Raw genomic sequence first — 56756 nt, 5'->3', positions numbered from 1 at the left:
TCCCGCTCGTACGTCACGGTCACGTCGATCAGCGTGGACGCCGGGTCGACCACGGTCACCCCGGCGGTCATCGCCCGCTCCAGGAGCCGCTGGTTCAGCAGCCGGCGGGCCTGGGCGAGCTGTACCCGGTTGTTGATGCCCAGGATCTCCCGGTGGTCGTCCGCCACCGAGGCGCCGACCCGGTGCCCGGCCTCGCGCAGGATGGACAGCACGTCGGTGAGGTACTCCTCGCCCTGGCTGTTGTCCGTCCGCACCTTGCCGAGCGCGTCCGAGAGCAGCCGCCCGTCGAACGCGAACACCCCGGAGTTGATCTCCCGGATCGCCCGCTGCTCGTCGTCGGCGTCCTTGTGCTCCACGATCTCGGTGACCGCGCCGGTCGCCGGGTCGCGGACGATCCGCCCGTACCCGGTGGAGTCGGGGACCTCGGCGCTGAGCACGGTGACGGCGTTGCCGTCGGCGGTGTGCGTCGCGGCGAGCGCGGCGAGCGTCTCGCCGGACAGCAGCGGGGTGTCCCCGCACACCACGATCACGGTGCCCTCGACGGCCCCGCCCAGCTCGTCGAGCGCGACCCGCACCGCGTTGCCGGTGCCCTTCTGCTCGGCCTGATGGGCGGTGCGCACCTGGGCGTCCGCGGCGGTGAGGTGCGCGGTGACCTGCTCACTGGCGTGGCCCACGACGACGACGAGGTGGAGCGGGTCCAGCTCGCGGGAGGCGGCGACGACATGACCGACGAGCGAACGCCCGGAGATCTCGTGCAGAACCTTGGGTGTCTTCGACTTCATGCGGGTGCCCTCACCCGCTGCGAGGACGACGACGGCTGCCGGGCGTACGGAGCTCACGGATAGGCCCTTCGGCTTCGGGTGGTGGACATCCGCAGGATACCGGGGGGTGCGTGGCCGGACATGAGCGCGGGCCCCGACCGGTTGGGTCGGGGCCCGTGGTGGAGAGCTCCCGGGGAAGGAATCGAACCCTCATTCAATGGACCAAAACCATTTGTCCTGCCATTAGACGACCCGGGATCATTTTTCCGCTATGTCCGATTTTCTTGATCGGCTCGTTCTGCAGCACCTACTATGCCGCACCACCAGCCCTCGATGCGACGGTACAGCTCAGCACTTTTGTTCACGCGGACCACCAGGCAGCCGTGGTAACCCTCGCCGGTGTTCTTGCGGTTGGTGCTGGGATTGTGCCTCTTGAGTGTGGTCTTGCCGAACGAGCCTGACGGGCCTACTTCCGCCCTCCAAAATTGCTCTGCCTTCGGGACATCGGACGACTCGTGGATGTGTACGTGGAAGCGGAGTTGCTCCGCCGGGACACTCAAGAGGCGGAGCCAGGCCAAAAAGACGTGGATCATGTGCGGATCGCTGTTGATGAAGGCCACCCGCTCCTGGCGGCGGTGCGGTTTGGTCTTGGTGCCCTCCGACCAGTAGAGCCCGACTCCGAGCAGGAACAACTCCCGTCCGGTCATGGCTCCGATCTCGGCGGCCGCGTCGTGCTTGATTTTCTGCCGGTCCGCCTCGCGTCGTTCAAGGGTGGCTTCCCAGCCCCGTCTGGCGATGGCGGATGCCTCTTCTCGCGTGCGTCTCGGCGGCTTCGGCAGATCCCGCACCCACAACGAGATCGAACTCTTCGAGCACCCCAGTTCCAGCTGGATCTGGTCGTACGTCTTGCCCTCAAGGCGCAGCTCCCGCGCCTTCGCCCGCAGGTCGTCCTTCGCGTTGGGGCGCTTCGTCCACTCCGGCGCGGGCTCGCCCTCCAGCAGGCGGTTGAGGATGTCGTTGTTGTCGACGTGCAACCGGTCCCGGATCCGGCGGCGGCTCAGCCCGTCCCGCCGTAACGCGACCGCCTGTTCGCGCAGGCCCTCGAAATCCGCGTACTTGCTCGTGATTTCCGTCATGCGCCAAGCGTTGTCCGAAATTCGGACGTCCAGGTCGAATGGGCGGTCGATTCGTTATTTCGAGCGGTTGTTCATCATTTGGCCCCCGATCGAACGTACGACGTGCTGCGCAGGTCCCCCGAAAATGAGATGCGGCCGCCCGTAGGCTGGATGCCATGACCGCAACGGGGGAAGACCGGGAAGCGGCGGGACCGACCACCCGCGGCTACTGGTGGTGGGAACGGCGACGGAGTGTCGCGCTGGATGTGGGGCTCGCGCTGGTCTCGGCGCTGGAATGCGGGCTGGAAGGGGTGGACTTCGCGTGGGACACCGGGCTGCCGGTGGCCTTCGGAGTGCTGTTCGGGCTGATCGCGGGGGCCGTGCTGCTGGTGCGCAGGCGGTGGCCGATCGCGGTGGTGCTGGTGTCGATCGCGACGACACCGGCCGAGATGGGCTTCCTGATGGGACTGGTCGGCCTGTACACGCTGGCCGCGTCCGAGGTGCCCCGGCGGATCACCGCGGTGCTGATGAGCATGTCCCTGGTGGGGACGTTCATCGTGACGTACGTACGGCTGCGGCAGGGCGTCGACGAGAACGCCGACTTCGGGCCGGGCGACTGGTACGTCCCCATGCTGTCCCTCTTCATGGCCGTCGGGCTGACCGCGCCGCCCGTGCTGTTCGGCCTCTATATAGGGGCACGCAGGCGGCTGATGGAGAGCCTGCGGGAGCGGGCCGATTCGCTGGAGCGGGAGCTGTCGCTGCTCGCGGACCGGGCCGAGGAGCGGGCGGAGTGGGCGCGTACGGAGGAGCGGACCAGGATCGCCCGCGAGATGCACGACGTGGTGGCCCACCGGGTGAGCCTGATGGTGGTGCACGCCGCGGCTCTCCAGGCGGTCGCGCCGAAGGACCCGGCGAAGGCGGTGCGCAACGCCGCCCTGGTGGGTGACATGGGGCGCCAGGCGCTGACGGAGCTGCGCGAGATGCTGGGCGTGCTGCGGGCGGGCGAGCCGGCGGTGGCCCGGGTGGCCCAGGTGCCGCTGGCCTCGGTGGGCCGGGCGGCGCCGGCCGTGCCGGAGGACGGGCCGCGGCTGGACGAGGTCGAGGCGCTGGTCGGCCAGTCGCGCGCCGCCGGCATGACGGTGGAGCTGTCGGTGGAGGGCGCCACGCGCGCCTACGCGCCCGAGGTCGAGCAGACGGCGTACCGCGTGGTGCAGGAGGCCCTGACCAACGTGCACAAGCACGCGGCGGGCGCCAAGACGTGGGTGCGGCTGGCGCACCGGGGCGCCGAGGTCGCGATGCAGGTGGAGAACGGCCCGTCGGACGCGGCGACGGCCGACGCGGGGCTGCCCAGCGGCGGCAACGGCCTGGTCGGCATGCGGGAACGGGTGCTCGGCCTGGGCGGCGTCTTCGTCTCGGGCCCGACGGACGCGGGCGGCTTCCGGGTATCGGCGGTGCTGCCGGACGCCGAGAGCGAGGACACCTCCGGCCCGTCCGGCGTGTGAGGACGGCGACGGCACCGCCCCCGGCCCGTCCGGCGTGAGAGGACGGTGGCACGTCCCCGTCCCCCCGGCGTCTGACGACGGCGACGGCCCCCGTCCCCCGGCGTCTGCGGGCGGCGACGGCACCGCTCCCAGCCCGTCCGGCGTTTGAGGACGGAACCCCCGCGGTGGTGACCGTGCACCGCGCGTGCGCCGGACCCCGAGGACCCGGCGCCTCCGGCGCCCCCTCAGCCCGAGACGAGCCGTTCCGGCTGGACGCCGCCGACCAGGGTCGCGAGGGCCGCGTCGATGTCCGGGCCGAGGTACCAGTCGCCGGTGTGGTCGATGCTGTAGACCCGGCCGGTCTGGTCGATCGCGAGGACCGCCTGGTTCTCCCCCTCCTCGCCCAGCGGCGCGACCTCGGTCTCCAGGGCCCGCCCGAGGTCCCCGAGGGTGCGGGCCAGGTGGAGTCCGCGCAGTGGGTCGATGCGGACGGCCGGCGGCGCGATCTGGCGGCCGGGCGCGGTGGCGGTGATGTGCAGGCCGCCGAATTCGGCCCAGGCCTCGACGGCGGCGGGGAAGACGGCGTGCTGGTGGCCGGCCGGGGAGGCGTGCGAGCGCAGGGCGTCGGCCCATTCCTCGGCCTGGCGGATGTCCCAGCGGCCGGGCTGCCAGCCGGCGGCGCGCAGGGCGGCGTCGACGGCGGCGGGGAAGCGGGTGGCGGCCTGGCGGTCGCGGGTCGCGGGCCCGGCCTGTGCGGGGAGGTCGGTGCGATCGTGCATGGGCGCGGTCAGCTCTTCTCTGCGGAGGTGGCCGCGCCGCTCGCGGTGAGGTCGACGGGCCGGACGCCGAAGTGGGCGAGCATGACGGCGCAGGAGCGGCAGGGTGCGGCGTAGCTGCCGTGCAGAGGGTCGCCGTCCTCGCGGATGCGGCGGGCGGTGAGGCGGGCGTGCTTGAGGGCACGGCGTGCCTCGCCGTTGGTGAGGGGCTTGCGCTGGGCGCGCTTGGAGCGCCCGCTCTCGGCCGCGGTGAGGTGCCGGGAGAGCAGTATGGCCTCGGGGCAGCGGCCGGTGAACCGTTCGCGCCGGTCGCTGGGGAGGGTGTCGAGGAAGTCCTGCACCAGGTGGTGCAGGACGGGTGGCTGGTCGCCCTTGCCCGCGGTGCAGGTGAGGGTTTCGCCGCGTACGGACAGGGCGGCGGCCACGGCGGGCAGGATGCCGTCGCGGCGCTGCGCGAGGCGGGGCGCGGCGCCCGTTTCGGTGCTGCTCCAGCTGAGTCGTGGGTCCCCGGTCGTGACGGTGTGTGCAGAGTGTGCGGTGTGCATGGTGCTGTGTCCCTCCCGTGCCCGCAGCGGCTGCTGCCTTTGTGCACGCCCCCCGTGTATGCGGGTGACAGCCTGCCAAATGTGTCGGGTCCTGTGAAAGCTGGGTCGGTGAAACGTGTCTGCGTGTCGCGCGGCGGTGGCCCGCTCGTCGCTCGTCCGTCACGCGGTTGTGACGGTTGGTGACGGATGGCGTGCGGGGGTGGCGGGGCCGGTCCCCGTTCGGGTGTCACCGCTTAGGCTGTGCCTGGACCACCCCCTGGGTCGGTCCTCATCAGCCAGACGCAGCAGGGGGCAACCGCCATGACGACAGGTCGGCTCGGGCAGCAAGCCGCGCCACCGAACGCGGCCTATGCCGGGCAGCTCGTGCACTTCCCGGACCCGGTCCGGGCGTCCCGTCACCCCAGAGGGGTGCGTATGGACGGGAACGGCTGTCCGGATTTCGCGCCGTACGCGCGCGCCGCGGCGGAGATCGCGGAGCCCCCGCAGGGTTTCGGTGTGGACGAGCTGCGGCTCACGGACTACGTGTCGGCGAACGCGGCGATGGCGGCGGCCGGACACGAGCTGTGGGACACGATTCCGTCGGTGGCGACGCCGCACGGCTGGACCTGGCACCACGTGCCGGGGGGCCGCCGGATGGAGCTGGTCCCGGTCGAGGTGAAGGCGCTGCTGCGCCACCACGGGGGGCTCGCGTCGACGGAGGTCGACCAGAACAAGCGGGGGACGCGCCCGTTGCAGGAGACGCGGCCCGCCCACTTCCGGCTTCCCAAGGGGGCCGTGGCGGTGAGCGAGCAGCAGATCCTGGGCGTCGAGGAAGATCTCGGCTACCGGCTGCCGGGTGCCTACCGTTCGTTCCTGAAGGCGGCCGGCGGTTCGGCCCCGGTGGGCGCGGCGCTCGACGCGGAGCTGGGTCTCCTGATCGACCAGCCGTTCTTCACGGTGCGCGAGGAGGCCGCCGTGAACGATCTGGTGTACGTCAACAAGTGTCTGCGGGACCACCTGACGAAGGACTACCTGGGCGTCGCGTTCGTCCAGGGGGGTCTGCTCGCGGTGAAGGTGCGGGGCGAGGGTCTCGGTTCGGTGTGGTTCTGCGCGTACGACGATGCCCGGGACCAGGACGGCTGGACGGTGCAGGAGCGGGTGGAGCGGCTGCTGCTGCCGTGCGGTGACGACTTCGACGCGTTCCTCCAGCGTCTCGCGGGTAATCCGCCGGAGCTGGAGACGGTGGCGAACCTGATGGTGGACGGTGGCTTCGCGCAGGCCGTCCCGGTGGAGGGGTGAGCGCGATGGTGACCTTCGCACAGGCGCAGGAGCGGGCGGACGAGTGGGTCAACGGTGACGTTCCGGCGTACCAGCACCGTGAGGTGCGGGTACGTGAGTTCGAGCTGGGCTTCGTGGTGTGGGCCGAGGACCGTGTGGACGGTCCGGTCTCGGACGGGGGCCGGCAGCGGCTGGTGATCGCGCGGGACAGCGGTGAGGCGACGCTGTGGCCGGGGCTGCCGGTCGGTGAGGTGATCCGGCGGTACGAGGAGGAGTACGGGGCGCAGGAGGCGGCTCCGGATGCTCCGGCGCCGCCGGAGCGGGTGGATCTGAATCAGACGTCGTTCCTGTTGAGCCCGCCGGAGTGGCTCCAGGACGCGGCGGACAAGCTGGGCATCCCGGACCGGCGGGCTCAGAGCGCGGACCGTGCGGAGGCGGTGGCGGACACCCCGCCGCCCGCGCCTTCCCCGATCCCCGCACCGTCTCCGATTCCGGCGCCGTCGGAGCCCTCGTCGCCGTCGCAGGGTGGTGCCGTCGCGTACGAGCCGACCGCGTCGGACGGTGTTCCGGCGTCGTCGCTCCAGCCTCCGGTGGGGGCCACGCCGTGGGCGGGCACCGATACGAACGCGAACACGGACGACGCGGAGGTGGGGCTGCCGGCGACGGTGTTCGCGCCGCCGCTCTCGGGTGCCGACGACGAGGAGGAGCCGCCCCCGGTCGTACCGGCGGACGCTCCGACGGCGCTGATGTCGGGCGGCAGCCAGCTCCCGAAGACGGCCATCGCGCCGGGGATGGCCCCGCGCCGCCCGGCCGATCCCGCGCCGCCCGTGCCCGGCCCGCCGGTTCCGGGGACGGGCGTGCCCGGTCCGCCCCCGCCGCCCGCCCCTGGCCCGCAGCCCTCGCCGCCGGGCCGGCCCGGCGTCCCCGGTGCCGGGGACATCGCCGACGCCGCCACGAGCAAGGCGCCGGTGGCGCCGCGCAAGCCGCGCGGGGGTACGCCTCCGCCGCCGCCCGGTGCTCCGGGCGCTCCGGGGGCCCGGCCGGGTGCCCCGGTGCCGCCGCCGTCGGGTCCGGGCACGCCCGGTGCCCCGGCGGGCGGGTACGTACCGACGCAGCTGGTCTCGCAGCTGGGCCCGCCCGGTGCCACGCCGCCTCCGTCCGACGGCGGGGTGCACCAGGCGGCCACGATGTTCGCCGAGCCGGGCGCGGTCGGCCCGCAGGCCCCGCCGCCGCCCGGTCCGCCGGGGGTTCCGGGCGCGCCGCAGCCGCCCGGTCCGCCCGGTGTGCCCGGTCCTCCCGGCGCGCCGCAGCCGCCGCCCCCGCCGCCGGGTGCGACGCCGCCGCCCGCCGCGGGCGGGGTGCACCACGCGGCGACGATGCTCGCCGGTCCCGGGCAGGTGGGTCCTGGCGCGCCGCAGCCGCCGGGTCCGCCGGGTCCGCCCGGTGCGCCGATGGGTGCGCCGGCCGGGCACACCCCGCCGCCGGCGGCGTACGGCTATCCGCAGGCGCCGGCCGGGCAGCCGACCGTCGGTCCGGGCTATCAGGCCGTGCTGCGCTTCCGGGCGCCGGACGGCAGCGAGCAGCAGCTGATCCGCCGCTCGGCGCCGGGTACGCCGCACCCGGAGTGGCAGATGCTGCACGAGCTGCGGGCGATGAACGTGCCGCCGCAGCAGGTCATCGAGCTGCACACGGAGCTGGAGTCGTGTGAGCTGCCCGGTGGTTACTGTGCGCGGATGATCCGGGAGACCTGGCCGCAGGTGCGGATCACGTCCGTCGCCCCGTACGGCACGGATCACGCCAGCCGGCAGCAGGGCATGCAGCATCTGCTGACGCACCAGGGCGAGTTGCACCAGGTGGCGGACGGTCCCGCGCGGCCGGCCCCGGTGCGGGCGCCGCTGCCGCAGATGCAGCCGGCGCCTCCGCTGCCGCCGGAGGCGATCGCGGAGGAGATGCTGCAGACGTTCGGTCCGCAGGGTGTCCTGCGCTTCGATCAGCGTGCGGTGTCCCGTCAGGGGGTGCCGGAGGTCGTGGCGCGGACGCTGGTGTGGGCGGGTCTGCCCGCCGACTTCGGGCCGTTCTTCTGGGCGCAGCCGGGTCAGCCGGTGGTGCCGACGCTGGCGGAGCTGGCCGCGCAGCGGCAGGTGCAGCCGGCGTCGGACGCGGGCTCGTACCTGGTGATGGGTTCGGACTTCGGCCGGGCGATCTGTGTGCAGTACGGCACGGCGCACATCGTGGCGGTGCCGGTGGAGGCGGGTCCCGGTGGTGCGCCGGTCGCGCCGCAGTTCGTGAACACGGGGCTGCCGGAGTTCACCCGCTGCATGGCGTTGCTGGGCCGGATGTGGCGGCTGCGCTACGGCCTGAATCCGGAGCAGGCGGGCCGCTGGACGGTGGACTTCCAGGCGCAGTTGGTGGCGCTGGACGCGGCGGCGCTGGCGTCGCCGGAGAGCTGGTGGTCGGTGCTGCTGGAGCAGATGTGGGACGGGCTGATCTGACCGTCGCGTGCGAAGGGCGTGGTGCCCGGTCCTCTTCGGGGGGGCCGGGCACCACGCCTTTGCCGTCCCTGACGCCGTTCCTCGTCGTGTGTGATGCCGGTCGCTTCCGTCCGGAAAGCACTCCATCGATTCAGACTTCTTGACCAATTGCCGCATCCTTGACGTATTGCTCGATGGTCCGACCCCGGAGTCGGGAAGATCGGAAAGAGGCGTCAAGGATGAGTTCTGCACCGGTGTCCGCGCACGGCTTCGTCGGCGTACGGGGTCGTGGGTACCGCCCGGAGCAGGTGGACCGTGCGGTGGCCGCGCTGTCCGCGGAGCGGGACGAGGCCGTGGCGGGGGTGGCGCGGCTGACGGAGCTGGCGGAGCGGCTGGAGGCGGAGTCGGCCCGGCTGGACGAGGCCGTCGCCCGGCTGGCGCCGCAGGACTACGCGTCGCTGGGGGAGCGGGCGCGGCGGATTCTGGCGCTGGCCGATGAGGAGGCGGAGTCGGTGCGGGGCGCCGCGCAGGAGGAGGCGCGGGCGCTGTGGGACGCGGCGGACGCGGCGGCGCGGGCGCTGCGTGAGTCGGCGCGTGCGGACGCGGAGGCGGTGCGGGCGGCGGCGGTGGGCCGGGCCGATGAGGTGGTGGCCGCCGCGGAGGGTGCGGCGGGGGAGGCGCTGGAGGCGGCCCGGATCGAGGCGGCCGGGCTGCGTGAGGAGGCGGAGGCCGCGATGGCGGCGACCCGCAGCCGTACGGAGAGTGTGCTGGCCCATCAGGAGCAGGAGCACGCGGAGCGGTGGGCGGCTGCGGGGACGGAGCTGGCGGACGCGGAGTCGGCGCTGGAGGCGGCCCACGCGGAGCTGCTGGAGCGTGCGCGGGCGGGGCTCGACGAGGCGCGGCGGGCGCGTGCGGAGGCCGAGGAGGCCGCGCGGCACGGTCAGGAGGACGCCGAGGCGCGGGCGGCCGAGCTGGTCTCGGGGGCGCGGATGCGTGAGGAGCGGGTGGTGCGGGAGACCGAGCGGATTCTGCGGGAGCACGAGGAGGGCCGCGAGGAGGTCCAGGCGCACATGGCGCATGTGCGCAGTTCGCTCGCGGCGCTCACCGGCCGGGTGTCCCCGGGGCGGGACTGACGGTCTCCCGGCGAGGGGCCCGGGGGCTCAGGGGCGGGGCCAGGGGCGCTTGGAGAGTTCTTCGATGCTGGTGTTGAAGCGTTTGAGGTAGCCGGCGAAGGCGGCGATGTCGTCGTCCGGCCAGTCGTGCATGACCTGGTCCAGGGAGTGGACGACGCGTTCGCGTTCGGCGTCGAGCAGTTCGGTGCCCGCGTCGGTGATGCGGAATTTGCGGGCCATGCCGCCGTCGGGGTCGGCGATGCGTTCGGCGAGCCCGGCCCGGGTCACGGCGGCGGTCTGGCGGTTGAGGGTGGAGGCGTCGAGGCCGAAGGCGTCGCTGAGTTCGCCGTTGGACATGGGGCCCTGGACGCGGAGGCGGCTCAGCAGGATGTACGCGCTGCGGTCCATGAGGGCGTACTTGTGCCGCCCGCCCCGGTGGTCGGCGAGGCTGTGGCGGCCGAGCAGCATCTGCTCGTACTCCACCTCTTCTGTGGGCCTGGTCATGTCTGCGGCCTCCTGCTTCTGCGCCGGGTCGGTGGAACGTCGGGTTCCGGGCGGCGGTCCCATTCTCGCACGAGTGTGTACGGCACACATAAGGTGTATGACACATTAGGCATGTACGATGCATGTCGCTGTCCCGGTAGGCGGGACCACAGCCCCTCAAGGAGTCCCACCTCATGGAAGCCCCCCAGCCGACAGCGAGGTCAGGTGGTGTCGTCGCCACGCTGGCCTTCGCCGGCACCGTGGCAGCGGTCATGCAGACCCTGGTCACGCCGCTCATCGCCGAGCTGCCCAAGCTGCTGAACACCACGTCCTCCAACGCCGCCTGGGTGATCACCGTCACCCTGCTGGTCTCCGCGGTCTGCGTGCCGGTCTCCGGCCGCCTGGGCGACCTGCTCGGCAAGCGCCGCATGCTGCTCGCCTGTGCGGTCCCGCTGATCGTCGGCTCGGTCGTCTGCGCGCTCTCCTCCACCGTGGTCCCCATGATCATCGGGCGTGGCCTCCAGGGCATGGGCATGGGCATGGTGCCGCTCGGCATCGCCCTGCTGCGTGACGTGGTGCCGAAGGAGAAGATGAGCTCCTCCATCGCCCTGGTCAGCGCCTCCCTCGGCATCGGCGGCGCCCTCGGCCTGCCGATCGCCTCGGCGGTCGCCCAGTACGCGAACTGGCGGGTGCTGTTCTGGGGTTCGGCCGTGCTGGCCGTCATCATCTTCGCCCTGGTCTGGTTCCTGATCCCGGACGTCCCGGCCGGCGCCAAGGGGCAGCGCTTCGACGTGCCCGGCGCCCTCGGTCTGGCCGTAGGCCTGGTCTGCCTGCTCCTCGGCGTCTCCAAGGGCTCCGAGTGGGGCTGGGCCTCGGCCACGACGATCGGCCTGTTCGTCGCCGCCGTCGTGGTGCTGCTGGCCTGGGGCTTCTGGGAACTGCGCACCACCGACCCGCTGGTCGACCTGCGCACCACCGCCCGCCCCCGGGTGCTCATCACCAACGTCGCGTCGCTCTTCGTCGGCTTCGGCATGTACGCCGGGATGCTGATCGCGCCCCAGCTGCTCCAGTTCCCCGAGGCGACGGGCTACGGGCTCGGCCAGTCGATGCTCCAGGCCGGTCTGTGGATGGCCCCCGGCGGCATCATGATGATGATCGTCTCCCCGTTCGGCGGAAAGCTCACCGACGCCCGCGGCCCGAAGTTCACGCTGATCTCGGGTGTCCTGGTCATCGCCGCCGCCTACGGCCTCGGCATCCTGCTGATGGGCTCCGCCTGGGGCCTGATGCTGTTCCTCATGGTCAGCAGCAGCGGCGTCGGCCTCGCCTACGGTGCGATGCCCGCCCTCATCATGAGCGCGGTCCCGGCCTCCGAGACGGCCGCGGCCAACGGCTTCAACACCCTCATGCGCGCCCTCGGCACCTCGATCGGCGCCGCCGTGATCGGTGCGATCCTCGCCCAGATGACCACCGAGGCGGGCGGCTTCACGATCACCTCCGAGGCCGGATTCCGCATGGGCCTCATCTTCGGCTGCGGCGTCGCCCTGGTCGCGGTCGCGATCTCGGCGTTCATCCCGGCCGTGCGTACCGCTCTCACGGGCGGCGACAAGTCCGCCACCCCCGCCGCCCCGGAGGTGGCGGCGGCCAAGGGCTGAGCAGTACGAACCATATGAACCGGGAGCGGTCTGTCAGCCGGCAGGCCGCTCCCGCCATGCCGCCGCCTGTCTCCGCAGCGCCCGGATCAGGGCGGTGACCTGGAGGCGGGCGCGGGGATGGCCGAGGGTCGCGGCGCCGATGTGCCGTGCCGGGGCCGGACTGCCGACCGGGACGGTGCGCAGGCCGGGGATCTCCGGGGTCAGCGCGACGGACGGGATCAGCGAGACGCCCAGGCCCGCGGCGACGAGCGAGCGGGCGAAGAAGTAGTCGGTCGTCGTGCCCCGGATGTCCGGGGCGAACCCGGCCCGCCGGGCGTAACGGCGCAGGTACGCCTCCGTCTTGAGGCAGCCGAGCACCCACGGCTCACCGGCCAGTTCGGCGAGGTCGAGGGAGTCCCGGGCGGCCAGGCGGTGGTCCAGGGGCAGGACGACACCGAGGGGGTCGTCCATGAGCGCGGTCCACTCCGGAGCGTGCCCCGGCCCCGGCCGGCCGGGCAGCGGGCCGTCGAAGTGGTAGGCGAGCGCGAGGTCCACGGCACCCTGGCGGACCAGCGGCAGGCTGTCCTCGGGCTCGTACTCCCGGATGTGGACGACCGTGCCCGGGTGGGCCGCCGTCAGCTCGGCGAGGGCGCCGGGGAGCAGCAGCCTGCCCCCGCTGGTGAACGTGGCGACGGTGAGCTGGGTCCGGCCCGTGGCGAGTTCACCGACCTGCCGCTGCGCGTGGGCGAGTTCGGCGGCGACCGACTCGGCGGCGCCGACCATGATCCGGCCCGCCGGGGTCAGGGTGACCCCGCGCGTGCTGCGCACGACGACCTGGGCGCCGAGCCCGCGCTCCAGGGCGGCCACCTGCTGGGAGACGGCCGACGGCGTGAGCCGCAGGGCGGCGGCCGCCCGGTTGAAGCTGCCGTGCTCGGCCACGGCCCGCAGCACGCGGAGCCGTTGCACATCGATCAACAGTTTTCCTTCATACGGGTTCAGTGAGCCGGTACTTCTGCTGCTGACGGTACGTCTCCAGGATGGAGGCATGCAAAGGATCTGTGTCATCGGCGGAAGCCGGTACTTCGGGAAGCTCCTGGTCCAACGGTCGCTGGAGGCCGGGCACCGGGTCACGGTCGTCAACCGCGGCTCCGCCCCGCCGCCCCCGGGCGCCGAGCACCTCGTCGTGGACCGCGACGACGAGGCCGCCCTCACCGCCGCGCTCGGCGGGCGCACCTTCGACGTGGTCGTCGACCAGGTCTGCTACACCCCGGTCCAGGCCGCGATCGCCGTGCGCGTCTTCCGGGACCGCACCGCGCGGTACGTCATGACCTCCACCATCGAGGTCTACGATCCGGCGACGGTCGCGCCGGCGCCCGCCACCCCCGGCGTCCCCGTGGCGGAGGAGCGCGTGGACCCGGCCGGCTGGCGGGTGCGGCTGGACCTGCCCTGGCACGACCCGGCCTATCTGGAGGCCCACTACGCCGAGGGCAAGCGGCAGGCCGAGGCGGTGTTCACCCGGGAGGGCCCCTTCGCCTTCGCCTCCGTACGCAGCGCCCACGTACTCGGCGGCGGCGACCAGGAGTTCACCGGCCGCCTGGCGCACTACGTGGAGCGCGTCGGCCGGGGCGAGGAGATCGCCGTCCACCGCGAGGAGCAGCCCAGCGTCTTCATCCACTACGCGGAGCTGGCCGGCCTGCTGGCGTGGGCGGCCACGGGCACCGGCTTCACCGGTCCGCTGAACGCCTGCTCCGACGGCCTGCTCGACGTGACCGGCCTGACCGCCGTCGTCGCGGCGGCGAGCGGCGTCCTGCCCGTGCACCGGACCGTCGCCCCGGGGGAGCAGGCGGGCCCGTTCTCCTTCGACCGGTTCTACGCCATGAGCAACCGCCGGGCGAAGGAGCTGGGTTTCGCCTTCTCCCGTACCGCCGACTGGCTGCCCGCCGTCGCCGCCGAGGCGGTCGCCGCGTCCGCCGCCCCCGCCTCCTGAGGAGTACGCCCATGCGATACCGCACCATCGGAGAGCTGAAGGTCAGTGCCATCGGCCTGGGAGCCATGCCGCTCTCCATCGAAGGACGCCCCGACGAGCGGCGGGCCATGGCCACCGTCCACGCCGCGCTCGACGCGGGCATCACCCTCATCGACACCGCCGACAGCTACCACTGGCACGCCGATGAGAGGGGCCACAACGAACGCCTCGTCGCCCGCGCGCTGCGGAGCTACGGCGGCGACACCTCCGGCGTGCTGGTCGCCACCAAGGGCGGGCGCGGGCGGCCCGGCGACGGCAGCTGGACCGTCACCGGCACCCCCGAGCACCTGAGGCGGGCCGCCGAGGAGTCCGCCGGGCGCCTGGGCGTCGAAGCCATCGGCCTCTACCAGCTCCACAAGCCGGACCCCGGGGTGCCGTGGGCGGACTCCGTCGGCGCGCTGCGCGAGCTGCTCGACGCCGGTACGATCCGCGCCGCCGGGATCTCCAACGTGACCAGCGGGCAGATCCGTGCGGCGCGGGTCCTCCTGGGCGACGCCCTGGTCTCCGTGCAGAACCAGTACTCGCCCGCCGTGCGCGGCAGCGAGGCGGAGCTGAGGCTGAGTGAACGCTCGGGCCTCGCCTTCCTGCCGTGGAGTCCGCTCGGCGGAATCTCGCGCAGCGCGCTCGACGGCCCGTCGGGGCCGGCCTCCGAGGGCACCGCCTTCCACCGTGTCGCCGCCGAGCGCGGTGTCAGCCCCCAGCAGGTCGCCCTGGCCTGGCTGCTGGCCAGGTCCCCGGCGATGGTGCCCGTGCCGGGAGCCAGCCGCCCGGCGTCCGTCCAGGACTCGGCTCGGGCGGCCGAACTCGACCTGGACGAAGCCGAGTCGGCGCTCCTGGACGACGCGGCGGACCGTCTCAGCCGGTGACCGGCGGGCGCCCGAGCCCGTGGCGGTCCGCCCAGTCGCCGATGGCCGACGCCAGCTCCTCGGGGCGGTCCTCCGGGGTGTGGTGCCCGGCGACGCCGTGCCGGGAGACCTCCAGGCCCGCGATGTTCGCCTCGCACCAGGCCACCGCCGCCCGGTCGGTCATGGCGCCGGGCCCCGGCTCGAACGCGGCCAGGAGCTTGGGGACTTCGGGGCTGGACGCCAGCCAGGCGTCGTAGCGCTCGATCCGGGCCACGACATCGGCGGGTTCCCCGTCCAGCGGCATCATGCGCGTCCACGCCAGGACGGGCCGGCGGCTGTCCGGGGTGGGGAAGGGCCGCCGGTAGGCGTCGAGGGCGGCGGGGTCGAGCGGGGTGGCCAGGGTGTCCTGGAGCCCCTCGATGAACAGCGAATCCTCCAGGACCATTTTCTCGCCCACCCCCGGGGTGCGCAGCAGCGTGAACAACTGCCGTCCGGCATCCGGGAATTCGTCACCGTACAGCGGTTTCACGATCGTCTCGGTGAAGGCGACGGCGCGGACGGTGTGCGGGAGCCGGGCGGCGCGGTCGAAGGCGAGCGCGCCGCCCCAGTCGTGGCCGACGAGGACGGCCTCGGTCAGGCCGAGCGCATCGAACCAGGCGTCGAGATGGCGGGCGTGGTCGTCGAAGGTGTACGCGATGCCGGGCCGGCCGGACTCGCCCATGCCGATGAGGTCGGGGGCCAGCAGACGCCGGCCGGGCGCGGCCACCCCGGGCAGGACGTCGCGCCACAGGTAGGAGGAGGTCGGATTGCCGTGGAGGAAGACGAACGGCAGGCCGTCCGGGTCGCCGGACTCGCGGTAGTGGACGGTGGAGCCGAGGACGGGAACGGTGGGCATGGCGGGGTCACGTCGCTTTCACGAAGAGGGAGGGCGGTGCGGGCTCAGACGTTGAGGCTCAGGACGCGGTCGACGGCGACCTCGATGACGGCCAGGTCCGGCGGGTCGGGCGGGGCCGCCCCGTAGCGGGCGGTGTAACGGCGTACGGCCTCCGCCAGGCGTACGGGGTCACCGGCCACCGAGGCCCGGCCTTCGAGGGTGATCCAGCGGAAGCCGTCGGCCTGGCAGAGCGCGACCCGGGCCGCCGGGCCGCCCGCCGACACATTGCGCGCCTTGCGGGCACCGGCCCTGGTGGTCACCCGGGCCAGGCCCGTGGACGCGTCGAAGGTGAAGCGGACGGGAGCCACGTGCGGGGTGCCGTCGGGGCGCAGCGTGGTGAGGGTGGCGGTACGGGGGAGGGTGAGGAAGTCGCTCGCGGTGGGCGTGAGCCGGGGCAGGTACCGGCTCACTTCTTCTTCACGCCCTCGTTCCAGATGAGCTTGGCGATGTTCGGCTTCACGGCGGTCGTGATCACACCCATGGCCGTACGGACATGGCGCCGCTCCTCCAGTTCGCGCAGCATGCTCGCGGCGAGGTCGGAGCGGGCCGTGAAGACGCCGTCGGCGCTCGACGGGGCGGTGCGGTAGTCGGTGACGGCCGGGTGCTCGAAGAGGCCCGACGGCCGTACCAGGGTCCAGTCGAGAGCGGTGCGGCGGACGATGCCCTCCATACGGCCCATGTCCGCGTGGAGGGTGCGGCCCAGGCGCCGGTTCACCAGCGGGTCGAGCACATGGTTGAAGAAGTGCGCCCCGGTGGGGCGCCAGCCGGGGTCGGCGATGCTGGAGCTGATGACGAGCAGCCGCCGGACGCCGTGGTGGGCCATGGCCTCGGTGATGGCCGTGGCGCTCCGCGAGTACAGGGTGATCGGCTGCTTGCTGAAGCGGGCGCCGAGCGCGGAGAGGACCGCGTCCGTTCCTTCGACCGCGGCGTCGACGGCCTGCGGGTCGGTGGCGTCGGCGACGGCCGGGGTGAGGCCGGGGCGGGCGGGCAGGGAGCCGGGCCTGCGGGTCACGGCGACGACCTCGTGGCCGGCGGCCAGGGCCTGTCCGGCGGATTTTCGTGGAGCAGCACGCGGCGTCTGGTGCGTGCTTTCGGCGTGCGCCCGGATCTGCCTCGTACTGGACGTACTTGGGTGATTCGGGCGTGCGGCGAGAGTGCGTGCCAGGCGTCGCGGGCCCGCGAAGATCCGTCGTACAGGCCCTGGAGCCTGGTCGGTGAGGTGGCGGCCGGTCGGGCCGTTGGCTCCGAAGACTGCGATGCGCATGGTGTGGGTGCTTCCTTCGTGGGGCGGCCGGAACGCCCTTGACTCTGCGGATCACGCCACGCACGCTCAACGGTGATGAATAACGCCCGGTCCGCCGCCGCCAGGCCCCGGGGGCGCCCCCGGGGCAACCCGCCGACCCGGGAATCGGTCGTCGTCGCGGCGCGTGCGCTGTTCCTGGAGCGCGGCTACCGGGCCACGACGCTGCGCGCCGTGGCCGGTGCGGCCGGTGTGGACGCCGCCCTGATCTCGTACCACTTCGGGTCCAAGAAGGGCCTGTTCGCCGAGGTGATGCAGTTCCAGTGCGCCGGCGCGCTGACGGTCGACGAGGTGCTGAGCGGTGATCCGGCGACCCTGCCCGCGCGGCTGATCGACGCGGTGACCGGCCTGTGGGAGGACGCCGACTTCCGCCGGCTCACCGCCCGGGGCGGGACGGCCGCCGAGGTGATCCGCGAGTACCTGGAACAGGAGCTGCTGGGGCGGCTCGTTGAATTTCTCGGCGGCCGGGACGCGACCGCCCGTGCCACCGCCGTGGTGACCGTACTCGGCGGGATCATCTACACCCGCTACCTCAACCCGCTCCCCACCCCCTCCGCCCTCACCCCGGCCGAGACCCGCGCCGCCCTCGTCCCGGCCCTGCGCGCGGCCCTGGCCCCCAGGGCGGGACGCCGGTAGCGGGGGCCTTCGCGGCCGCCCCGTACCGCCTGCCCGTACCGCCCGCTTCGAGCGCCCGTCCCCACCCAGCGGTGTGGGCCCTTGGGCGCAGTCCCTGAGATACCCGTCCACCCAGGGGCCCAGCCCCCTAGGGGTAGCTCCTTACTCCGGCCCAGGGGCCGTTCGTCCCGCCGGAGGACGTGCCCACGTCACCCCGTTCCGTAGCGTGTTGTCGTACCGCGGAGGGGCGGACCGCAGGGGGCGGGGTGGGGAAAACCCCACCGGAAGACTGCGCCGGGCACCAGCGCGCCGGACCCCCTCCAGCCAGCAGACTTCACAGCAGACGGCGACGAACCAGCGCCGACCGACATAGGAGATAAACCGTGACAACGGCTGTAACCATTCCCAGGCACGGGGGCACTGGAGGGCGTACGGCCGTGGCTGCGCGGGCTCGGCAGGTCGTCAAGGCGTACGGGACGGGCGAGACCCGGGTCGTCGCCCTGGACCACGTCGACGTCGACATCGCCAAGGGCCAGTTCACCGCGATCATGGGCCCCTCCGGCTCCGGCAAGTCGACGCTGATGCACTGCCTGGCCGGTCTGGACACCGTGACGTCCGGTCAGATCCACCTGGCCGAGACCGAGATCACCGGCCTCAAGGACAAGAAGCTCACCCAGCTGCGCCGCGACCGCATCGGGTTCATCTTCCAGGCGTTCAACCTCCTGCCGACGCTCAACGCCCTGGAGAACATCACGCTGCCGATGGACATCGCGGGCCGCAAGCCCGACGCCGCGTGGCTGAACCAGGTCGTGGAGACCGTGGGCCTGGCGGGCCGGCTCAAGCACCGCCCGACCCAGCTGTCCGGCGGGCAGCAGCAGCGCGTCGCGGTGGCGCGGGCCCTGGCCGCCCAGCCGGAGATCATCTTCGGTGACGAACCGACCGGGAACCTGGACTCGCGGGCCGGTGCCGAGGTGCTGAGCTTCCTGCGCAGGTCCGTGGACGAGCTGGGCCAGACCATCGTCATGGTCACCCACGACCCGGTCGCCGCCTCCTACGCGGACCGGGTGCTCTACCTCGCGGACGGGCGCATCGTGGACGAGATGCACAACCCCACCGCCGACCAGGTGCTGGACCGCATGAAGGACTTCGACGCGCGCGGGCGGACCTCATGACCGTGTGGAAGACCTCGATGCGCAACTTCTTCGCGCACAAGGGACGCATGGCGCTCTCCGCCGTCGCGGTCCTGCTGTCGGTGGCGTTCGTCTGCGGGACGCTCGTCTTCACCGACACGATGAACACCACGTTCGACAAGCTCTTCGCCGCCACCTCCGCCGATGTCACCGTCAGCCCCAAGAAGGCCAAGGTCGACGACATCCCGGAGAACGGCAAACCGGAATCGGTGCCCGCCTCCGTTCTCGACCGGCTCGACAAGGTGGACGGGGTGAAGAAGGCGGAGGGCGGAATCTCCACCGCGGCCGTCACCGTCGTCGACAGCCACAACAAGAACATGGGCTCCGACACCGGCGCCCCGACCCTCGCGGGCAACTGGACGCAGAACGACCTGCGGTCCATGGAGATCACCTCCGGCCACGCCCCGCGCGGCCCCGCCGAGGTCATGGTGGACGCCGACACCGCCGAGAAGCACGATCTGAAGATCGGCGACGAGCTGCGCACCATCGCGGCCAACGGCGACGTCACGGGCAAGATCAGCGGCATCGCCGCCTTCAAGGTGACCAACCCCGGCGCGGCCGTCGTCTACCTCGACACCGCCACCGCCCAGCGTTACCTCCTCGGCGCCCCCGATGTCTTCTCGCACATCTCCATCACCGCCGAACCGGGCTTCAGCGACGTCCGGTTGAAGCAGAACGTGGCCGAGGAGCTCGCCGGCTCGGCCGCGTACAAGATCCTCACGCAGGAGGAGTCGGCCGCCGAGAACAAGGACTCCATGGGGTCGTTCCTCGACGTCATGAAGTACGCCATGCTCGGCTTCGCCGGGATCGCCTTCCTCGTCGGCATCTTCCTCATCGTCAACACCTTCTCCATGCTGGTCGCCCAGCGGACCCGCGAGATCGGCCTGATGCGGGCCATCGGCTCCAGCCGTGAGCAGGTCAACCGGTCGGTGCTGCTGGAAGCGGTGCTCCTGGGCATCTTCGGATCGATCCTCGGCGTCGGCGCCGGGATCGGGCTCGCCGTCGGCCTGATGAAGGTCATGGGCGCCGTCGGCATGGAGCTGTCCACCGACGACCTCACCATCGCCTGGACGACTCCGGTGACCGGCCTCGCGCTCGGCATCATCGTCACCGTCCTCGCCGCCTACATCCCCGCCCGCCGGGCCGGCAAGGTCTCGCCCATGGCCGCCCTGCGCGACGCCGGAACCCCGGCCGACGCCAGGTCCGGATGGGTCAGGGCCGGTATCGGCCTGGTCGTCACCGGCATCGGCGCCGTGTGCCTGTGGTGGACGACGCAGGTCGACAAGGCGAGCGACGGCTCCGGCTTCCTGGGCCTCGGCGTGGTCCTCAGCCTCATCGGCTTCATCATCATCGGCCCGCTGCTCGCCGGGTTCGTCGTACGGGCCCTCAGCGCCGTACTCCTGCGGTTCTTCGGCCCCGTCGGCCGGCTGGCCGAGCGCAACGCGCTGCGCAACCCGCGCCGCACCGGCGCGACCGGCGCGGCCCTGATGATCGGCCTGGCCCTGGTGGCCTGCCTGTCCGTGGTCGGCTCCTCCATGGTCGCCTCGGCCACCGACGAGCTGGACAAGTCGGTCGGCGCGGACTTCATCGTCCAGGCGTCCAACGGCCAGCTCATCGTCCCGCAGGCCGCCGAGGCCCTGGCGAAGGCACCCGGCATCGACCACCTCACGCACTACAAGGTCGTCTCCGCCAAGATCACCGGCCCCGACGGCAAGTCCCAGGACGAGCACCTCACGGCGGCCGACCCGACCTACCGGCAGGACGTGCGGCGCGAGGTCCTCTCCGGTGACCTGGAGAAGGCGTACGGCAAGGACGCCATGTCGGTCGGCAGCGACTACGCCGAGGCGCACCACATCAAGACCGGTGACACGATCACCGTCGCGTTCAAGTCGGGCGACGAGGCGAAGCTGAAGGTCGCCGCGATCACCTCGGACGACACGAGCCTGGACCAGGGCGCGATGTACATCGGCATGGCGACCGCCCAGCGGTACGTGGCCGCCGACCAGATGCCGCAGAACATGATCATGTTCGCCAAGGCGAAGGACGGCGAGGAGAAGGCGGCCTACGCCGCGCTCAAGAGCTCCATCGCGAAGTACCCGCAGTACAAGGTGCAGAACCAGGCCGACTTCAAGCAGGACCTGAAGGACCAGATCGGCCAGCTCCTGAACGTCGTGTACGGCCTGCTCGCCCTGGCGATCATCGTCGCGGTCCTCGGAGTGGTGAACACCCTGGCCCTCTCGGTCGTCGAGCGGACCCGTGAGATCGGCCTGATGCGCGCCATCGGCCTCTCCCGCCGCCAGCTGCGCCGGATGATCCGGCTGGAGTCCGTGGTCATCGCCCTGTTCGGCGCCCTGCTCGGCCTCGGCCTGGGCATGGGCTGGGGCACCTCGGCCCAGAAGCTGCTGGCCCTGGAGGGCCTGGGGGTCCTGGAGATCCCGTGGCCGACCATCATCACGGTGTTCGTCGCCTCCGCCTTCGTCGGTCTGTTCGCCGCCCTGGTCCCGGCCTTCCGGGCCGGCCGGATGAACGTGCTGAACGCGATCGCCACGGACGGGTGAGGCGGGCGCCCGCAGACTGACGAATCCGGCCCCGGCGCGTTCCTCCGAACGCGCCGGGGCCGGATCGCGTGCGGCCGGGGAGCCGTCCGGGGCCGGGGCGCGTGCGCACGTCCGGGACGGGCGGCGCCCCTGTCGCGCAAGCGGCTGCCGGTCCGGAGTCGTACGCTTGGAACCCCGGCTCGTGCTACGCGTCGGGCCCTTCGCGTTGCCCCCGGGGCAGCGTGCCCTGGCGGCAGCCGGCTGTCGGAGCCCACTTTTCTCACCCGGACGGAAGCCCTTCATGAGCCTGCACGGTCTGCTGGATGTCGTCGTACGTGATCCGGCGCTCGACGAAGCGGTGAAGGCCGCCGGTGACGGCCACCGGATGCACATCGACCTGGTGGGCCCGCCGGCCGCGCGGCCCTTCACCGTGGCCGCGCTGGCCCGGGACACGGGCAGGACCGTGCTCGCCGTCACCGCGACCGGGCGGGAGGCGGAGGACCTGGCCGCCGCGCTGCGCACCATGCTGCCGCCGGACACGATCGCGGAGTTCCCGTCCTGGGAGACCCTGCCGCACGAGCGCCTCTCGCCCCGCTCCGACACCGTGGGCCGCCGGCTGGCCGTGCTGCGGCGCCTGGCGCACCCCCGGGCCGACGACCCGGAGACCGGGCCCGTCTCGGTCGTCGTCGCGCCGATCCGTTCGGTGCTCCAGCCGCAGGTCAAGGGGCTCGCCGACCTGGAGCCCGTATCGCTGCGGACCGGGCAGAACGCCGACCTCGGCGAGATCGTCGAGGCGCTGGCGGCAGCCGCGTACGCTCGGGTCGAACTGGTCGAGAAGCGCGGCGAGTTCGCCGTGCGCGGCGGCATCCTGGACGTGTTCCCGCCGACCGAGGAGCATCCGCTGCGGGTGGAGTTCTGGGGCGACGACGTCGAGGAGATCCGCTACTTCAAGATCGCCGACCAGCGGTCGCTCGAAGTCGCCGAGCACGGTCTGTGGGCGCCGCCCTGCCGTGAGCTGCTGCTGACCGACCAGGTGCGCGAGCGGGCCGCCGCGCTCGCCGAGGCCCACCCCGAGCTGGGCGAACTCCTCGACAAGATCGCCCAGGGCATCGCGGTCGAGGGCATGGAGTCCCTGGCCCCGGTCCTCGTGGACGACATGGAGCTGCTGCTCGACGTGCTGCCCGGGGGCTCGATGGCCGTGGTGTGCGACCCGGAGCGGGTCCGCACCCGGGCCGCGGACCTGGTCGCCACCAGTCAGGAGTTCCTCCAGGCGTCCTGGGCGGCGTCGGCGGGCGGCGGCGAGGCCCCGATCGACGTCGGCGCGGCCTCGCTGCGCGGCATCGCGGAGGTCCGTGACCGGGCCCGTGAGCTGGACATGATGTGGTGGTCGATCTCTCCGTTCGCCGCCGACGCGGAGCTGGACGCGGACACGCTGTCGCTCGGGATGCAGGCCCCCGAGGCGTACCGGGGGGACACCGCGCGGGCCTTCGCCGACACCAAGGGGCGGCTGGCCGACGGCTGGCGCACGGTGTACGTCACCGAGGGCCAGGGGCTCGCCTCCCGTACCGTCGAGATGCTGGGCGGCGAGGGGATCGCGGCCCGGCTCGACCCGGACCTCGGCGAGATCTCCCCGTCCGTCGTGCACGTCTCCTGCGGGGCCATCGACCACGGCTTCGTCCACGCCGGACTGAAGCTCGCCGTCCTCACCGAGACCGACCTCACCGGACAGCGCACCGCCACCAAGGACCTGGGCCGGATGCCGGTCCGGCGCCGCAAGACCATCGACCCGCTGACGCTGGAGGCGGGCGACTACATCGTCCACGAGCAGCACGGCGTGGGCCGCTACATCGAGATGGTGCAGCGCACGGTCCAGGGCGCCACCCGCGAGTACCTGCTCGTCGAATACGCCCCCGCCAAGCGCGGTCAGCCCGGCGACCGGCTGTACATCCCCACCGACCAGCTGGAACAGGTCACCAAGTACGTCGGCGGCGAGGCCCCGACCCTGCACCGGCTCGGCGGCGCGGACTGGACCAAGACGAAGGCGCGCGCCAAGAAGGCGGTCAAGGAGATCGCCGCCGACCTGATCAAGCTGTACTCGGCCCGGATGGCGGCCCCCGGCCACACCTTCGCCCCGGACACGCCCTGGCAGCGCGAGCTGGAGGACGCCTTCCCGTACGTGGAGACGCCCGACCAGCTCACGACGATCGCCGAGGTCAAGGAGGACATGGAGAAGTCGGTCCCGATGGACCGGCTGATCTGCGGAGACGTCGGCTACGGCAAGACGGAGATCGCGGTCCGGGCGGCGTTCAAGGCGGTCCAGGACGGGAAGCAGGTCGCCGTCCTCGTCCCCACCACGCTCCTGGTCCAGCAGCACTACGGCACGTTCACCGAGCGCTATTCCCAGTTCCCCGTCAACGTACGCGCGCTGAGCCGCTTCCAGTCGGAGTCCGAGTCCAAGGCGACCCTCGAAGGGCTCCGGGAGGGCTCGGTCGACCTGGTCATCGGCACCCACCGGCTCTTCTCCTCGGAGACGAAGTTCAAGGACCTGGGCCTGGTCATCGTGGACGAGGAGCAGCGCTTCGGCGTCGAGCACAAGGAGCAGCTGAAGAAGCTCCGCGCCAACGTGGACGTCCTGACCATGTCCGCGACGCCCATCCCCCGTACGCTCGAAATGGCGGTGACCGGCATCCGCGAGATGTCGACCATCACCACCCCGCCGGAGGAGCGCCACCCGGTCCTCACCTTCGTCGGCCCGTACGAGGAGAAGCAGATCGGCGCCGCCATCCGGCGTGAACTGCTGCGCGAGGGCCAGGCGTTCTACATCCACAACCGGGTCGAGTCGATCGACCGCGCCGCCGCCCGCCTCCGCGAGATCGTCCCGGAGGCCCGGATCGCGACGGCCCACGGCCAGATGTCCGAACAGGCCCTGGAGCAGGTGGTGGTGGACTTCTGGGAGAAGAAGTTCGACGTGCTGGTCTCCACGACGATCGTGGAATCCGGCATCGACATCTCCAACGCCAACACCCTGATCGTGGAGCGCGGCGACAACTTCGGCCTCTCCCAGCTCCACCAGCTGCGCGGCCGCGTCGGCCGTGGCCGCGACCGCGGCTACGCCTACTTCCTCTACCCCCCGGAGAAGCCGCTCACCGAGACCGCCCACGAACGCCTGGCCACCATCGCCCAGCACACCGAGATGGGCGCGGGCATGTACGTGGCCATGAAGGACCTGGAGATCCGGGGCGCGGGCAACCTGCTGGGCGGCGAGCAGTCCGGCCACATCGCGGGCGTCGGCTTCGACCTGTACGTACGCATGGTGGGCGAGGCGGTCGCGGACTACCGGGCGTCCCTGGAGGGCGGTGTGGAGGAGGAGCCGCCGCTGGAGGTCAAGATCGAGCTCCCGGTCGACGCGCACGTCCCGCACGACTACGCCCCCGGCGAGCGGCTGCGCCTCCAGGCGTACCGGGCCATCGCCTCGGCCTCCTCGGAGGACGACATCAAGGCGGTCCGCGAGGAGCTGACCGACCGCTACGGCAAGCTCCCGGAGCCGGTCGAGAACCTGCTCCTGGTGGCCGGCCTGCGGATGCTGGCCCGCGCCTGCGGGGTCGGCGACATCGTGCTCCAGGGTCCGAACATCCGGTTCGCGCCGGTGGAGCTGCGCGAGTCGCAGGAGCTGCGGCTCAAGCGTCTGTACCCCAAGACGGTCATCAAGCCGGCCCTCCACCAGATCCTGGTCCCGCGCCCGACGACGGGCAAGATCGGCGGCAAGCCGGTCGTGGGGCGTGAACTCCTGGCGTGGACGGGGGAGTTCCTGACGACGATCCTGGGGTCGTAAGGCCCGGCCTGTCTGCTGGAGTCCAGTTGTGAGAGTTGACTCTCACATTATGTGAGAGGACACTCTCACGTCATGGACTCCAGCAACCGCATGGGCGACCTCGAAATCACCGACCCGCAGGCAATGCGGGCCCTGGCGCACCCGGTGCGCCTCGCGATCCTCGAACGGCTGGGCCGCGACGGACCGGCGACCGCGACCGAGCTGGCACCGTACGTGGGGGCGACCCCGTCGGTGACCAGCTGGCATCTGCGCCACCTCGCGACGTTCGGCCTGGTCCGCGACAGCGAGCCCGGCCCCGACCGCCGCAGCCGGCGCTGGGAGGCGGCGGCCCGCGGCTTCCGCTTCGAGGCGTCCCAGGACCCGGCGGACACCGAGAGCCTGTCCGCCGCGCGGGAACTCTCCCGCCAGATGTTCCTGCGCTACGGGGACCTCCCGGCCCGCTGGGCCGCCGAGACCGAGCCCGGTCTCGACCCGACGTGGCGCGAGGCCGCCGGCCTGGCCAACACCCGGGTCACGGTGACAGCGGAGGAACTCGCCGCGATCCACGAGGGCATCGAGCGCGTGCTCGCCCCGTACGTCACCCGCGACCCGGCCGATCGGCCCGAGGGGAGCCGGGGCGTGGTGATGCTGCGGTACGTCCTGCCGGACGGCGAGGGCGGAGACGGCGGCGGAGACGACGGCAGGGACGACGGCGGAGACGGCGGGGGAGGCAGCGGCGGAGACGACGGCGGTGCGGCCGGAGAAGGCAGGACGCGCGGGCGGACGTCATGAGCGCCGGCGCGGAGCAGTCGCCGGAGTCCTCCCCGCAACCGCCGGAGTCCTCCCCGCAACCACCCGGCATATCCCCGCCCGCGAGGGCGCTGTCACTCTGGAGGGACCGGCGTTTCACCCGCTTCTGGGCCGGGAACACGGTCTCGCAGTTCGGTGACCGGATCACGGAACTGGCCCTGCCGCTGATCGCGGTCAGCGCCCTGGGAGCCTCGGCCAACCAGGTGGCGTGGCTGACCGCCCTGATATGGGCGCCGAATCTGCTCGGGATCTTCCTGGGCGCGTGGGTGGACCAACGCCCGCGCAAACGCCGCCTGATGGTGCTCGCCGACGTCCTGCGCGCGGCGGTGCTGCTGAGCCTGCCGGTGGCGTACGTCCTCGGGACGGTGACGCTGCCGCAGCTGTACCTCGTGGCGGTCCTGGCGGGCGCGGGCGAGGTGCTGTTCAACACCGCGTACCCGCCGTTCTTCGTCCGGCTCGTGCCGAGGACGTCCTACGTGGACGCGAACAGCAAGATCAGCACCAGCCGTTCGGCCTCCTACGTGGCGGGACCCGCGATCGGCGGCGCGCTGATCCAGGCGCTGACGGCACCCGTCGCGATCGTGGTGGACGCGCTGACGTTCCTGGTGTCGGCGGTGCTGATCGGCCGCATCCCGGTCCAGGAGGAGGCGCCCACGACCGGCGAGGCGGCGCCCCCGCTGCTGCGACGCGCCCGCGAGGGCCTGGCGTTCGTGGTGCGCCACCCGGTGCTCCGGGCCTCCCTCGGCTGCGCGACGACGGTCAACTTCTTCACGTTCGTCGCGGGCAGCGGCCTGGTGGTCCTGTTCGCCACGCGCGGCCTCGGCCTGTCGGCCGGCGCGATCGGCCTCGCTCTGGGAATCGGGGCGACCGGCGCGCTGCTCGGAGCGGTGAGCGCGCCGCGCATCTCGCGCCGGATCGGGATCGGCCGGGGCATCCTCGTGGGCGCGGTCCTCTTCCCCGCCCCGATCGCCCTCGCCGCCGTCGCGGACGGCCCTCTCTGGCTCCGCGCCGCCACGCTGGCCGGCTCGGAGTTCCTCTCGGGCTTCGGCGTCATGCTGTTCGACATCAACCTCAACTCCCTCCAGGCCGCGGTGATCCCGGACCACCTGCGCAGCCGCGTCGCGGGCGCGTTCGGCACGGTCAACTACGGGGTGCGCCCCCTGGGCGCCGTGGCCGGCGGCGCCCTCGCCACCCTCCTCGGCCTGCGCCCCACCCTCCTGATCGCAGCGGCGGGCGGCTGCCTGTCCCTGCTCTGGCTCCTGCCCTCCCCGATCCCGCGCATCCGGTCGCTGGACGGGGTGGACGCGGGGACGTTCGGGGCGGGGGAGGCGGACACCGCACCCGTGGCCGGGCGGGACACGGAGGCGGTCTGAGGCAGGCTGGGGTGTCGTGTCGGCGCGGGCTGCGGAGGAGAAGGACATGGGCGGTAACGAATGGGTCGGTACATCGACGCCCTACCTCGCCCCGCCCCCCGGCGCTCGGGGGGACGTCTGGGCGGCCGAGGCCGCGGCCGGGGGCCGGCGGGGCAGTCAGCGCATCGTCCGGGCCGGGGAGGTGGCGGCGCCGGACGAGGTCGCCCGGCTGCTGGGGGTGCCGGCCGGGAGGAGTGTCGTCGCCCGGCGCAGGATCATGTATCTCGACGGCGAGCCGTGCGAGTTGACGGACACCTACTACCCGCTGGACATCGCCCGAGGCACCGGCCTCGCCGGTACGGCCAAGATCCCGGGCGGTGCGGTCGCGCTCCTGGCGGAGCTGGGCCATACGGGCGTGCGCGTACGCGAGGAGGTGACCGCGCGGTCCGCCACCGCACACGAGGCCGAGCAGTTGTGGGTGGCGGCGGGCGATCCCGTACTACAGCTGACGCGCCTCACCCTGGACGGAGCGGACCGGCCCATTCAGGTCGACGTCATGGCCATGCCCCCACGACGCCAGAAGCTGCGCTACGAGATGAGGATCGGCTGACCGTGCCCACCCGGGGCCAGTGGTGACCCGGCGGCCGGGGCGTCCCGCCCCCTACCCCCCGTCCGGCGTGAACAGCAGCCCCGTCAGTGACCGGAACACCTCCTCCGGGTCGCGGTCGCCCACCGCGGCGTCCAGGTTGCCGCTGAGGAGCAGGGTGGCGAAGCCGTGGGCGAGGGACCAGGCGGCCACGCCTGTCAGGCGGGGGGTGTCGGTGGGGGCGAGGGTGGCGACGCCCGCGCGGAGTTCGGCCGTGGCGCGGGCCTTCGCGGCCTGGAGGTCCGGGTCGTCGTCGCGGCAGAGGTCCGGCTGGAACATCACCTGGAAGTGGGCCGGGTGCTCGGCGGCGAAGCGTACGTAGCGCACGCCTCGTTCGCGCAGGTCGGGGGCGGCGGCCAGGGCGTCGGCGAAGAGGTCGTAGCCCTCGGCGGCGATGGCGGTGAGCAGGCCCGTGCGGTCCTTGAAGTGGTGGGCGGGGGCAGCGTGCGAGACGCCGGCCCGGCGGGCCAGGTCGCGCAGGCTCAGCGCGGCGGGGCCCTCGGTGCGGATGACGTCGAGGGCGGCGGTGAGGACGGCCCGCCGCAGGTCGCCGTGGTGGTAGGCGCGGTCACTGGTCATGAACAGCAGGGTACGCGCGATCTAGTCATTGACAAGTTCGCCGCGGGGGCGCACTCTGGAGACTCAATCTTGTCAATGACTAGATATTCCACGCGTCGCGGAAGGCGGAGACATGTCCGAGGAGTTGGGTCGCGTACGGCAGATGTGGCACCTGCTGGAGCCCCTGCACGCTGTTCTCTACTACGCCCCGGAGGCCTTCGAGGAGGCCGCGGCCCTCGGGTACGCCGTCGACGAGCGCTGGCCGAGCTATTTCGCCTGGCGGGCGGCGCCGCTCGGGGAGGCCGGGGCGGGCCGGGTCGGGGAGACCTTCTTCAGCTTCAGCCCGCGCATGGTGGGCGCCCACGTCCCGGGAATCTGGTCCGTGGCCTCGCCGGAGGCGGTGCTCGCCGCCCGCGGGCGTGCCGTCGACCGCGCGTACCGCACGCTGCTGGGCGAGGAGGCCACCGCGCCGGGTACCGCCGAGGCCGCCGCACTGCTGCGGCGCGTCGCGGAGGCCGCCGACACGGCGGACCGGCCGCTCGCCGCGGCCGACGCCGCGCTCCCGTGGCCGGACGAACCCCACCTCGCCCTCTGGCACGCGGCGACCGTCCTGCGCGAACACCGGGGCGACGGCCACCTCGCCGCACTCGTGCACGCCGGGCTCGACCCGGTCGAGTCACTGGTGTCCTTCGCGGCGATCGGCGCCGCCCGCCCCGAGGTGTTCGCCAGTCGGGGATGGAGCGAGGGGGAGTGGCAGGACGCGCTCCAGCGGCTGGAGAAGCGGGGGCTGGTGGCGGGGGACGGGACGGCGACCGAGGCCGGCCGCGCCCTGCGGGCCGAGGTCGAGCGCCGCACCGATGAGGCGGCGGCCGCCCCGTGGCGGGTGCTCGGCGAGACGGAGCGGGAGCGGCTCGTCGCGCTGCTCGGGCCGCTGTGGGTGGCGGCGATCGGATCCGGGCTGCTGCCTTCGGAGACGACGCTCGGCATCGGAAAGGTGTGATCCGGGCCGCACCGGAGGCGGCCGGAGGCCTGGAACCGCCCCTGACGGGGAAGACATCCGTAGGATTCCCGGGTCGGTTCGGCTTTCTCCCCGTCAGGACGGCTTACGAGTGATATCCCTCCGCGTGTCTCGGATGATGGTGCCCGCCCTGGCCGTGACGGCCACGCTGGCCCTGAGCGGTTGTGACCCCGAGCAGGTCACTTCGGGCGCCGACCGCTCCGGCGGCGCCGCCGACGGCGGCGGTCAGTCCGTCACCGGTTTCGGTGCCAGCCCGCTGGCGAACGCCGACGGTACGAAGCCGGGCCTCGCGCCCCTCACCTCGGACGCGGACCGGGCGGCGGCCCGCAAGGTCATCGAGAAGGTCGCGACCAAGGGCCGGGGCCCCAAGACGGGTTACAAGCGCGACAAGTTCGGGTACGCGTGGAAGGACTCGGTGGACGGCATCCCCCTGTCCCGCAACGGCTGCGACACCCGCAACGACCTGCTCGCCCGCGACGGCAAGGACATCGAACTCCGCTCCGGCTCGGACTGCGTGGTCGTCTCCATGACCCTCAAGGACCCGTACACCGGCAAGACCATCGAGTGGCGTAAGCAGGAAGCCACCAAGGTGCAGATCGACCACGTCATGCCGCTGTCGTACGACTGGCAGATGGGCGCCGCCCACTGGAACGAGGCCAAGCGGCAGCAGATCGCCAACGACCCCCTCAACCTCATCCCGGTGGACGGCCCGGCCAACAACGCCAAACGCGACTCGGGCCCCGCGACCTGGCTCCCGCCGTACAAGCCGGTGCGGTGCGCGTACGCGCTGCGCTTCGCCCAGGTCTCGCTGAAGTACGAACTGCCGGTGACGAGCGCGGACAAGGAGATGATGCTGCGGCAGTGCGGGGGGTGACGCGGGAGGTCCGGACGGGCCGGACCTGCCGAGGCCGGCCCCGGGAGGTCCGGGCACGGCCGGGCCGGACGCCGGTGCCGGGCCCTCGTGGTCAGAGCCCCGAGCCCCCCGTCGCGTCGAGCACCCGGCCGGTCATCCAGCGGGAGTCGTCCGAGGCGAGGAACGCCACGATGTCCGCGACGTCCTCGGGCCGGCCGACCCGGCCCAGTGCGGCCAGGGACGCCGCCTGGGCCTCGGCCTCGGCGTTGCCGCGCAGCCAGTCCGCGTTGATGTCGGTGTCGATGATGCCGGGGGCCACCGAGTTGACCGTGATGCGGCGCGGGCCCAGCTCCTTGGCGAGGGTCAGTGTGAAGTTGTCCAGGGCGCTCTTCGTCGCGCTGTAGGCGATGATCTCCGGCATGGCGATGCGGGCGGCGCCGCTGGATATGTTGATGATCCGGCCGCCGTCGCGCAGCCGGTCCAGCCCGTGGCGGACGATGAAGAACGGCGCCCGGACGTTGACGGCGAAGACCGCGTCGAACGCCTCCTCGGTGAGTGAGGACAGCTCGGAGTAGAGGCCCGACGCGGCATTGTTCATGATGATGTCCACGCCGCCGCCGGGCGCGTGCGCGGTGACCTGCTCGTCGAACGCCTCCCACAGCGCGGCCGCGTCGCCGTGCGCGCCCAGCTCGGCGCGGACCGGGAACGCGGCGCCGCCGTTCTTGCGGATGACGTCGACGACCTCGTCGGCCGCCCTCGCGTCCCGGGCGTAGGCGACGGCGACGACGGCGCCGTCCCGGCCCAGCCGTTCCGCGATGCCCCGGCCGATGCCGCGGCTGCCGCCGGTGACCAGTGCGACCTTGCCCTCAAGCCCGTTCGTACGCATGGCTGTTACCCCTCACCAATTTGTTGAGTGATCGTTCCAGAAATAACCTAGCACGAGTTGTTGAGCGGGCGCTCTAGAATGGGGGGCATGGGAGAAGCAGGTGCGACGCGCGGCCGTCCGCGTTCCTTCGACCGGGACGCCGCTCTCGCGGCGGCGGTCCGGCTGTTCTGGGAGCGCGGCTACGGCGCGACCTCGATCGGTGAGCTGACGGAGGCGATGGGCATCAGGCCCGCGAGCCTCTACGCCGCGTTCGGCGACAAGCGCTCGCTCTTCGAGGAGTCGGTCGCCGCGTACGGGAGGACGCCGGCCGGGACCTTCATGGGGGCGGCCCTGGAGGAGGAGCCCACGGCCTACCGCGCGTTCGCGCGCATCCTGCGGGAGGCGGCGCGGATCTACGCCGACCCCTCGCACCCGGCGGGCTGCATGACGATCACCGCCGCCGCGAACGTCGCCCCTCAGGACGCCGAGGTGGGCGCGCGTCTGAAGGGCCTGCGCAACGCCAACCTCGTGGCCTGGGAGTCGCGGCTGCGGGCCGCGCAGCGCACGGGCGAGCTGCCGGAGCGGGTGAACCCCCGGGCCCTCGCCGGGTACTTCGCGACGATCATCCAGGGCATGTCGCAGCGGTCCTGCGACGGGGCCGGACCGGATGAACTGGCCGAGATCGCCGAGCTGGCGCTGGCCGCCTGGCCGGGGGACCGCGAGGGGTGAGCGAACGGGCGGAAGGCGCGGAACCCGCCCCGGGGAGGGCGGGTTCCGCGCGGGCCGCGCGCGCCCCGCGGGTCAGAGCTTCAGGTCCCACTGCGTCGCGTCGTACGTGAAGCCGGGGTTGACCTCGACGGTCAGGCTTTTGGCGTCGGCCGGCGAGTCGAAGGCGAAGAGGACCGTGACCTTCTTGCCCGGCAGGACCGTGCCGCTGAAGCCCTGGCCGACCTTGTCGTCGAAGATCTGCTCGGCGTCGACCCCGTCCTCCCCGGCGCGCGCCTCGACGCTGACGAGCGTGGAGTCGAACTTCTCCTTGCCCGCGTTCTCGATGACGACGGCGACCCGGTAGGCCTTGTTGCCCTTGGTGTGACCGATCGCGAACTCACCGGGGGAGTACTTGGTCGCGTCGCCGACCGTGACCGTGAGGTCGTCGTCGTACACCGCCGAGTCGCCCTCCTCCAGTGCCTCTTCGGCGGGCTTCTTCTCCTCGCCGCCCTTCGGCTTCCCCTTGCCCGTGTCACCGCCCGCCTTCGGCTTCGCGGACGCCGTCGTGTCCGACACCGCCTTGTTCAGGTCGTCCACCGCGTCGCCGACCGCCTTGAACGTGATCACCGCGCCGACCACCGAGAGGATCAGCGCGATCAGCGCGAGGACCGTCCCGAACGTCGCCATGTTCTTGTTCGTCGCCTCGCCCCTCTTGGCGCGGCCCCGGCCGACCAGGCCCAGGACCAGAGCGATCGTGCCGAGGATGCCCGCCAGCCAGAACAGGAACGGGATCAGGCCGGAGACGGCGCCGATGAGCCCGAGGATCAGGGCCGCCACCCCCAGCCCGTTGCGCGCGGGGCGGACGCCGGGGGTCCGGTCGGGTGTGTACGGCTGCTGCGGCTGGGAGTACGGGGGCTGCGGCGGCTGCGTGTACTGGGACATGGCTGTGCCCTTCGGCAAGTGCGGGATGAGTTGTGAGCGGATCCACATGTCGCCTCGTGCAGCGACAGGTCAATGACATCATCATGTGTGAACCGAGTCAACACGGTTCACGACGAACGGGGTGGTGCACGCTGTGAATCGTGCGCTGTGAACGGATCGGTATGCTCGCCCGCACAGCAGCCGATGCGCCCACGGCAGGGCGCACGCACGGGCCGAAGCGGTACGAGCACCAGGGAGCAGCAAGTGCCGGAGAACGCGACAGAGGTGACCGCCGCCGGGATCGCCCGCCTGGCGGGCGTGGGGCGTGCCGCCGTCAGCAACTGGCGCCGGAGGCACGCCGACTTCCCCCAGCCCGTCGGCGGCACCGAGACCAGCCCGTCCTTCGCCCTGTCCGAGGTCGAACGATGGCTGCGCGACCAGGGCAAGCTCGTCGAGGTCCCGCTCCGGGAACGCGTCTGGCAGCAGCTGGCCGGCCACCCCGCGGGCGCCGTCACCGCCCTGGTCCACGTCGGCTGCGCCCTGCTCGTCGCGGACCGGAGCCCGAGGGCCTGGCGCGAGATCACCGGCGTGTCCGACACGCGCATGGCCGGCGTGCTCTCCCTCGCACTCGACGACGCGCTCACCGGCCGCTTCGGACCCGCCGGGAACGGGCGCGCGGTGCGCACCCCGGACCGGGACGAACTCCTGCCGTCCGTACCCCTCCTGCGCGGCGCCGCCGAGCTGGCCGCCGAGACCGGCGCCCGGGAGACGTACGAGTTCCTGCTCGGCCGGCAGCTCGACGCCAACCCGCGCCAGTACACGCTCACCCCGCCCGGACTCGCCGAACTGATGGCGGCCCTGGCCGGCGCGGACCACCCGGACGTGCGCACCGTCCTCGACCCGGCGACGGGCACCGGCGCGCTGCTCGTCGCCGCCCCCTGCGCCACCGCCCTCCACGGCCAGGAGAGCGACCCCGACCTCGCCGCCCTCACCGCGCTCCGCCTCGCCCTGCGCACCGCCCCCGCCGAGTGCACGCTCGACGTGCGGACCGGGGACACCCTGCGCACCGACGCCTTCCCCCGCCTCGCCGCAGACGCGGTGCTCTGCCACCCCCCGTTCAACGAGCGCAACTGGGGCCACGACGAACTCGCCTACGACCCCCGCTGGGAGTACGGCTTCCCCGCCCGCACCGAGTCCGAACTCGCCTGGGTGCAGCACGCGCTGGCCCGGCTGCGGGACGGCGGCACCGCCGTCCTGCTGATGCCGCCCGCCGCCGCCTCGCGCCGCTCCGGCCGCCGCATCCGCGCCGACCTGCTGCGCCGGGGCGCACTGCGCGCCGTCATCGCCCTGCCGGCCGGCGCCGCACCCCCGTACGGCATCCCGCTGCACCTGTGGGTCCTGCGCAAGCCGGGCGCCGACCCGCACCCCACGCCCGAACTGCTGCTGGTCGACACAGCCGAGCCCGCCGAACAGAGCGCCGACCGCGGCGGCCGCGACCGGCCCGACTGGCCGGCCCTGCGCCGCGCCGTACTCGACGCCTGGCAGACGTACGACGGACAGCGAGAGGAACCGGACGCCGACGGACAACGAGAACAGGCCGCCGACGGCCACCGCGAAGCGCCCGGCGCCTCCCGGATCGTCCCCGTCATCGAACTCCTCGACGACGACGTCGACCTCGCCCCCGCCCGCCACCTGCCGTCCCCCGCCGCCACCGGCGGGCCCGCCGAGCTGGCCGGCGTACGGGAGCGGCTGACCCGGACCCTCCAACTCGCCTCCGGGCTCACCCCGCCGCCCCCGGCCCTCGCCACCCCCGCGCACCGCCCGCTCACCACCATCGGCGAACTCGCCCGCGCCGGCGCCCTCCAGCTCCGCCACGGCGGCACCGGCACCGGCGAAGGACCCGTCCTCACCGAGCACGACGTGCTCGCCGCCACCGCCCCCTCCGGGAGCCTGCCCGCCGAAGGAACGCCCGAGGAACCCGTCCTCGTCGCGCCGGGAGACGTCGTCGTCCCCGTACTCGGCGGCGTCACCGTCGTCCGCGTCGTGGACGAGGCCACCGCCGGCGCCGCGCTCGGCCGCAACCTCCAGCTGCTGCGCCCCGACCCCGCCGTCCTCGACCCGTGGTTCCTCGCCGGCTTCCTGCGCGGCACCACCAACAACCGCCAGGCCAGCAGCCACGCCTCCACAGCGACCCGGCTCGACGCCCGCCGCCTCCAACTGCCGCGCCTGCCCCTGGCCGAACAGCAGCGCTACGGCGAACGCTTCCGCGCCCTGGCCGCGTTCGAGGACGCGCTGCGGCTCGCGGGACGGCTCGGCGGACAGCTCGTCCAGGGCCTGTACGACGGCCTGACGGACGGTACGGTCACCCCGGAGTGAGCCCCCGGCTACCGCCTCGGCAGGCGGTACGGTCACACGGAAGTGAGCGGAACCACAACGGTTCCGCACAACCCCGGGCCCCCTGTCGGTGTCGCCCCTTACGCTCGGTTCCGCACGCACGCCCCTGTGCGCGCGGACGTTCCACCACCAGGCATCCAGGAGCAGCCATGTACGCCCCGGGTCAACCGCCCACGGCGCCGCGCCGAGTCCCCGGCAGAGCCTGGATCGTGTCCATGCGCGTGCTGTTCACCGCGCTCTCGGTGCTCTCCATGGGACTGCTGCTGTGGACACCGCTGCTGCGACTGGCGATCGTCCGCCGCAGGGCCTTCGACTGGTGGATGACCGCTGCCGGGTTCCTGTTCGTCTGTGTCCTGCTGCCCGTCCTCGGCAGGGACGGATCGGACGACGCCACGGGCATCGACAACGTGCTCATCCCGCTGCTGCTCCTGGCGATGATCGGCGCCCCCGTGCACTACCTGACCGCCGACATCCGCCACTACGCACGGCTGACGGGCAAGGGCGGCCCCGCGCTCCCGCACCCGGCACCCGGCTACGGATACGTGACCACCGTGCCCGTGCCCACCCCGGCGCACGGTCTGACGGGGACGACGGGGACCCCGCGGCCCTACCCGCCGCACCCCCAGCAGCAACCCGTGGCCCTTCCCCTCACCCGCTGCCCCCAACCCCACGACCAGCCCCACCCCACACCTCCTCCCCAGCAGCCCCCCGCCCCCCAACACCAGCCCCAGCCCCAACACCAGCCCCAGCCCCAGCCCCAGCGCATCGACCAGGTCCGTGCCGAACTGGACGAGCTGAGCGACTACCTCCGCAAGGAGGAAGGCCGGTGAACGGTCGCCTCATCGGCGGGCGGTACGAACTGGCGACCATCCTCGGCCAGGGCGGCATGGGCCAGGTCTGGACGGCCTACGACCAGCGCCTGGACCGCCGCGTCGCCGTCAAACTGCTGCGCCCCGACCGGGTCACCGGACCCATCGGCAGCGACGCCGCCGACGAACTGCGCCGCCGCTTCGTCCGCGAATGCCGGGTCACCGCCCAGGTCGACCACCCGGGCCTGGTCACCGTGCACGACGCGGGCAGCGACGGCGACGACCTGTACCTCGTCATGCAGTACGTCGAGGGCGCCGACCTCGGCGACCACCTCGCCGAGCACGACCCCTACCCCTGGCAGTGGTCCGTCGCGGTGGCGGCCCAGCTGTGCGCCGTCCTGAGCGCCGTGCACGCCGTGCCGATCGTCCACCGCGACCTCAAGCCCCGCAATGTGATGGTCCGCCCGGACGGCACCGTCCTCGTCCTCGACCTCGGCGTCGCCTCCGTCCTCGACACCGACACCACCCGCCTCACCCACACCGGCTCACCCATCGGCTCCCCGGCCTACATGGCCCCCGAGCAGGCGATGGGCGGCGCGGTCGGCCCGTACACCGACCTCTACGCACTCGGCGTGCTCCTGTACGAACTGCTCAGCGGCGACGTGCCGTTCGCCGGTTCCACCGCCCTCGGCGTGCTGCACCGCCACCTCTACGAGCCCCCGCTGCCCATACGCCGGATCCGGCCCGACATCCCCGAGACCCTGGAAGCGCTCGTGCTGCGGCTGCTCGCCAAGGACCCGCAGCACCGCCCGGCCGGCGCCCAGGAGGTCTACGAGCACCTCGCCCCCCTGCTGCCCACGCTCGGCTCCCGGCCGCCCGCGGGACCGCTCGACCCGACCCGCCCCTTCCTGCGCCCGCACGCCCCCTGGCCCGACCGCCCCACGGTCCCGCCACCCGCCCAGCCCGCCCCGGCACCCGCCCGCCCGGACGTCGCCGCCGCCGTGGACGAGGTCAAACGGCTGCTCGGCGAGGGCCGCATCACCCAGGCCGTCGACATGCTCGGCGGGCTCCTCCCCGTCGCCGCGGAACAGCACGGACCCGGCTCCCCGGTCGTCCGCATCCTGCGCAAGCAGTACGCGGCGACGCTGATGGACGACGGCCAGTACCGCCGCGCCCTGCCCGAACTCCGCCTCCTCGCCGACGACCGGGCCACCCAGGCGGGCCCCGCCGACCCGCAGACCCTCGGCTACCGGTGCGACATCGCCCAGTGCCTGGAACAGCTCGGCGAACCCGCCGCCGCACTCGCCGAGTACCGCGCCGTCCTGCCCTACTACGAGAACCAGTACGCCACGGGCAACGACCCGGCACGCTCCTACGAGATCCGCCACCGCATCGGGCAACTGCTCCTCGCGCTCGGCGACCACGCAGGCGCACGCGGCCAGCTCCAGTCCCTGCTGTACGACACCGAGCGCACCTACGGGCCGCACCACCCGCTGCCCGTCGAACTGCGCCGCCAACTGGAACGCCAGATGCAGGTCCGCGGCGGTTGAGGAGCGGCGGCGGGGGAAGGGGCGCGAGGCCGTTCACCTGATGGCCGCCCCCCGGCCACACCGGGCTTCGGAGGGCGACACATCGACCGGTTGATGTACATGAGTGCTGATCTCGCTGGTGGTGCCTTGTTTCAACGAGGAAGAGATCCTCGAACGCTTCCATGAACGCGTCACGGACGAAATGTCCCGGCTGGGCCACGCGTTCCAGGTGGTGTACGTGGACGACGGAAGCGCGGACCGGACCCTCCCGGTCATCAGGGAACTGGCCGCCGCCGACCCCCGCGTCCGGTACGTCTCCTTCAGCCGCAACTTCGGCAAGGAAGCCGCCATGCTGGCCGGCCTCCAGCACGCCGAGGGGGACGCCGTCGTCCTCATGGACGCCGACCTCCAGCACCCGCCCGAACTCGTCGGCCGCATGCTCCAGGAGCACGCCCGCGGCCACGACCAGGTCATCGCCCGCCGCACCCGGGCCGGCGACCGCGTCACCCGCACCCTCACCGCGCGCGCCTACTACCGCCTGATCAACCGGCTCATCGACGTCGAACTCGTCGACGGAGTCGGCGACTTCCGGCTGCTCTCGCGCCGCGCGGCCGACGCCGTGCTCTCCCTCACCGAGTACAACCGCTTCTCCAAGGGCCTCTTCGCCTGGGTCGGCTTCCCCACCACCACGTTCAGCTACGACAACGCAGCACGCGAACAGGGCCGCTCCGCCTGGACCTTCGGCAAACTCCTGAACTACGGCCTGGACGGGCTGCTCTCCTTCAACAACAAGCCCCTGCGCGCCGCCCTCTACCTCGGCCTGCTCCTGACCTCCCTCGCCCTGGCCTACGCCGCCTGGATCGTCGGCGTCGCCCTCGTGCGAGGCGTCGACACCCCCGGATACGTCACCCTGCTCGTCGTCGTCACCGCCCTCGCCGGCGTCCAGATGGTGCTGGCCGGAGTGGTCGGCGAATACGTCGGCCGCATCTACTACGAGGTCAAGGGCCGCCCGCACTACCTGGTGAAGGCGACCAACACCCACCTCCGCAGGCCCGCGCCCGGCCCCGGACCCAGCCCCGAGCCGGAGACCCGGGAATTCGTACGACGATGACCATCAAGGCACAACTGGCACGTTTCGCCCTCGTCGGAGCGGTGAACACCGGCACGTACTACGGCTGCTACCTCCTGCTCCTGCGCGTACTGCCCTACCTCGCCGCGCACGCCCTCGCCTTCGCGCTCAGCATGACCGGCTCCTTCTTCCTCACCTCGTACGTCACCTACCGCACCCGCCCCACCTGGCGGAAGTTCCTCCTCTTCCCGCTCACCAACGCGGCGAACTTCGCCGTCACCACCGGCGGCGTCTACCTGCTGGTCGACCTGGCCGGATTCAGCAGCCGCTACGCCCCGCTGCTCGCGGCCGCGGCCGCCATTCCGGTCACCTTCGTGGTCTCGCGCACGATCATGCTGCGGCCGGACACACCGCCGAAACCGGTCGAACGCACGGGCTGAGGCCACCCACTGGCAGGCCACATCCCCAACTCCTCCCGAATCGTTGGTCGAATCAGTGGCCCGGACCACTTCCACTGCCTAACATCGATCACCGCAAGGCTTTGTGCACCGCCGCACAATCTCCTCGGGAGGCTCCTTTGCACCGCCGCCGTCGCACCGCGCTCACCGTCTCCGCCGCGCTGCTCGCCGCAGCGCCGCTTCTCGCCGCCTGCGGCAGCCAGGCCCATCCCGGCGCCGCGGCCGTCGTGGGCGGGGACCGGATCACGGTGTCCACCGTGCAGGCCCAGGTGGCGGACGTCCGCCAGGCGCAGGGCTCCTCCGCGCAGGCCGCCCAGCTCACCGACCAGTCGGGCCAGCTCGCCCGCGCCAAGCTGCACGGGCTGATCCTGGACCGCGTCCTGGACCGGGCGTCGGCGGACGCGGGCGTGACGGTGACCCGCGCGGAGATCCAGCAGATGCGCAAGACCGCCGTCGCCCAGTACCAGGGCGAGAAGGGCCTCCAGGCGGCCGTGCTCCAGGAGCGCTGGCTCGCCCCCGGCCAGATCGACGCCTTCCTGCGCGAGCAGATCCAGCTGACCAAGCTCGCCCAGGCCCTCGGCGCCGACCCGAGCACCCCGGAAGGCACCAAGGCCATGGGCGAGGCGCTGACCAAGGCGTCCGAGGCGCTGAAGGTCGACGTCAACCCGCGCTTCGGCAAGTGGAACGACCAGCAGATCCAGCTCGCCGACTACAAGGCGCCCTGGATCACCCAGGTCACCAAGCCCGCCCAGTCGGCCGCGGAGGCCGGGGCCTGAGGGGCCCCGCGCGGCCGGGGTAGATTCGACATCGTGAACGCTGAAGACCCCGGCCGCATCGTCCTGCTCACCGCCAGCCACCGGGTCGCCCCCGGACTGCTGTCCTGGCCCGCCTGGCAGGCACTGCACGCCGCCGACCGGGTGCTCTGCGGGGAGCCGGGCCAGCCGCAGCTGCCGTACCTGCGTGAGGCCGGCATCACCGTCACCCCCGGCGTGCCCGACGCCCAGGAGCTGGTGGACGCCTGCGCGGGCGGCCGGACCGTGGTGATCGTCACCGGCGGCGAGGCCGACCAGCCGCTCACCGACGGCCTGGCCCGGCTCGCCGGTTCGGGGCGGGTGCGGATGCCGGACCTGGAGCTGCTGCCCGGTTCGTACGACCTGCCGGGCGCCCGGCTCCTCGACCTGGTCCAAGTCATGGACCGCATCCGCGCCGAGTGCCCGTGGACCTCGCAAAAGACCCACAAGGGCCTCGCCAAGTACGCCATCGAGGAGGCGTACGAGCTGGTCGAGGCGATCGAGGACGGCGACCGCGAGGAACTGCGCGAGGAGCTGGGCGACGTACTGCTCCAGGTCGTCTTCCACGCGCGCATCGCCGAGGAGGACGAGCAGGAGCCGTTCTCCCTGGACGACGTCGCCGCCACACTGATCGAGAAGCTGATCCACCGCCACCCGCACGTCTTCGGCGACGAGACCGCCGAGACCCCGGAGGACGTCCACGCGCACTGGCTGCGCACCAAGGCGATCGAGAAGCAGCGCGCCTCGGTCACCGACGGGGTCCCCCTCGGCCAGCCCGCCCTCGCCCTCGCCGCGAAGCTCACGAGCCGCGCCCGTACCGCCGGCCTCGACGTCCCCCTCCCCGAGGGCGACGACCCCGGCTACCGCCTCCTCGCCCTCGCCGCCCACGCCCAGGAGACCGGCACCGACCCGGAGGCCGCCCTGCGCGCCGCGGCCCGCGCCTACCGGGACGCCATCAGGACGGCGGAGGGCACCGGATAACGTCGGGGAGTGAACGACAGCCCCGCGGCCCCCTCGTCATCCGGGCGTACCACCCACCGCCGTGAACTCCACCGGTAGCGTGCGGAGGCCGCGCATGATGAGACCGCCCCGCCACCGGAGGTCGTCGGGGTCCGCGGCGAGCCGGACGTCGGGCAGGCGACGGAACAGGGTCTCCAACGCGGTGCGGCCCTCGAGCCGCGCGAGAGGGGCACCCAGGCAGTAGTGGATGCCGTGCCCGTATCCCAGATGCTGGTTGTCCCGACGGGACAGGTCGAGCGATTCCGGCTCATGGAAACGGGCCGGGTCGCGGTCGGCCGCCGCGAGAACCACGAGCACGGGATCGCCCTCGCGGATCTGCGTTCCTCCGATGTCGAGCGCTTCCGTGGCGTAGCGCCAGGTGGCCAGTTCCACCGGGCCGTCGAAACGCAGCAGCTCCTCGACGGCGGTGTCCAGAAGCCGGTCGTCGCCTCGCTGTACCGCGCTCTGGAACACGGCACGCTGCGACGGGTTCCGGAAGAACGCGTGGGCGCTGTTGCCGATCAGGTTGATGGTCGTCTCGAAACCGGCGAAGAGGATCACGAAGCACATCGCTGCGGCCTCGTTCCCGGTGAGGTGCTCGCCGTGGTCACTCGCCCGGATCAGTCCGGAGATCAGGTCGTCGCCGGGAGTCTCCCGCTTTCGGCGAATCAGCTCCGCGAGGTAGGCGCGGATCTTCTTCACGGACCGGGCGACCCCGCCACGCGGTCCGCCGCCGTGCCGGATCATCATGCCCGCCCAGTCCCGAAAGTCGTCCTGGTCCTCCTCGGGCACGCCGAGCAGATCGCAAATGGCGTAGATGGGAAGCGGAAAGGCGAAGTCATGGATCAGATCGGCCTCCCCCTTCTCCGCGAAGTCGTCGATGAGCCGGTCCGCCAACTCCTGCACGCGGGGACCGAAAGCGGCGATCGTCCGGGGTGTGAACGCCTTGGACACCAGCCGGCGCAGCCTCGTGTGGTCGGGCGGGTCGATGTTCAGCAGATGTGTCATGAGGTTGGCGCTGCGCTCGCCGGGGATGCCGGTCCTGCTCTTGCCCTCGGCGTCCTTCGCGTGGTTCGCCGGATTCTTCGAGAGGCGGCTGTCCGCGAGGGCCAGCCGTGCGTCCGCGTACCGGGTGACGAGCCACGCCTCCACACCGCTGGGCAAGGTCGTCCGGTGTACGGGGCTGTGCTCCCTCAGCCAGGCGTAGGCGGGGTACGGGTCGGTGGCGAACTCCCAGGTGAAGAGTTCGGGCGGTGGGGTGCGGTTCACGTGACGACGGTATCCGGCGCCCGTGGCCCCGGCTCCGCCGGCGGCGCTTCGTCGCCTTCACTTCAGACGTCTGTGAGACGGAGGCGACGACCGCCCCACACGAACGAGTGGCGGGCCGCCCATTCCCACAGCGAGCACTTGTATACGCGGCGTAGTCTCTTCGCGAAATGGCACCGGCCTCACAGCGCTTGGTAGAGCGCCATGAGGCCGAAACCTTCCCGACGGTGCGTCAACACCCCGGGAACGGAACAGTCTCGGAGGACTGAACATGCCCATTGTGGCACGCCCATGCCTGCCTGGATCTGCTGCGATCGTGGTGGCGAAGTACGCACGAGTTTCCACCGCCGAGCAACTCGACGGCTTCGGCCTCGAAGACCAGAACCGGATTTCCGACGGCTGGCTCGCCCGGCACCCGGAGGCCACGGTTTACGACGAGTACGTGGACGAGGCTGCGTCCGGTGCGCTGGAGAGCCGCCCCGAGATGGACCGCCTCGTCCTCGACGCACGTCTACGGCGCTTCAACCGCATCCTTGTCCCGGCAGTGGACCGAATCGGCCGCACGGCACGTGCCGCGTATCAGTGGGCCTGGGACATGGCAGACCTGGGTGCCCACTTCCTCTCGGTCAGTGAGGACATCGACACCAGCACGGAGTCCGGGTGGTCCCGGTTCATGCGGCACGTCACTCTTTCCGAGATGGAGTGGCGACGGATCAGGTCTACATCGGCTCCGGGAGGGGCGAGCAAACGCGCGCCTACTGCTGCAAGGGCTTGGCCAGGAACGGCGACTCCTGCCGAGAGCCGTACTTCGACGCGGAGGAGATCGAGGGTGCCGTCTGGGCCGAACTGGCAGTCCTCATGAAAGACAAGGACCAACTGCGGGCGATGACAGCCGCTTGTCTCAGCAGCCCGCAGGGGGACAAAGAGAAGTACGAGAGGCGAGTCGTCGATCTTGCCGACAGCATCGCGATGCGGGAGGACCTCATTCACCTGCCGACCCGACGGACGAGGAGTGGGAGGCGGTTCTGGCGATGCTGCGCGGGTTCTTCTCCGAGAAGTCGAAGAAGCACTTCATCTCGAAGTACGACATTCGCCAGTAATTCTCCGGCATGCTTCACAGGTTGCGCCACTGCTTGTCATGGGTCGAGATGCCGCTCACCTGGGGCCCCATCAACCCCATGAGAGAGCGCCAGCTGTTCTGGTGGAAGCGGGGCGCCTGGCCGCAGATCATGACTCTTCTGGGAGCGGACCGGCAAGGTGTGGAGGCATGCCGGCATCCGACGCTGCCGCAGCTCACTGTCACCGTTCAACCGCGAGGCGGCATGCGGGCGCAGGCGGGGAGTGAGGCCCTCAGTGCCGGGAGGACGCCTTGACGCGGCGGCTTCGGCGCTTCCTCTTGGCTGCCGAACGGGGCATGCGCGAATCAACGAAGATGACACTCTGTCAACTCTGTGACTTTCGCGTGATCTCTGCTGCATCGACTTGTGACTCACGTTCGAGTCCCGCTAGGTTCACCGTTCGACTCACCAGTCGCTTGTCAGTCACACGGAAGGCATCTCCCATGGGCTCCGCGAACGGCAGACACCGTCGCCCTCGTCAGGCACCCGCCATCGTCGTCGCCGCAGGCGTGACCGGCTCGGCCATCGCCATCCCGCTGCTCGGCGCGGCGGGCGCGCACGCGGCGGAGGCGTCGACCTGGGACCGGGTGGCCGAGTGCGAGAGCGGCGGCATGTGGAGTGCCGACCTCGGCAACGGCTCCTACGGCGGGTTGCAGTTCTCGCCGGAGCTCTGGAAGGCGTACGGCGGTGAGTCCTACGCCGAGCGCGCGGACCTCGCCAGCCGGTCGCAGCAGATCGCCGTGGCCGAGAAGGTCCTGGCCGCCAAGGGGCCGCAGGCGTGGCCCAGCTGTGCGGTCGTCTCCGGGCTCACGAAGGACTCGGGCCCGGCTGACACCGGCCCGGGGGCCACGCCCTCCGACAGCCCCTCCCGGAGCGCGGACGCGGGGCTGGACGCCGGTCTGGGCGCCGACCCGGCCGACGACGCGTCCTCGGGGGCGTCCCGCACGCCCTCGGCCTCGGCCTCGGGTGACGCGACCGGCGGGGCCACGGGTGACGCCGCGGACAAGAGCGCGGGCAAGAAGGACGGCAAGGCGGATGGCGGGCAGGACGGCAAGGGGGGCGCCGGGGCGTCCACCTCCCCGTCGGCCGACCCGTCCGGCGCGCCGTCCGCCGACCCCTCCGCCTCCGCCGACCCGTCCACCGCCCCCTCCACCGACCCGTCCGGCTCCTCGGACGGTGCGAGGGAGACGGGCGGCAAGCACCGGGGCACCCCGGCGCCCGACGACACGGCCGAGGCGGACAGCGGCCGCGACACGGGCCGGCACGCCTCGCGGGGTGACGGTGAGGCACGCGACACCGGAGCGCGGGAAGCTGACGGCACGTACACCGTCCGGCCCGGCGACAACCTGTGGGCGATCGCCGAGGCGCAGGAGCTGCCCGGCGGCTGGACCGGGCTGTACGAGGCGAACAAGGACGAGGTCGGCTCCGACCCGGACCTCATCCTGCCCGGCCAGAACCTTGACCTGGGGCTTGACGCCCAGTGACCACGGTCCGATGAACAGCTGAAGACACCCCGATTTTTGGGGGGTTTAAGAGGCCCATGTCCCACTTTTGACCAAGTGAGACATGGGTCTCTTTGCGTGAACTCACGCATCTTGTCCGGGAGGTCCCTCCGCATCCGTTCCGACCTGCGTAAATGAGGGTTCATCGGATGCTCATACGGGATGATTATCCGGTATGTCCATCTTTGAATATGAGGGTTACGTGTGATTACGGTCAGAACCGCTCGCACCGCGGGCCCCGTCGACCGTCACGCCGAATCCTGCCGTCGGTCGAAGGGAACAGACGCGTAAAGCGCCGTAGGCAGGAGCGGGGGACCCAGGTAAGCGCTGGGCCGGATCGTCGGGAGACGATCAGGACCGGCTAGGGGTGAAGTCGCGCCAGAGGCGCGGCCGGGCAACTCACTTGGCCCGAACCCGACAGCTCACCTCGCAGGCGTCGGTGAGGAGAAGTCTCGATGCTGCTCAACAGCAAGGGCAACAAGCACCGTCGCCCGTCCAAGCTCGTCCGGATCGCCTCGCTCGTCGGTGTCACCGGTGCCGCCGTCGCCGTGCCGCTGATGGGCGCGACCGGCGCCTCCGCCGCCTCCGTCGCCACGTGGGACGCCGTCGCCCAGTGCGAGTCCGGTGGCAACTGGTCCATCAACACCGGCAACGGCTACTACGGCGGCCTGCAGTTCTCCCAGTCCAGCTGGGCCGCCGCCGGCGGTACCCAGTACGCGCCCCGCGCCGACCTGGCCACCAAGGCCCAGCAGATCGCCACCGCCGAGAAGCTCCTCGCCATCCAGGGTCCGGGCGCCTGGTCCTGCGCCGGTGCCGGCAACCTGAGCAACGACGGCGTCGACCCGGGCGTCGACACCGGCTCCGGTGCCGCCAAGACCGAGACCGCTCCGAAGCAGGAGTCCGCGCCGGTCCAGAAGTCCGAGCCGAAGAAGACCGAGCGCACCGAGGCGCCCGCCACCAACCGCTCGGACCGCTCGGACACGCCGAAGAAGGCCGAGCGGAAGACCGTCACCACCCCGGCCGGCGGGAAGGTCGAGAAGGGCGACGGCGAGTACAAGGTCGTCGCCGGCGACTCCCTGAGCGAGATCGCCGCCGACCACGGGGTCGAGGGCGGCTGGGAGAAGCTGTTCGAGCTGAACAAGGACATCGTCGAGGACGCCGACCTGATCTACCCGGGTCAGCAGCTCCACCTGACGAAGTAGTCGCGGTCCCTCCTCGCTGACCGCTCAGGCCGCCCCGGCCCGGCGCGCACCTTCCCCCCGTGCGTGCCGGGCCGGGGCATGCCGCTTTTTGTGGTCCGGGCGGGGTGTGATCGTTCAACTGTTGTAGTTACTGGCCAGTAAATATCTGGCGCTATGTCCGGCTGTGCCCGCCCTTGGGTCCTTTTTCGTCCCAGGGTCCGGGCGCCCGGCCGACGCGGACGGCCGGGCCGGTTAGGCTCTTGTCGCAAGGCCGAAGAGACCAAGAGGCCCTGCACCATCAGCGTCATATCCCAGAAGGAGATGCCACGTGCCGTCCATCGACGTCGTCGTAGCCCGGGAAATCCTCGACTCCCGGGGCAACCCCACGGTCGAGGTCGAGGTTGGCCTCGACGACGGCAGCACGGGTCGTGCTGCTGTTCCGTCCGGCGCCTCCACCGGTGCGTTCGAGGCCATTGAGCTTCGCGACGGCGACCCCAACCGCTACCAGGGCAAGGGCGTCGAGAAGGCCGTCCTCGCCGTGATCGAGCAGATCGGCCCGGAGCTCGTCGGCTACGACGCCACCGAGCAGCGCCTCATCGACCAGGCGATGTTCGACCTGGACGCCACGGAGAACAAGGGCTCGCTCGGCGCCAACGCCATCCTCGGTGTCTCCCTCGCCGTCGCGCACGCCGCCTCCGAGGCCTCCGACCTGCCGCTGTTCCGCTACCTCGGTGGCCCGAACGCGCACCTGCTGCCCGTTCCGATGATGAACATCCTCAACGGTGGGTCGCACGCCGACTCCAACGTGGACATCCAGGAGTTCATGATCGCGCCGATCGGCGCCGAGTCCTTCTCCGAGGCCCTGCGCTGGGGCGCCGAGGTCTACCACACGCTGAAGAAGGTCCTGAAGACCAAGGGCCTGTCCACCGGCCTCGGCGACGAGGGCGGCTTCGCGCCGAACCTGGAGTCCAACCGCGCCGCCCTCGACCTCATCGTCGAGGCCATCAAGGAGGCCGGTTACACCCCGGGCAAGGACATCGGGCTCGCGCTCGACGTGGCCGCCTCGGAGTTCTACAAGGACGGCAAGTACGAGTTCGAGGGCAAGTCCCGCTCGGCCGCCGAGATGACCGAGTACTACGAGGAGCTCGTCTCCGCGTACCCGCTGGTCTCCATCGAGGACCCGCTGTACGAGGACGACTGGGCCGGCTGGAAGGTCATCACCGACAAGCTCGGCGCCAAGGTGCAGATCGTCGGCGACGACCTCTTCGTCACCAACCCGGAGCGCCTGGCCCGCGGCATCGAGGAGGGCTCCGCCAACGCCCTGCTCGTCAAGGTCAACCAGATCGGTTCGCTGACCGAGACCCTGGACGCCGTCGAGCTGGCCCAGCGCAACGGCTTCAAGTGCATGATGTCCCACCGCTCCGGCGAGACCGAGGACGTCACCATCGCCGACCTCGCGGTCGCCGTGAACTGCGGCCAGATCAAGACCGGCGCCCCGGCCCGTTCGGACCGCGTCGCCAAGTACAACCAGCTGCTGCGCATCGAGGAGATCCTCGACGACGCCGCGGTGTACGCGGGCCGCTCGGCGTTCCCGCGCTTCAAGGGCTGACACCTCCGCCCGGCCGCCGCGCCCGAGGGCGCCGGCGGCCCGGCGGGGTCAAGTGCCCCGGCCTCCGTCCGTCCCCGCACTCGGTCCCGTACCGTGTGCGGGGACGGACGTGCGTAATGGGGAGGCGGAGACATGGCCGCGAAGGACCGGGACCGGTTCTCCACCGCGACCCGGCTGCGGCTGCTCGGGGAGCAGACCGCCGCCCGCGTCTACCGGTCGCAGAACCGCCGGCAGGCCCGCCGCTCCCGGCTCACCGGCCGGGCCGCCTTCCTGGCCCTGATCGTCTGCTCGCTGATCGTCGCCCTCGCGTATCCGATGCGCCAGTACGTGTCGCAGCGCGACGAGATCTCCGACCAGCGGCGGCTGGCGCGGGAGGCCGAGACACGTACCGAGGAGCTGCGCGACGAGAAGGCGCGGCTCCAGGACGACGCGTACATCAAGCGGCTGGCCCGTGAGCACCTGCACTACCTTCTTCCCGGGGAGACCGGCTACACAGTGGTCGACCCCGACGCGGTCAAGGAGCGCAACGGGCAGCCGGACGAGTCCGGCGGGCCGTGGCACTCCAACCTCTGGGACGGCGTCGACAGCGCCGACCGCGGCTGACGGCCGTCCCCACCCCCGTACCTCTGCAGAACCCGCGGTTCGAGCAGTCCGATCAGAACGCTAGGCAGGCATGGAAACGCCCCCTCCCCAGACCGAGCCCACCGTCCCCACCGAGGCGGACATCGCCGCCTTCCAGCAGCAGCTGGGGCGCCCGCCGCGCGGGCTGCGGGCCATCGCGCACCGCTGTCCCTGCGGTAATCCGGACGTGGTCGAGACGCAGCCCCGGCTGGAGGACGGTACGCCGTTCCCGACGACGTACTACCTGACGTGCCCGCGCGCGGCGTCCGCGATCGGCACGCTGGAGGCGAACGGGGTCATGAAGGAGATGACCGAGCGCCTCGGTCAGGACCCCGAGCTGGCGGCGGCCTACCGGGCCGCGCACGAGGACTACCTCGCGCGGCGCGACGCCATCGAGGTGCTGGAGGGCTTCCCGAGCGCGGGCGGCATGCCGGACCGGGTGAAGTGCCTGCACGTGCTCGTCGGGCACTCGCTGGCCGCGGGTCCGGGTGTGAACCCGCTGGGGGACGAGGCGATCGCGATGCTTCCGGAGTGGTGGCGCAAGGGGCCGTGCGTGGCGCCGTGCGGCGAGCAGGGCACGGACGAGGGCTGAGGGCGAAGACATGACGCGTGTGGCCGCCATCGACTGCGGTACGAACTCGATCCGTCTGCTGGTCGCGGACGCCGACCCGGCCACGGGGGAGCTCGTCGAGTTCGCCCGGCGGATGGAGATCGTGCGGCTGGGGCAGGGCGTCGACCGGACGGGGCGGCTCGCCCCCGAGGCGCTGGAGCGTACGTTCGCGGCCTGCCGTCGGTACGCGGCGGTGATCGAGGAGCACGGCGCCGAGAAGGTCCGCTTCGTCGCCACCTCCGCCTCCCGGGACGCGGAGAACCGGGACGACTTCGTGCGCGGGGTGCTGGACATCCTGGGCGTGGAGCCCGAGGTGATCACCGGTGACCAGGAGGCGGCGTTCTCGTTCGACGGGGCGACCAAGGAGCTGACGGGCCGCGACGACCTGGCGAAGCCGTACCTGGTGGTGGACATCGGCGGCGGGTCCACCGAGTTCGTCGTGGGCGACGACCGGGTGCGGGCCGCCCGGTCCGTGGACATCGGCTGTGTCCGGATGACCGAGCGCCACCTCGTGCGGGACGGCGTCGTCGCCGACCCGCCCCCGGCCGAGGGCGCCGAGGCGATCCGCGCGGACGTCGCGGCGGCCCTGGACCTGGCCGGGGAGAGCGTCCCGATCACCTCGGCGGCCACGCTCGTCGGCCTCGCCGGGACGGTCACCACGGTGGCCGCCATCGCGCTGGACCTCAAGGAGTACGACTCCGAGGCGATCCACCACTCCCGGGTCTCCCTGGAGCAGGTCCGGGAGATCACCGCGCGGCTGCTGGCCTCGACCCACGCGGAGCGCGCCGCGATCGGCGCGATGCATCCGGGCCGGGTCGATGTGATCGCGTCCGGGGCGCTGATCCTCCAGGCCGTGATGGAGCGGACCGGGGCGCGCGAGGTCGTCGTCAGCGAGCACGACATCCTCGACGGAATCGCCTGGTCGCTGGCCTGAGCGGCAGCCCGAGAAGCGCTCATACGTCATCCCGCCCGCCCCTTTGAGTGGGCGGGATGTGCCTGGTGAGGCCCCTTTCGGGCCGCCTCGCGACGAACTTCGTGAACTTCTTCACAAGAGATTGGCCGCCCTGGGCCGGAGTTCTGCTCCGGACGGGTGACGGTGAGGGTGAGCGGGGTCACTCGGGGCCCGTGGGGGAGTGTTCCGGGCGGGTTACGGCCGTGTGGACCGGGAGCGGCACGCCTCCGGGTGCGGGGCTCAAGGGCCAGCTCACAGCTGGTGAACAACGTTCACCGCGGGCACCGGGTTCCCGGCCGTGGCCATGACCTGGGTCACGTGGGCGGCGAACTATAGCAGAGGGTGGCAAGAACCTTGTGAAGGGGCTCACGAGCATGCCCCCCGAACGGGGTGGATACTCGATGGCATGAGCACCACGGAGCGTCCCAGGATCCTCGTAGTAGGCGGTGGGTACGTAGGCCTGTACGCAGCTCGGCGCATCCTCAAGAAGATGCGCTACGGCGAGGCGACCGTCACGGTCGTCGACCCCCGGTCGTACATGACCTACCAGCCCTTCCTCCCCGAAGCTGCTGCCGGCAGCATCTCGCCTCGGCATGTCGTCGTCCCGCTGCGACGCGTGCTGCCCAAGGCCGAGGTTCTCACCGGCCGTGTCACCACCATTGACCAGGACCGCAAGGTCGCCACGGTCGCGCCGCTCGTCGGCGAGGCCTACGAGCTGCCCTTCGACTACCTGGTCATCGCGCTCGGCGCGGTCTCCCGTACCTTCCCGATCCCCGGCCTCGCCGAGCAGGGCATCGGCATGAAGGGCATCGAGGAGGCCATCGGCCTGCGCAACCACGTCCTCGAACAGCTGGACAAGGCCGACTCGACGACCGACGAGGACGTCCGCCGCCGGGCCCTCACCTTCGTCTTCGTGGGCGGCGGGTTCGCCGGTGCGGAGACCATCGGCGAGGTCGAGGACATGGCCCGCGACGCGGCGAAGTACTACACGAACGTGAAGCGCGAGGACATGCGCTTCGTCCTCGTCGACGCCGCCGACAAGATCCTTCCCGAGGTCGGCCCGAAGCTGGGCACCTGGGGCCGGGAGCACCTGGAGTCCCGTGGTGTCGAGGTCTTCCTCTCGACCTCCATGGACTCCTGCGTCGACGGTCACGTGGTGCTGAAGAACGGCCTGGAGGTCGACTCCAACACCATCGTGTGGACGGCCGGCGTGAAGCCGAACCCGGCGCTGGCCCGCTTCGGCCTGCCGCTCGGCCCCCGCGGTCACGTGGACACCACCGAGAAGCTCCAGGTGCAGGGCACCGACTACATCTGGGCCGCGGGCGACAACGCCCAGGTCCCGGACATGGTCGGCCGCAAGGCCGGCAACCCGAACGCCTGGTGCCCGCCGAACGCCCAGCACGCGCTGCGCCAGGCCAAGGTCCTCGGTGACAACGTCATCTCCGGGATGCGCGGCTTCCCGCAGGGCGACTACAGCCACGCCAACAAGGGCGCGGTCGCCGGCCTCGGCCTGCACAAGGGCGTGGCGATGATCGTCATGGGCAAGATGAAGATCAAGCTCAAGGGCCGCCTCGCCTGGTACATGCACCGTGGCTACCACGGTCTGGCGATGCCGACCTGGAACCGCAAGATCCGGATCTTCGCCGACTGGACGCTGGCGATGTTCCTCAAGCGCGAGGTCGTCTCGCTCGGCGCCATGGAGACTCCGCGCGAGGAGTTCTACGAGGCCGCCAAGCCGGCCCCCGCGCCGGCCGCCGCCAAGCCGGTGGGCGAGAAGGCCAAGGCCTCCTAGTCCGCACAGGGCCGTAGCGGCCGCAGTACGACGCCCGAAGGGGCCGTCCGCCATCCGTGGTGCGGACGGCCCCTTCGGCGTATCCGGGTACGACAAGGCGGCACGGGGTACCGGGGCGTGGGGGCCGGACCCCCGGCGGATGCATGTGACGTGCATGTATTTTGCCGTTCCCTTGCCCGGTAGCGGGATGGCCGGGCCGCCGGAAACTGTTGTGGGGGATGTGCCACGCCGTGGTGCCCAGGGCACCGGGGCGTGGCCCGAGACATGTGTGGGCATGTCTGGGCACGTTGGGAAACACCGTCACGGAGGTGTGCGCCATGGCAGACGCCGCATCGCGGCTGACCGCTCTCGCCCAGGAGTTGCTGGGACAACCCCTACCGGTCCGCGTCCGGGCCTGGGACGGCAGCGAATCCGGACCGCCCGGAGCCCCCGTCCTCGTCATCAGGAACCGCCGGGCCCTTCGCCGCCTGCTGTGGAAGCCGGGGGAACTCGGCCTGGCCCGCGCCTGGGTGGCCGGCGACCTCGACATCGAGGGCGATCTGTACGAGGCGCTGGACGTGATGGCCGGTCTGATCTGGGAGCGCGACGCCGAGGCCGGCGGCGGCGTACGCGCCCTGCGCGACCCGAGGCTGCGGGCGGCCGGCAAGGAACTGCTGCGGCTGGCCGGCCCCGGGCTGCCGCCCACGCCGCCGCCCGAGGAGGTCCGCCGCCGCAGCGGCGCCCTGCACACCAAGCGCCGTGACAGGGCTGCCATCAGCCACCACTACGACGTGGGCAACGACTTCTACGAACTGGTCCTGGGACCTTCCATGGTCTACTCCTGCGCCTACTGGGAGGACGGCGGAACCCTGGAGAGCGCGCAGCGCGACAAGCTCGACCTGGTCTGCCGCAAGCTCGCGCTGAAGGAGGGCGACCGGCTGCTGGACGTGGGCTGCGGCTGGGGCTCCATGGCCATCCACGCCGCCCGCGAGTACGGCGCCCGCGTCACCGGGGTGACCCTCTCCACCGAACAGGCCGCCTACGCCAGGAAGCGCATCGCCGACGAGGGCCTCACCGACCGCGTCGAGATCCGCGTCCAGGACTACCGGGACGTCCGCGACGGCCCGTACGACGCGATCTCGTCCATCGGCATGGCCGAGCACGTCGGCTCGGTGCGCTACCGCGAGTACGCCGACGACCTCTACGCGCTCCTCAAGCCCGGCGGGCGCCTCCTCAACCACCAGATCGGGCGGCGCCCCGAGAAGGACGAGACCGCGTACGAGATCGACGAGTTCATCGACGCCTACGTCTTCCCGGACGGTGAGCTGGCCCCGGTCGGCCGGACCCTCGCCATCCTGGAGGAGGCCGGCTTCGAGGCCCGGGACGTCGAGGCGCTGCGGGAGCACTACGCGCTGACCCTGCGCCGCTGGGTCGCCAACCTGGAGCAGGGCTGGGGGAGCGCGCTGAAGATGGTCTCGCCGGGCCGGGCGAGGGTCTGGCGGCTCTACATGGCCGCCTCCGCGCTCTCCTTCGAACGCAACAAGATCGGCGTCAACCAGATCCTGGCGGTGCGCCCGCAGGAGGGCGGCTCCTCCCGGATGCCGCTGCGGGCCCGCGCCTGGAAGGCCGACGCGACGGGCTGACGTACGACGGAGGGGGCCGGTGTCCGCGGTCGCGGAACACCGGCCCCCTCCTCACACGGGCGTGGCTACTCGGTCTTGATGGCCGTCAGCATGTTCAGCTTGGCGGCGCTGCGGGCCGGCCACAGGGCGGCCAGCACCCCCACCACTCCGGCCAGCAGCAGGAACACCGCGATCCGGCCCCACGGCACGACCAGCACGTAGTCCGGGATGCTCGTGGACACGGACTGCCCGATCGCCCAGCCGAGGAACATGCCGAGCCCGATGCCGACGACCGCGCCGAAGAGCGAGATCACCACGGCCTCCAGCCGGATCATGCGCTTCACCTTGCGCCGGTCCAGGCCGATCGCCCGCAGCATGCCGATCTCCTGCTGACGTTCGAACACCGACATGGCCAGGGTGTTGACGACCCCGAGCACCGCGATGATCAGCGCCATGGCGAGCAGCCCGTACATGATGTTCATCGCGAGGTTGACGCCGCCGCCGAACATGTCCCGGATGTCCTGGCGGTCCATGATGCTCATGCCGGGGTTGTCGCCCAGCGCGTCCACCAGCGCCTGTTCGTGGGCCGCGCTCGCGCCGCCGTCCGTCTTCACCCAGATCTCGCGGATGTCCGGCAGGCCCTCGTGCGGGGCGACGGTCGCGCGGGGGATGAGGACCGGCGAGAGGAACTCGTTGTCCTTGTAGAGGGCGACGATCTTCAGCTCGCCCTTCTTCTTGTCGTCGTACGTGGCGGAGACGGTGTCCCCGGTCTTCCAGCCGCGCGACTTCGCGGTCTTCTCGGCGACGGCGATCTCGCCCTCGGCCAGCGAGTCCACCGAGCCCGCGACGGTGTCGACGGTCAGCACCTTCTGCACGTCGCCCGGGGTGATGCCGGAGGCCGAGACGCTCTTGCCGTCGACGGTGAACCAGACGGACTGCTGGGGGGAGACGGCGGTGACGCCGTCGGCCTTCTCCAGGGCGGTCAGCGCCGACTCGTCGAGCGCGTCGCCGCTCGCCATCGAGATCATGTAGTCGGCCTTGATGTTGTCCGTCGTCGCCTTGTCGACCGCCCGGCCGAGGGTGACGCCGAGCACCGAGATGCCGGTGACCAGGGTCAGGCCGATCGCCAGCGCGGAGGCGGTGGCGCCGGTGCGCCGGGGGTTGCGGACGGCGTTCTGCGCGGCCAGCTTGCCGGAGACCCCGAACAGCCGCAGCAGCAGCGGGCGCACCAGGGCGATCACCGGGCGGGACAGCAGCGGGATGAGGATGATGACGCCGATCAGTGCCAGGAACGCGCCGCCGGCGATGAGCATCCGCCCGTTGCTGCCGGCCTTGGCCGCGCCGCCGAGGATTCCCGCGGCGCCGATCAGCGTGATGAGGGAGCCGATGGTGTTGCGCAGGATCAGGGACTTGACCGTGGCCACGGCGTACGCGCTGTTCATCGCGGCGACCGGGGGGATCTTCGCGGCCCGGCGGGCGGGCAGCCAGGCGGCCAGCACGGTGATCAGGACGCCGACGGTGAAGGCGGCGATGATGGTGGTCGGGCCGACCACGAGCGGACCGGCCGGGATCTTGCCGCCGAACAGGCCCATCGCCGAGCGCAGCCCGACGGCGAGTCCGAGGCCCAGCGCGAAGCCGATGACGGAGGCGATGAGGCCGACCACGGCGGCCTCCAGGAGCACCGAGCGCTTGACCTGCCGGCGCGAGGCACCGACGGCCCGCATCAGGGCCAGCTCCTTGGTGCGCTGGGCGACCAGCATGGTGAAGGTGTTGGCGATCAGGAAGATGCCGACGAAGAGGGCGATACCCGCGAAGGACAGGAGCAGCCAGTTGATGCCGCTGAGGCTGCGCTCGATCTCCTCGGCCTGTTCGTCCGCGCGCACCTTGCCGGTCTGGGCCTCGGCGTCCTCGGGCAGCAGCGGCTTCACCGCGGCGAGCAGCTGCTGGTCGGAGGTGCCGGGCTTCGCGGCGACCGAGACGTCCTTGAACTCGCCGGGGCGCAGGAACAGCTTCTGCGCGACGGGGGTGTCGAAAAGGACCAGGCTGCCGCCCGCGTTGACCGCGCCGTCCTCGGTGGTGAAGATCCCGGACAGGGTGTATTCCTTCACCGGTCCGTTGGTGGCGACGCGCACGGTGTCGCCGACCTCGTACTCGCCCTTCTTCGCGGTTTCCCCGTCGAGGGCGATGCTGCCGGCCTCGGTGGGGCCGGAGCCGTCGGTGAAGGTGTATGCGGTGTCCTTGCCGTCCTTGCCGGGGGCGAAGTTGGAGCCGGTGTTGGACCAGCCGTTGCCGATCAGCTTGCCGTCGGGGTCGGCGACCCCGGCGAAGCCGTCGACCCGGCCGGTGGCGGTGGCCACGCCGTCCAGGGCCTGGATCTTCTTCAGGGTGGCCGCGTCGATGGCGCGGGTCTCCTCGTCGCGCTGGTCCGCGTAGGTGGTGACGGCGACGGCGATGTCGTCGTAGCTCTTCGCCGACTGGTTGCGGAAGGCGTTGCCGAGGGTGTCGGTGAAGACCAGGGTGCCGGAGACGAAGGCCACGCCGAGCATCACGGCGAGGATCGTCATCAGCAGCCTGGCCTTGTGCGCGAGCACATTGCGCAGGGCGGTACGGAACATGTCTGTCAGTCCTGGGAGGGAAGAGGGCCGGAGGGAGCGGTACGAAGCGCCGGTACGGGGCGGCTCAGCTGGTGCGGCCCTTGGCGTCGAACGCCTTCATCCGGTCCAGCACCCCGTCCGCCGTGGGGTGCATCATCTGGTCGACGATCGCCCCGTCGGCCAGGAAGATCACCCGGTCCGCGTAGGAGGCGGCGGCCGGGTCGTGGGTCACCATCACCACGGTCTGGCCCAGTTCGCGCACGGAGTTGCGCAGGAAGCCGAGGACCTCGGCGCCGGAGCGGGAGTCGAGGTTGCCGGTCGGCTCGTCACCGAAGATGATCTCGGGCTGCGAGGCGAGGGCGCGGGCCACCGCGACGCGCTGCTGCTGGCCGCCGGACAGCTCGGTGGGGCGGTGCTTCAGCCGCTCGGAGAGGCCCACCATGTCGATGACCTTGCGCAGCCACTCCTGGTCGGGCTTGCGGCCCGCGATGTCCATCGGCAGGGTGATGTTCTCCAGCGCGGTCAGCGTCGGCAGCAGGTTGAACGCCTGGAAGATGAAGCCGATCTTGTCCCGGCGCAGCTGGGTGAGCTGCTTGTCCTTGAGCGCCCCGAGCTCCGTCTCGCCGATGCGCACCGAACCGCCGCTGAAGCTGTCGAGGCCGGCCACGCAGTGCATCAGCGTGGACTTGCCGGAGCCCGACGGGCCCATGATCGCGGTGAACTCGCCCTGCGGGAAGTCCACGCTGACCCGGTCGAGGGCGGTCACCTTGGTCTCGCCCTCGCCGTAGACCTTCGACAGTTCCGTGGCGCGGGCGGCCACCGCGGTGGCGCGGTGAGCGGTGGACATGGTGGTCACGGCAGACTCCAGGATGGGGTGGGGGTACGGGACGGATGCCCGCCCGGCGGCCCGCCGCACGGCGGGACCCCGGGTCAGGGGTACCGCTCCATCGTCTCCGCCGTCCGGCCCCGGGTCGTCACTCCCGGTGCCCGTTCCCGGGGCCCTCTTGAGTCGCATCATCCGGGCCCCGGCGTCCTCCTGCGGTATGACATCGGGTCGGCGGCCCTAAGCCCGCGGCGCCCCCGTCGACCCGCGGGGCTCCAGCCGGGCCGTCGTGTCCTCGTGGCCCTCGGCCGCACCGTCGGTGACCAGGGCGAGCAGGGTGCGGGCCGCGTGGCCCCCGTACGCCGGGATGTCGCGGCTCAGCGCGGTCAGCGGGGGGCGGACGACCCGGGAGAGCTG

The 56756-nt window shown here is 72.0% G+C and carries 50 protein-coding genes, 1 tRNA gene and 1 riboswitch (2 of these 52 running past the window's edge); of the genes, 33 read left to right on the top strand and 18 right to left on the bottom strand.

The window, feature by feature from the left end; genetic code table 11:
* The 3 genes from glmU to P8A18_RS12905 form a co-directional block, all read right to left on the bottom strand.
* On the bottom strand, window positions 1-839 hold the 5' portion of the coding sequence (glmU, locus tag P8A18_RS12915) for a bifunctional UDP-N-acetylglucosamine diphosphorylase/glucosamine-1-phosphate N-acetyltransferase GlmU (RefSeq protein ID WP_306054331.1). Its footprint begins 610 nt before the window's first position; the window shows 839 of its 1449 coding nt (coding positions 1-839); it begins with the start codon at window positions 837-839; the stop codon falls past the left edge of the window.
* 109 nt (window positions 840-948) lie between these two features.
* Window positions 949-1019: transfer RNA gene (locus tag P8A18_RS12910), tRNA-Gln, on the bottom strand.
* Between the two features lie 11 nt (window positions 1020-1030).
* Complete coding sequence (locus P8A18_RS12905; RefSeq protein ID WP_306054329.1) at window positions 1031-1897, bottom strand: hypothetical protein; 867 nt, start codon at window positions 1895-1897, stop codon at window positions 1031-1033.
* A gap of 155 nt (window positions 1898-2052) precedes the next feature.
* Here P8A18_RS12905 and P8A18_RS12900 point away from each other — a divergent pair, with 155 nt between their 5' ends.
* Window positions 2053-3378: a sensor histidine kinase gene (locus P8A18_RS12900; RefSeq protein ID WP_306054327.1), complete on the top strand. Its 1326-nt coding sequence runs from the start codon at window positions 2053-2055 to the stop codon at window positions 3376-3378.
* A gap of 224 nt (window positions 3379-3602) precedes the next feature.
* Here P8A18_RS12900 and P8A18_RS12895 read toward each other — a convergent pair whose 3' ends face one another.
* Together P8A18_RS12895 and P8A18_RS12890 are read right to left on the bottom strand one after the other, a co-directional pair.
* Entirely contained in the window at window positions 3603-4136 is a 534-nt protein-coding gene (locus P8A18_RS12895; RefSeq protein ID WP_306054324.1) for an SUKH-3 domain-containing protein, read from the bottom strand.
* Window positions 4137-4144: 8 nt separating this feature from the next.
* Window positions 4145-4678, bottom strand: coding sequence for a YwqJ-related putative deaminase (locus P8A18_RS12890; RefSeq protein ID WP_306054322.1), 534 nt, complete (start codon window positions 4676-4678; stop codon window positions 4145-4147).
* A 300-nt stretch (window positions 4679-4978) separates the two neighbouring features.
* Between P8A18_RS12890 and P8A18_RS12885 the strand changes: the two genes are divergently transcribed.
* From P8A18_RS12885 to P8A18_RS12875, 3 genes are all read left to right on the top strand, one after another.
* A complete protein-coding gene (locus P8A18_RS12885) occupies window positions 4979-5956 on the top strand; it encodes an SMI1/KNR4 family protein (RefSeq protein WP_306054319.1) in 978 nt (325 codons plus the stop codon).
* A 5-nt stretch (window positions 5957-5961) separates the two neighbouring features.
* Window positions 5962-8427, top strand: coding sequence for an SUKH-4 family immunity protein (locus P8A18_RS12880; protein ID WP_306054317.1), 2466 nt, complete (start codon window positions 5962-5964; stop codon window positions 8425-8427).
* A 218-nt stretch (window positions 8428-8645) separates the two neighbouring features.
* Complete coding sequence (locus tag P8A18_RS12875) at window positions 8646-9539, top strand: coiled-coil domain-containing protein (RefSeq protein WP_306054316.1); 894 nt, start codon at window positions 8646-8648, stop codon at window positions 9537-9539.
* 27 nt (window positions 9540-9566) lie between these two features.
* On the opposite strand, the gene P8A18_RS12870 is transcribed toward P8A18_RS12875, so the two are convergent.
* The gene (locus P8A18_RS12870) at window positions 9567-10022 is read right to left on the bottom strand and encodes a MarR family winged helix-turn-helix transcriptional regulator (RefSeq protein ID WP_026250116.1); all 456 of its coding nucleotides are present in this window, start codon (window positions 10020-10022) and stop codon (window positions 9567-9569) included.
* A gap of 173 nt (window positions 10023-10195) precedes the next feature.
* On the opposite strand from P8A18_RS12870, the gene P8A18_RS12865 reads away from it, so the two are divergent.
* A complete protein-coding gene (locus tag P8A18_RS12865) occupies window positions 10196-11653 on the top strand; it encodes an MFS transporter (RefSeq protein WP_306054314.1) in 1458 nt (485 codons plus the stop codon).
* A gap of 33 nt (window positions 11654-11686) precedes the next feature.
* Here the strand turns inward: P8A18_RS12865 and P8A18_RS12860 are convergent, their stop codons facing one another.
* Window positions 11687-12607 carry a LysR family transcriptional regulator gene (locus tag P8A18_RS12860; RefSeq protein WP_306054312.1) on the bottom strand — a complete coding sequence of 307 codons (921 nt, stop codon included), beginning with the start codon at window positions 12605-12607 and terminating at the stop codon, window positions 11687-11689.
* 70 nt (window positions 12608-12677) lie between these two features.
* On the opposite strand from P8A18_RS12860, the gene P8A18_RS12855 reads away from it, so the two are divergent.
* Entirely contained in the window at window positions 12678-13619 is a 942-nt protein-coding gene (locus P8A18_RS12855; protein ID WP_306054310.1) for an NAD-dependent epimerase/dehydratase family protein, read from the top strand.
* A gap of 11 nt (window positions 13620-13630) precedes the next feature.
* Complete coding sequence (locus P8A18_RS12850) at window positions 13631-14524, top strand: aldo/keto reductase (RefSeq protein ID WP_306054308.1); 894 nt, start codon at window positions 13631-13633, stop codon at window positions 14522-14524.
* On the opposite strand, the gene P8A18_RS12845 is transcribed toward P8A18_RS12850, so the two are convergent.
* Genes P8A18_RS12845 through P8A18_RS12835 form a run of 3 tightly spaced genes read right to left on the bottom strand, consistent with a single transcriptional unit; the run spans window position 14514 to window position 16476 of the window.
* Window positions 14514-15398, bottom strand: a complete 885-nt coding sequence (locus P8A18_RS12845; protein WP_306054306.1) for a haloalkane dehalogenase — start codon at window positions 15396-15398, stop codon at window positions 14514-14516. The two genes, P8A18_RS12850 and P8A18_RS12845, sit on opposite strands and share 11 nt — an antisense overlap.
* Window positions 15399-15442: 44 nt before the next feature.
* A complete protein-coding gene (locus P8A18_RS12840) occupies window positions 15443-15847 on the bottom strand; it encodes a pyridoxamine 5'-phosphate oxidase family protein (protein ID WP_306054304.1) in 405 nt (134 codons plus the stop codon).
* Entirely contained in the window at window positions 15844-16476 is a 633-nt protein-coding gene (locus P8A18_RS12835; protein ID WP_306060867.1) for an NAD(P)-dependent oxidoreductase, read from the bottom strand. Before P8A18_RS12835 ends, P8A18_RS12840 begins: the two co-directional genes overlap by 4 nt.
* Before the next feature lie 300 nt (window positions 16477-16776).
* Here P8A18_RS12835 and P8A18_RS12830 point away from each other — a divergent pair, with 300 nt between their 5' ends.
* The 7 genes from P8A18_RS12830 to P8A18_RS12800 all read left to right on the top strand — a co-directional run bounded on the left by P8A18_RS12830 (window position 16777) and on the right by P8A18_RS12800 (window position 27662).
* On the top strand, window positions 16777-17373 hold the full coding sequence (locus tag P8A18_RS12830; RefSeq protein ID WP_306054302.1) for a TetR/AcrR family transcriptional regulator: 597 nt from the start codon (window positions 16777-16779) through the stop codon (window positions 17371-17373).
* A 362-nt stretch (window positions 17374-17735) separates the two neighbouring features.
* The gene (locus P8A18_RS12825; RefSeq protein WP_306054299.1) at window positions 17736-18524 is read left to right on the top strand and encodes an ABC transporter ATP-binding protein; all 789 of its coding nucleotides are present in this window, start codon (window positions 17736-17738) and stop codon (window positions 18522-18524) included.
* Window positions 18521-21100, top strand: a complete 2580-nt coding sequence (locus P8A18_RS12820) for an ABC transporter permease (protein WP_306054297.1) — start codon at window positions 18521-18523, stop codon at window positions 21098-21100. Before P8A18_RS12825 ends, P8A18_RS12820 begins: the two co-directional genes overlap by 4 nt.
* A gap of 280 nt (window positions 21101-21380) precedes the next feature.
* Window positions 21381-24911: a transcription-repair coupling factor gene (mfd, locus tag P8A18_RS12815; protein ID WP_306054295.1), complete on the top strand. Its 3531-nt coding sequence runs from the start codon at window positions 21381-21383 to the stop codon at window positions 24909-24911.
* Between the two features lie 72 nt (window positions 24912-24983).
* Window positions 24984-25682 (top strand): ArsR/SmtB family transcription factor, encoded by a 699-nt coding sequence (locus P8A18_RS12810; protein ID WP_306054293.1) that lies wholly within the window; start codon window positions 24984-24986, stop codon window positions 25680-25682.
* Window positions 25679-27073 carry an MFS transporter gene (locus P8A18_RS12805; protein WP_306054291.1) on the top strand — a complete coding sequence of 465 codons (1395 nt, stop codon included), beginning with the start codon at window positions 25679-25681 and terminating at the stop codon, window positions 27071-27073. The genes P8A18_RS12810 and P8A18_RS12805 overlap by 4 nt, the downstream gene beginning before the upstream one ends.
* A gap of 46 nt (window positions 27074-27119) precedes the next feature.
* Window positions 27120-27662, top strand: coding sequence for a GntR family transcriptional regulator (locus P8A18_RS12800; RefSeq protein ID WP_306054289.1), 543 nt, complete (start codon window positions 27120-27122; stop codon window positions 27660-27662).
* Between the two features lie 51 nt (window positions 27663-27713).
* Here the strand turns inward: P8A18_RS12800 and P8A18_RS12795 are convergent, their stop codons facing one another.
* Window positions 27714-28277, bottom strand: coding sequence for a TetR/AcrR family transcriptional regulator (locus tag P8A18_RS12795; protein ID WP_306054287.1), 564 nt, complete (start codon window positions 28275-28277; stop codon window positions 27714-27716).
* Window positions 28278-28389: 112 nt separating this feature from the next.
* Here P8A18_RS12795 and P8A18_RS12790 point away from each other — a divergent pair, with 112 nt between their 5' ends.
* Both P8A18_RS12790 and P8A18_RS12785 read left to right on the top strand, forming a co-directional pair.
* Entirely contained in the window at window positions 28390-29256 is an 867-nt protein-coding gene (locus tag P8A18_RS12790) for an SCO6745 family protein (protein ID WP_306054285.1), read from the top strand.
* A 133-nt stretch (window positions 29257-29389) separates the two neighbouring features.
* Window positions 29390-30148: an HNH endonuclease family protein gene (locus P8A18_RS12785; RefSeq protein WP_306060865.1), complete on the top strand. Its 759-nt coding sequence runs from the start codon at window positions 29390-29392 to the stop codon at window positions 30146-30148.
* Between the two features lie 91 nt (window positions 30149-30239).
* Here P8A18_RS12785 and P8A18_RS12780 read toward each other — a convergent pair whose 3' ends face one another.
* Complete coding sequence (locus P8A18_RS12780) at window positions 30240-31013, bottom strand: SDR family oxidoreductase (RefSeq protein ID WP_306054283.1); 774 nt, start codon at window positions 31011-31013, stop codon at window positions 30240-30242.
* Between the two features lie 78 nt (window positions 31014-31091).
* On the opposite strand from P8A18_RS12780, the gene P8A18_RS12775 reads away from it, so the two are divergent.
* Entirely contained in the window at window positions 31092-31721 is a 630-nt protein-coding gene (locus P8A18_RS12775) for a TetR/AcrR family transcriptional regulator (protein WP_371933668.1), read from the top strand.
* 72 nt (window positions 31722-31793) lie between these two features.
* Here the strand turns inward: P8A18_RS12775 and P8A18_RS12770 are convergent, their stop codons facing one another.
* Complete coding sequence (locus P8A18_RS12770; protein WP_306054279.1) at window positions 31794-32642, bottom strand: DUF4190 domain-containing protein; 849 nt, start codon at window positions 32640-32642, stop codon at window positions 31794-31796.
* Between the two features lie 243 nt (window positions 32643-32885).
* On the opposite strand from P8A18_RS12770, the gene P8A18_RS12765 reads away from it, so the two are divergent.
* The 7 genes from P8A18_RS12765 to P8A18_RS12735 all read left to right on the top strand — a co-directional run bounded on the left by P8A18_RS12765 (window position 32886) and on the right by P8A18_RS12735 (window position 40652).
* Window positions 32886-34997, top strand: a complete 2112-nt coding sequence (locus tag P8A18_RS12765; protein WP_306054277.1) for an N-6 DNA methylase — start codon at window positions 32886-32888, stop codon at window positions 34995-34997.
* A 233-nt stretch (window positions 34998-35230) separates the two neighbouring features.
* Window positions 35231-35845 carry a hypothetical protein gene (locus P8A18_RS12760; protein ID WP_306054275.1) on the top strand — a complete coding sequence of 205 codons (615 nt, stop codon included), beginning with the start codon at window positions 35231-35233 and terminating at the stop codon, window positions 35843-35845.
* On the top strand, window positions 35842-37374 hold the full coding sequence (locus P8A18_RS12755; protein ID WP_306054273.1) for a serine/threonine-protein kinase: 1533 nt from the start codon (window positions 35842-35844) through the stop codon (window positions 37372-37374). The genes P8A18_RS12760 and P8A18_RS12755 overlap by 4 nt, the downstream gene beginning before the upstream one ends.
* Window positions 37375-37477: 103 nt before the next feature.
* Window positions 37478-38464: a glycosyltransferase family 2 protein gene (locus P8A18_RS12750; protein WP_306054271.1), complete on the top strand. Its 987-nt coding sequence runs from the start codon at window positions 37478-37480 to the stop codon at window positions 38462-38464.
* The gene (locus tag P8A18_RS12745) at window positions 38461-38862 is read left to right on the top strand and encodes a GtrA family protein (RefSeq protein WP_018553039.1); all 402 of its coding nucleotides are present in this window, start codon (window positions 38461-38463) and stop codon (window positions 38860-38862) included. The genes P8A18_RS12750 and P8A18_RS12745 overlap by 4 nt, the downstream gene beginning before the upstream one ends.
* Window positions 38863-38999: 137 nt before the next feature.
* Window positions 39000-39656 carry a SurA N-terminal domain-containing protein gene (locus P8A18_RS12740; RefSeq protein ID WP_018553038.1) on the top strand — a complete coding sequence of 219 codons (657 nt, stop codon included), beginning with the start codon at window positions 39000-39002 and terminating at the stop codon, window positions 39654-39656.
* A gap of 33 nt (window positions 39657-39689) precedes the next feature.
* Window positions 39690-40652 (top strand): nucleoside triphosphate pyrophosphohydrolase, encoded by a 963-nt coding sequence (locus P8A18_RS12735; RefSeq protein WP_306054268.1) that lies wholly within the window; start codon window positions 39690-39692, stop codon window positions 40650-40652.
* Between the two features lie 36 nt (window positions 40653-40688).
* Here the strand turns inward: P8A18_RS12735 and P8A18_RS12730 are convergent, their stop codons facing one another.
* The gene (locus tag P8A18_RS12730) at window positions 40689-41939 is read right to left on the bottom strand and encodes a cytochrome P450 family protein (protein ID WP_306054266.1); all 1251 of its coding nucleotides are present in this window, start codon (window positions 41937-41939) and stop codon (window positions 40689-40691) included.
* A gap of 313 nt (window positions 41940-42252) precedes the next feature.
* Between P8A18_RS12730 and P8A18_RS12725 the strand changes: the two genes are divergently transcribed.
* Window positions 42253-42798 carry a recombinase family protein gene (locus P8A18_RS12725; RefSeq protein ID WP_306054264.1) on the top strand — a complete coding sequence of 182 codons (546 nt, stop codon included), beginning with the start codon at window positions 42253-42255 and terminating at the stop codon, window positions 42796-42798.
* Window positions 42799-42918: 120 nt separating this feature from the next.
* Here the strand turns inward: P8A18_RS12725 and P8A18_RS12720 are convergent, their stop codons facing one another.
* Window positions 42919-43047 (bottom strand): hypothetical protein, encoded by a 129-nt coding sequence (locus P8A18_RS12720; protein WP_306054262.1) that lies wholly within the window; start codon window positions 43045-43047, stop codon window positions 42919-42921.
* A gap of 450 nt (window positions 43048-43497) precedes the next feature.
* Between P8A18_RS12720 and P8A18_RS12715 the strand changes: the two genes are divergently transcribed.
* The 8 genes from P8A18_RS12715 (at window position 43498) to P8A18_RS12680 (ending at window position 52943) form a co-directional block, all read left to right on the top strand.
* A complete protein-coding gene (locus tag P8A18_RS12715) occupies window positions 43498-44538 on the top strand; it encodes a transglycosylase family protein (protein WP_306054260.1) in 1041 nt (346 codons plus the stop codon).
* A 301-nt stretch (window positions 44539-44839) separates the two neighbouring features.
* A riboswitch (cyclic di-AMP (ydaO/yuaA leader) is annotated at window positions 44840-45007 on the top strand.
* Between the two features lie 4 nt (window positions 45008-45011).
* Complete coding sequence (locus tag P8A18_RS12710) at window positions 45012-45758, top strand: transglycosylase family protein (protein WP_306054258.1); 747 nt, start codon at window positions 45012-45014, stop codon at window positions 45756-45758.
* 307 nt (window positions 45759-46065) lie between these two features.
* Window positions 46066-47346: a phosphopyruvate hydratase gene (eno, locus tag P8A18_RS12705; RefSeq protein WP_306054256.1), complete on the top strand. Its 1281-nt coding sequence runs from the start codon at window positions 46066-46068 to the stop codon at window positions 47344-47346.
* 132 nt (window positions 47347-47478) lie between these two features.
* Window positions 47479-47949: an FtsB family cell division protein gene (locus P8A18_RS12700; RefSeq protein ID WP_306054254.1), complete on the top strand. Its 471-nt coding sequence runs from the start codon at window positions 47479-47481 to the stop codon at window positions 47947-47949.
* Between the two features lie 70 nt (window positions 47950-48019).
* A complete protein-coding gene (locus tag P8A18_RS12695; protein WP_306054253.1) occupies window positions 48020-48559 on the top strand; it encodes a DUF501 domain-containing protein in 540 nt (179 codons plus the stop codon).
* A gap of 10 nt (window positions 48560-48569) precedes the next feature.
* On the top strand, window positions 48570-49511 hold the full coding sequence (locus P8A18_RS12690; RefSeq protein ID WP_306054251.1) for a Ppx/GppA phosphatase family protein: 942 nt from the start codon (window positions 48570-48572) through the stop codon (window positions 49509-49511).
* 424 nt (window positions 49512-49935) lie between these two features.
* Entirely contained in the window at window positions 49936-51321 is a 1386-nt protein-coding gene (locus P8A18_RS12685) for an NAD(P)/FAD-dependent oxidoreductase (RefSeq protein WP_306054249.1), read from the top strand.
* 317 nt (window positions 51322-51638) lie between these two features.
* A complete protein-coding gene (locus P8A18_RS12680; protein WP_306054247.1) occupies window positions 51639-52943 on the top strand; it encodes a class I SAM-dependent methyltransferase in 1305 nt (434 codons plus the stop codon).
* A gap of 65 nt (window positions 52944-53008) precedes the next feature.
* Here P8A18_RS12680 and P8A18_RS12675 read toward each other — a convergent pair whose 3' ends face one another.
* From P8A18_RS12675 to P8A18_RS12665, 3 genes are all read right to left on the bottom strand, one after another.
* Window positions 53009-55537 (bottom strand): ABC transporter permease, encoded by a 2529-nt coding sequence (locus P8A18_RS12675; RefSeq protein WP_306054244.1) that lies wholly within the window; start codon window positions 55535-55537, stop codon window positions 53009-53011.
* A gap of 64 nt (window positions 55538-55601) precedes the next feature.
* The gene (locus P8A18_RS12670) at window positions 55602-56372 is read right to left on the bottom strand and encodes an ABC transporter ATP-binding protein (RefSeq protein WP_018553026.1); all 771 of its coding nucleotides are present in this window, start codon (window positions 56370-56372) and stop codon (window positions 55602-55604) included.
* Between the two features lie 207 nt (window positions 56373-56579).
* On the bottom strand, window positions 56580-56756 hold the end of the coding sequence (locus tag P8A18_RS12665) for a LacI family DNA-binding transcriptional regulator (RefSeq protein ID WP_306054242.1). Its footprint extends 846 nt past the window's final position; only the last 177 of its 1023 coding nucleotides appear in the window; its start codon lies off the right edge, out of view — the gene reads right to left on this strand; the stop codon is at window positions 56580-56582.

It is taken from the genome of Streptomyces sp. Mut1, assembly GCF_030719295.1.
Classification (GTDB): Bacteria; Actinomycetota; Actinomycetes; order Streptomycetales; family Streptomycetaceae; genus Streptomyces; species Streptomyces castrisilvae.
This window is presented reverse-complemented; position numbering and strand designations above follow the sequence as displayed.

Excerpts from the sequence above, each read along its gene's own strand:
- P8A18_RS12905 (WP_306054329.1), bottom strand. The coding sequence starts at position 1,897 with ATGACGGAAATCACGAGCAAGTACGCGGATTTCGAGGGCCTGCGCGAA.
- P8A18_RS12900 (WP_306054327.1), top strand. The coding sequence starts at position 2,053 with ATGACCGCAACGGGGGAAGACCGGGAAGCGGCGGGACCGACCACCCGC.
- P8A18_RS12895 (WP_306054324.1), bottom strand. The coding sequence starts at position 4,136 with ATGCACGATCGCACCGACCTCCCCGCACAGGCCGGGCCCGCGACCCGC.
- P8A18_RS12890 (WP_306054322.1), bottom strand. The coding sequence starts at position 4,678 with ATGCACACCGCACACTCTGCACACACCGTCACGACCGGGGACCCACGA.
- P8A18_RS12885 (WP_306054319.1), top strand. The coding sequence starts at position 4,979 with ATGACGACAGGTCGGCTCGGGCAGCAAGCCGCGCCACCGAACGCGGCC.
- P8A18_RS12880 (WP_306054317.1), top strand. The coding sequence starts at position 5,962 with ATGGTGACCTTCGCACAGGCGCAGGAGCGGGCGGACGAGTGGGTCAAC.
- P8A18_RS12875 (WP_306054316.1), top strand. The coding sequence starts at position 8,646 with ATGAGTTCTGCACCGGTGTCCGCGCACGGCTTCGTCGGCGTACGGGGT.
- P8A18_RS12870 (WP_026250116.1), bottom strand. The coding sequence starts at position 10,022 with ATGACCAGGCCCACAGAAGAGGTGGAGTACGAGCAGATGCTGCTCGGC.
- P8A18_RS12865 (WP_306054314.1), top strand. The coding sequence starts at position 10,196 with ATGGAAGCCCCCCAGCCGACAGCGAGGTCAGGTGGTGTCGTCGCCACG.
- P8A18_RS12855 (WP_306054310.1), top strand. The coding sequence starts at position 12,678 with ATGCAAAGGATCTGTGTCATCGGCGGAAGCCGGTACTTCGGGAAGCTC.
- P8A18_RS12850 (WP_306054308.1), top strand. The coding sequence starts at position 13,631 with ATGCGATACCGCACCATCGGAGAGCTGAAGGTCAGTGCCATCGGCCTG.
- P8A18_RS12845 (WP_306054306.1), bottom strand. The coding sequence starts at position 15,398 with ATGCCCACCGTTCCCGTCCTCGGCTCCACCGTCCACTACCGCGAGTCC.
- P8A18_RS12830 (WP_306054302.1), top strand. The coding sequence starts at position 16,777 with ATGAATAACGCCCGGTCCGCCGCCGCCAGGCCCCGGGGGCGCCCCCGG.
- P8A18_RS12820 (WP_306054297.1), top strand. The coding sequence starts at position 18,521 with ATGACCGTGTGGAAGACCTCGATGCGCAACTTCTTCGCGCACAAGGGA.
- mfd (WP_306054295.1), top strand. The coding sequence starts at position 21,381 with ATGAGCCTGCACGGTCTGCTGGATGTCGTCGTACGTGATCCGGCGCTC.
- P8A18_RS12810 (WP_306054293.1), top strand. The coding sequence starts at position 24,984 with ATGGACTCCAGCAACCGCATGGGCGACCTCGAAATCACCGACCCGCAG.
- P8A18_RS12805 (WP_306054291.1), top strand. The coding sequence starts at position 25,679 with ATGAGCGCCGGCGCGGAGCAGTCGCCGGAGTCCTCCCCGCAACCGCCG.
- P8A18_RS12800 (WP_306054289.1), top strand. The coding sequence starts at position 27,120 with ATGGGCGGTAACGAATGGGTCGGTACATCGACGCCCTACCTCGCCCCG.
- P8A18_RS12795 (WP_306054287.1), bottom strand. The coding sequence starts at position 28,277 with ATGACCAGTGACCGCGCCTACCACCACGGCGACCTGCGGCGGGCCGTC.
- P8A18_RS12790 (WP_306054285.1), top strand. The coding sequence starts at position 28,390 with ATGTCCGAGGAGTTGGGTCGCGTACGGCAGATGTGGCACCTGCTGGAG.
- P8A18_RS12785 (WP_306060865.1), top strand. The coding sequence starts at position 29,390 with ATGATGGTGCCCGCCCTGGCCGTGACGGCCACGCTGGCCCTGAGCGGT.
- P8A18_RS12780 (WP_306054283.1), bottom strand. The coding sequence starts at position 31,013 with ATGCGTACGAACGGGCTTGAGGGCAAGGTCGCACTGGTCACCGGCGGC.
- P8A18_RS12775 (WP_371933668.1), top strand. The coding sequence starts at position 31,092 with ATGGGGGGCATGGGAGAAGCAGGTGCGACGCGCGGCCGTCCGCGTTCC.
- P8A18_RS12770 (WP_306054279.1), bottom strand. The coding sequence starts at position 32,642 with ATGTCCCAGTACACGCAGCCGCCGCAGCCCCCGTACTCCCAGCCGCAG.
- P8A18_RS12760 (WP_306054275.1), top strand. The coding sequence starts at position 35,231 with ATGCGCGTGCTGTTCACCGCGCTCTCGGTGCTCTCCATGGGACTGCTG.
- P8A18_RS12745 (WP_018553039.1), top strand. The coding sequence starts at position 38,461 with ATGACCATCAAGGCACAACTGGCACGTTTCGCCCTCGTCGGAGCGGTG.
- P8A18_RS12720 (WP_306054262.1), bottom strand. The coding sequence starts at position 43,047 with ATGCCGGAGAATTACTGGCGAATGTCGTACTTCGAGATGAAGTGCTTC.
- P8A18_RS12715 (WP_306054260.1), top strand. The coding sequence starts at position 43,498 with ATGGGCTCCGCGAACGGCAGACACCGTCGCCCTCGTCAGGCACCCGCC.
- P8A18_RS12710 (WP_306054258.1), top strand. The coding sequence starts at position 45,012 with ATGCTGCTCAACAGCAAGGGCAACAAGCACCGTCGCCCGTCCAAGCTC.
- P8A18_RS12700 (WP_306054254.1), top strand. The coding sequence starts at position 47,479 with ATGGCCGCGAAGGACCGGGACCGGTTCTCCACCGCGACCCGGCTGCGG.
- P8A18_RS12695 (WP_306054253.1), top strand. The coding sequence starts at position 48,020 with ATGGAAACGCCCCCTCCCCAGACCGAGCCCACCGTCCCCACCGAGGCG.
- P8A18_RS12690 (WP_306054251.1), top strand. The coding sequence starts at position 48,570 with ATGACGCGTGTGGCCGCCATCGACTGCGGTACGAACTCGATCCGTCTG.
- P8A18_RS12685 (WP_306054249.1), top strand. The coding sequence starts at position 49,936 with ATGAGCACCACGGAGCGTCCCAGGATCCTCGTAGTAGGCGGTGGGTAC.
- P8A18_RS12680 (WP_306054247.1), top strand. The coding sequence starts at position 51,639 with ATGGCAGACGCCGCATCGCGGCTGACCGCTCTCGCCCAGGAGTTGCTG.
- P8A18_RS12675 (WP_306054244.1), bottom strand. The coding sequence starts at position 55,537 with ATGTTCCGTACCGCCCTGCGCAATGTGCTCGCGCACAAGGCCAGGCTG.